The organism is Lujinxingia litoralis, from assembly GCF_003260125.1.
GTDB lineage: Bacteria > Myxococcota_A > Bradymonadia > Bradymonadales > Bradymonadaceae > Lujinxingia > Lujinxingia litoralis.
This window is the reverse complement of sequence record NZ_QHKO01000006.1, coordinates 1-56,562: the sequence shown is the minus strand read 5'-3', so window position 1 is coordinate 56,562 and position 56,562 is coordinate 1. Positions and strand designations below refer to the sequence as shown.

General features: G+C 66.3%; 49 protein-coding genes. 16 read left to right on the top strand and 33 right to left on the bottom strand.

Annotated elements, in window-relative coordinates:
- Positions 1 to 74 precede the first annotated feature (74 nt).
- Entirely contained in the window at positions 75 to 1,193 is a 1,119-nt protein-coding gene (ygfZ, locus tag DL240_RS13580) for a CAF17-like 4Fe-4S cluster assembly/insertion protein YgfZ (RefSeq protein WP_111730449.1), read from the bottom strand.
- Between the two features lie 258 nt (positions 1,194 to 1,451).
- On the opposite strand from ygfZ, the gene DL240_RS13575 reads away from it, so the two are divergent.
- The 5 genes from DL240_RS13575 (at position 1,452) to DL240_RS20020 (ending at position 5,609) form a co-directional block, all read left to right on the top strand.
- Positions 1,452 to 2,483, top strand: coding sequence for an ArsA family ATPase (locus tag DL240_RS13575; protein ID WP_158542565.1), 1,032 nt, complete (start codon positions 1,452 to 1,454; stop codon positions 2,481 to 2,483).
- 42 nt (positions 2,484 to 2,525) lie between these two features.
- Entirely contained in the window at positions 2,526 to 3,719 is a 1,194-nt protein-coding gene (locus DL240_RS13570; protein ID WP_111730447.1) for an ArsA family ATPase, read from the top strand.
- A gap of 159 nt (positions 3,720 to 3,878) precedes the next feature.
- Complete coding sequence (locus tag DL240_RS13565; RefSeq protein ID WP_111730446.1) at positions 3,879 to 4,730, top strand: hypothetical protein; 852 nt, start codon at positions 3,879 to 3,881, stop codon at positions 4,728 to 4,730.
- Positions 4,731 to 4,960: 230 nt separating this feature from the next.
- A complete protein-coding gene (locus DL240_RS13560) occupies positions 4,961 to 5,248 on the top strand; it encodes a DUF2795 domain-containing protein (protein ID WP_111730445.1) in 288 nt (95 codons plus the stop codon).
- Between the two features lie 67 nt (positions 5,249 to 5,315).
- The gene (locus DL240_RS20020; protein ID WP_158542564.1) at positions 5,316 to 5,609 is read left to right on the top strand and encodes a DUF2795 domain-containing protein; all 294 of its coding nucleotides are present in this window, start codon (positions 5,316 to 5,318) and stop codon (positions 5,607 to 5,609) included.
- A gap of 670 nt (positions 5,610 to 6,279) precedes the next feature.
- Here the strand turns inward: DL240_RS20020 and hutH are convergent.
- The 20 genes from hutH to dnaN form a co-directional block, all read right to left on the bottom strand.
- The gene (gene hutH, locus DL240_RS13550; RefSeq protein WP_111730443.1) at positions 6,280 to 7,857 is read right to left on the bottom strand and encodes a histidine ammonia-lyase; all 1,578 of its coding nucleotides are present in this window, start codon (positions 7,855 to 7,857) and stop codon (positions 6,280 to 6,282) included.
- 3 nt (positions 7,858 to 7,860) lie between these two features.
- Positions 7,861 to 8,232: a DUF423 domain-containing protein gene (locus DL240_RS13545; RefSeq protein WP_111730442.1), complete on the bottom strand. Its 372-nt coding sequence runs from the start codon at positions 8,230 to 8,232 to the stop codon at positions 7,861 to 7,863.
- Positions 8,229 to 8,558 (bottom strand): hypothetical protein, encoded by a 330-nt coding sequence (locus tag DL240_RS19675; protein ID WP_146618294.1) that lies wholly within the window; start codon positions 8,556 to 8,558, stop codon positions 8,229 to 8,231. The genes DL240_RS13545 and DL240_RS19675 overlap by 4 nt, the downstream gene beginning before the upstream one ends.
- Complete coding sequence (locus tag DL240_RS13535; RefSeq protein WP_199589816.1) at positions 8,542 to 9,930, bottom strand: dipeptidase; 1,389 nt, start codon at positions 9,928 to 9,930, stop codon at positions 8,542 to 8,544. Before DL240_RS13535 ends, DL240_RS19675 begins: the two co-directional genes overlap by 17 nt.
- Before the next feature lie 79 nt (positions 9,931 to 10,009).
- Entirely contained in the window at positions 10,010 to 11,377 is a 1,368-nt protein-coding gene (locus DL240_RS13530) for a tetratricopeptide repeat protein (protein ID WP_158542563.1), read from the bottom strand.
- Between the two features lie 174 nt (positions 11,378 to 11,551).
- Positions 11,552 to 12,319 carry a hypothetical protein gene (locus DL240_RS13525; RefSeq protein ID WP_111730438.1) on the bottom strand — a complete coding sequence of 256 codons (768 nt, stop codon included), beginning with the start codon at positions 12,317 to 12,319 and terminating at the stop codon, positions 11,552 to 11,554.
- Between the two features lie 147 nt (positions 12,320 to 12,466).
- Positions 12,467 to 14,140: an NAD+ synthase gene (locus DL240_RS13520; RefSeq protein WP_111730437.1), complete on the bottom strand. Its 1,674-nt coding sequence runs from the start codon at positions 14,138 to 14,140 to the stop codon at positions 12,467 to 12,469.
- A gap of 49 nt (positions 14,141 to 14,189) precedes the next feature.
- Positions 14,190 to 15,143 carry a calcium/sodium antiporter gene (locus DL240_RS13515; protein WP_158542562.1) on the bottom strand — a complete coding sequence of 318 codons (954 nt, stop codon included), beginning with the start codon at positions 15,141 to 15,143 and terminating at the stop codon, positions 14,190 to 14,192.
- Between the two features lie 174 nt (positions 15,144 to 15,317).
- Positions 15,318 to 15,767 carry a hypothetical protein gene (locus DL240_RS20505; RefSeq protein ID WP_233497069.1) on the bottom strand — a complete coding sequence of 150 codons (450 nt, stop codon included), beginning with the start codon at positions 15,765 to 15,767 and terminating at the stop codon, positions 15,318 to 15,320.
- A gap of 166 nt (positions 15,768 to 15,933) precedes the next feature.
- Positions 15,934 to 16,455 (bottom strand): hypothetical protein, encoded by a 522-nt coding sequence (locus DL240_RS13505; protein ID WP_111730435.1) that lies wholly within the window; start codon positions 16,453 to 16,455, stop codon positions 15,934 to 15,936.
- Positions 16,456 to 16,597: 142 nt separating this feature from the next.
- Positions 16,598 to 17,122, bottom strand: a complete 525-nt coding sequence (locus tag DL240_RS13500) for a DUF3015 family protein (protein WP_111730434.1) — start codon at positions 17,120 to 17,122, stop codon at positions 16,598 to 16,600.
- 300 nt (positions 17,123 to 17,422) lie between these two features.
- Positions 17,423 to 17,911: a hypothetical protein gene (locus tag DL240_RS13495; RefSeq protein WP_111730433.1), complete on the bottom strand. Its 489-nt coding sequence runs from the start codon at positions 17,909 to 17,911 to the stop codon at positions 17,423 to 17,425.
- Between the two features lie 169 nt (positions 17,912 to 18,080).
- Positions 18,081 to 19,646 (bottom strand): lysine 5,6-aminomutase subunit alpha, encoded by a 1,566-nt coding sequence (gene kamD / locus DL240_RS13490; protein WP_111730432.1) that lies wholly within the window; start codon positions 19,644 to 19,646, stop codon positions 18,081 to 18,083.
- 269 nt (positions 19,647 to 19,915) lie between these two features.
- Positions 19,916 to 20,830 (bottom strand): cyclic pyranopterin monophosphate synthase MoaC, encoded by a 915-nt coding sequence (locus DL240_RS13485; protein ID WP_111730431.1) that lies wholly within the window; start codon positions 20,828 to 20,830, stop codon positions 19,916 to 19,918.
- 50 nt (positions 20,831 to 20,880) lie between these two features.
- Positions 20,881 to 21,618 carry a molybdenum cofactor biosynthesis protein gene (locus DL240_RS13480; protein WP_111730430.1) on the bottom strand — a complete coding sequence of 246 codons (738 nt, stop codon included), beginning with the start codon at positions 21,616 to 21,618 and terminating at the stop codon, positions 20,881 to 20,883.
- 3 nt (positions 21,619 to 21,621) lie between these two features.
- Positions 21,622 to 22,623: a GTP 3',8-cyclase MoaA gene (gene moaA / locus DL240_RS13475; RefSeq protein ID WP_111730429.1), complete on the bottom strand. Its 1,002-nt coding sequence runs from the start codon at positions 22,621 to 22,623 to the stop codon at positions 21,622 to 21,624.
- A 79-nt stretch (positions 22,624 to 22,702) separates the two neighbouring features.
- Entirely contained in the window at positions 22,703 to 23,542 is an 840-nt protein-coding gene (locus DL240_RS13470) for a hypothetical protein (RefSeq protein WP_111730428.1), read from the bottom strand.
- A gap of 176 nt (positions 23,543 to 23,718) precedes the next feature.
- On the bottom strand, positions 23,719 to 25,236 hold the full coding sequence (locus tag DL240_RS13465; protein ID WP_158542561.1) for a class I SAM-dependent RNA methyltransferase: 1,518 nt from the start codon (positions 25,234 to 25,236) through the stop codon (positions 23,719 to 23,721).
- Positions 25,237 to 25,846: 610 nt separating this feature from the next.
- Entirely contained in the window at positions 25,847 to 26,995 is a 1,149-nt protein-coding gene (recF, locus tag DL240_RS13460) for a DNA replication/repair protein RecF (RefSeq protein ID WP_111730426.1), read from the bottom strand.
- Positions 26,996 to 27,171: 176 nt separating this feature from the next.
- The gene (dnaN, locus tag DL240_RS13455) at positions 27,172 to 28,296 is read right to left on the bottom strand and encodes a DNA polymerase III subunit beta (protein WP_111730425.1); all 1,125 of its coding nucleotides are present in this window, start codon (positions 28,294 to 28,296) and stop codon (positions 27,172 to 27,174) included.
- A 582-nt stretch (positions 28,297 to 28,878) separates the two neighbouring features.
- Between dnaN and DL240_RS13450 the strand changes: the two genes are divergently transcribed.
- Positions 28,879 to 29,184 (top strand): hypothetical protein, encoded by a 306-nt coding sequence (locus DL240_RS13450; protein WP_111730424.1) that lies wholly within the window; start codon positions 28,879 to 28,881, stop codon positions 29,182 to 29,184.
- A gap of 287 nt (positions 29,185 to 29,471) precedes the next feature.
- Complete coding sequence (locus DL240_RS13445) at positions 29,472 to 29,972, top strand: DUF892 family protein (protein WP_111730423.1); 501 nt, start codon at positions 29,472 to 29,474, stop codon at positions 29,970 to 29,972.
- Between the two features lie 62 nt (positions 29,973 to 30,034).
- On the opposite strand, the gene DL240_RS13440 is transcribed toward DL240_RS13445, so the two are convergent.
- Positions 30,035 to 30,835 carry a hypothetical protein gene (locus DL240_RS13440; protein ID WP_111730422.1) on the bottom strand — a complete coding sequence of 267 codons (801 nt, stop codon included), beginning with the start codon at positions 30,833 to 30,835 and terminating at the stop codon, positions 30,035 to 30,037.
- Between the two features lie 321 nt (positions 30,836 to 31,156).
- On the opposite strand from DL240_RS13440, the gene DL240_RS13435 reads away from it, so the two are divergent.
- Positions 31,157 to 31,786: an RluA family pseudouridine synthase gene (locus DL240_RS13435; protein ID WP_111730421.1), complete on the top strand. Its 630-nt coding sequence runs from the start codon at positions 31,157 to 31,159 to the stop codon at positions 31,784 to 31,786.
- 33 nt (positions 31,787 to 31,819) lie between these two features.
- On the opposite strand, the gene DL240_RS13430 is transcribed toward DL240_RS13435, so the two are convergent.
- The 7 genes from DL240_RS13430 to DL240_RS13400 all read right to left on the bottom strand — a co-directional run bounded on the left by DL240_RS13430 (position 31,820) and on the right by DL240_RS13400 (position 40,688).
- Positions 31,820 to 32,740: a cation diffusion facilitator family transporter gene (locus tag DL240_RS13430; RefSeq protein WP_111730420.1), complete on the bottom strand. Its 921-nt coding sequence runs from the start codon at positions 32,738 to 32,740 to the stop codon at positions 31,820 to 31,822.
- A 143-nt stretch (positions 32,741 to 32,883) separates the two neighbouring features.
- Entirely contained in the window at positions 32,884 to 33,471 is a 588-nt protein-coding gene (locus tag DL240_RS13425; protein ID WP_111730419.1) for a pentapeptide repeat-containing protein, read from the bottom strand.
- A gap of 216 nt (positions 33,472 to 33,687) precedes the next feature.
- Positions 33,688 to 34,290 (bottom strand): TetR/AcrR family transcriptional regulator, encoded by a 603-nt coding sequence (locus DL240_RS13420; RefSeq protein ID WP_111730418.1) that lies wholly within the window; start codon positions 34,288 to 34,290, stop codon positions 33,688 to 33,690.
- Between the two features lie 120 nt (positions 34,291 to 34,410).
- A complete protein-coding gene (locus DL240_RS13415; protein WP_111730417.1) occupies positions 34,411 to 35,673 on the bottom strand; it encodes an aminotransferase class V-fold PLP-dependent enzyme in 1,263 nt (420 codons plus the stop codon).
- Between the two features lie 568 nt (positions 35,674 to 36,241).
- Positions 36,242 to 37,141, bottom strand: coding sequence for a pirin family protein (locus DL240_RS13410; RefSeq protein ID WP_111730416.1), 900 nt, complete (start codon positions 37,139 to 37,141; stop codon positions 36,242 to 36,244).
- 41 nt (positions 37,142 to 37,182) lie between these two features.
- Positions 37,183 to 39,060 (bottom strand): M48 family metallopeptidase, encoded by a 1,878-nt coding sequence (locus tag DL240_RS13405; protein ID WP_111730415.1) that lies wholly within the window; start codon positions 39,058 to 39,060, stop codon positions 37,183 to 37,185.
- 80 nt (positions 39,061 to 39,140) lie between these two features.
- Positions 39,141 to 40,688 carry an ATP-binding cassette domain-containing protein gene (locus DL240_RS13400; RefSeq protein WP_111730414.1) on the bottom strand — a complete coding sequence of 516 codons (1,548 nt, stop codon included), beginning with the start codon at positions 40,686 to 40,688 and terminating at the stop codon, positions 39,141 to 39,143.
- 542 nt (positions 40,689 to 41,230) lie between these two features.
- Here DL240_RS13400 and DL240_RS13395 point away from each other — a divergent pair.
- The 5 genes from DL240_RS13395 to DL240_RS13375 all read left to right on the top strand — a co-directional run bounded on the left by DL240_RS13395 (position 41,231) and on the right by DL240_RS13375 (position 47,484).
- The gene (locus DL240_RS13395; RefSeq protein ID WP_111730413.1) at positions 41,231 to 42,613 is read left to right on the top strand and encodes an RtcB family protein; all 1,383 of its coding nucleotides are present in this window, start codon (positions 41,231 to 41,233) and stop codon (positions 42,611 to 42,613) included.
- Between the two features lie 2 nt (positions 42,614 to 42,615).
- A complete protein-coding gene (gene rtcA / locus DL240_RS13390) occupies positions 42,616 to 43,665 on the top strand; it encodes an RNA 3'-terminal phosphate cyclase (RefSeq protein WP_111730412.1) in 1,050 nt (349 codons plus the stop codon).
- On the top strand, positions 43,662 to 45,326 hold the full coding sequence (gene rtcR / locus DL240_RS13385; protein ID WP_111730411.1) for an RNA repair transcriptional activator RtcR: 1,665 nt from the start codon (positions 43,662 to 43,664) through the stop codon (positions 45,324 to 45,326). Before rtcA ends, rtcR begins: the two co-directional genes overlap by 4 nt.
- A 191-nt stretch (positions 45,327 to 45,517) precedes the next feature.
- Positions 45,518 to 46,660 carry a glycosyltransferase gene (locus DL240_RS13380; protein WP_111730410.1) on the top strand — a complete coding sequence of 381 codons (1,143 nt, stop codon included), beginning with the start codon at positions 45,518 to 45,520 and terminating at the stop codon, positions 46,658 to 46,660.
- Between the two features lie 188 nt (positions 46,661 to 46,848).
- On the top strand, positions 46,849 to 47,484 hold the full coding sequence (locus tag DL240_RS13375; RefSeq protein WP_111730409.1) for an acetyltransferase: 636 nt from the start codon (positions 46,849 to 46,851) through the stop codon (positions 47,482 to 47,484).
- 71 nt (positions 47,485 to 47,555) lie between these two features.
- On the opposite strand, the gene DL240_RS13370 is transcribed toward DL240_RS13375, so the two are convergent.
- Positions 47,556 to 48,860, bottom strand: coding sequence for a hypothetical protein (locus DL240_RS13370; protein ID WP_111730408.1), 1,305 nt, complete (start codon positions 48,858 to 48,860; stop codon positions 47,556 to 47,558).
- A 116-nt stretch (positions 48,861 to 48,976) separates the two neighbouring features.
- Here DL240_RS13370 and DL240_RS13365 point away from each other — a divergent pair, with 116 nt between their 5' ends.
- The gene (locus DL240_RS13365; protein WP_111730407.1) at positions 48,977 to 50,266 is read left to right on the top strand and encodes a glycosyltransferase family 4 protein; all 1,290 of its coding nucleotides are present in this window, start codon (positions 48,977 to 48,979) and stop codon (positions 50,264 to 50,266) included.
- Positions 50,267 to 50,310: 44 nt separating this feature from the next.
- On the opposite strand, the gene DL240_RS13360 is transcribed toward DL240_RS13365, so the two are convergent.
- Positions 50,311 to 52,239, bottom strand: coding sequence for a polysaccharide biosynthesis protein (locus DL240_RS13360; protein ID WP_158542560.1), 1,929 nt, complete (start codon positions 52,237 to 52,239; stop codon positions 50,311 to 50,313).
- Between the two features lie 188 nt (positions 52,240 to 52,427).
- Complete coding sequence (locus tag DL240_RS13355; protein WP_199589815.1) at positions 52,428 to 52,877, bottom strand: DUF5684 domain-containing protein; 450 nt, start codon at positions 52,875 to 52,877, stop codon at positions 52,428 to 52,430.
- 287 nt (positions 52,878 to 53,164) lie between these two features.
- On the opposite strand from DL240_RS13355, the gene DL240_RS13350 reads away from it, so the two are divergent.
- Positions 53,165 to 54,487: a receptor L domain-containing protein gene (locus DL240_RS13350; RefSeq protein ID WP_146618292.1), complete on the top strand. Its 1,323-nt coding sequence runs from the start codon at positions 53,165 to 53,167 to the stop codon at positions 54,485 to 54,487.
- Between the two features lie 27 nt (positions 54,488 to 54,514).
- Here DL240_RS13350 and DL240_RS13345 read toward each other — a convergent pair whose 3' ends face one another.
- Entirely contained in the window at positions 54,515 to 55,816 is a 1,302-nt protein-coding gene (locus tag DL240_RS13345) for a patatin-like phospholipase family protein (protein WP_111730404.1), read from the bottom strand.
- A 166-nt stretch (positions 55,817 to 55,982) separates the two neighbouring features.
- Here DL240_RS13345 and DL240_RS13340 point away from each other — a divergent pair, with 166 nt between their 5' ends.
- Entirely contained in the window at positions 55,983 to 56,351 is a 369-nt protein-coding gene (locus DL240_RS13340) for a tRNA-binding protein (protein WP_199589814.1), read from the top strand.
- Positions 56,352 to 56,562 lie beyond the last annotated feature (211 nt).

Sequence of the window (56,562 nt, the reverse complement as noted above, 5' to 3'; positions counted from 1 at the left end):
TCGACGAAGCTCCACGCGTCGCGATCCTTCTGGCAGATTCGCGCACCACCTCGCCGCCTGCGCTCGCCACGCTACTACGCGCCGGGCAGCGATGAAAGGGCTTCGAGCTCGGCGCTTTCATCGCCCAGGCGCACCTCTTGTCCCACGTCATACGCCCCGCGTTTCATCGACACCAGCGCCCGATACCCCGGGCCGCGTATCGCGCGGGCCACGCTGACCACCTCCCCTTTTTTCGTCCACGCCCCATCGAGCCGCGCCTCCACCAAAGCCCCCACCGCCGGCGCTTCGCTGCCACGGAGACGCACCCTGCGCAGCATCTTCGCCGGGGTGCCCCGGGTGTCCAGACGGGCGATGATCTCCTGGCCCAGGTAGCAGCCTTTATCGTAGGCGATCGCGTCCTCAAACCCCGCCTCCAAGGGAATCACCTTCGCGTGCAGTTCCACCCCAAAGCGCGGCACCCCGGCCTCCAGGCGCATCCGCTCAAATCCCGCCTCCCCGCAGAGCGGCAAGGGGCGGCCCACCGCGTCTTCGATCGCCGCAATCACCGCGAGCACCTGCTCGCGATCGATGCGCAGCTCATAGGCCTCATCCACGCACCAGGGCACCCGCTGCACCACCACCCCCTGGCCCGCCACCTGGCCCCAGGTCCCGGCAAACATCGGCCGACTCCCCGGGCTCAACCGATGCGCCCAGCTCCCGGCCTGCTCCAGCACCATCGACGCCCCGCGCCCGTAGAGCCCCAGCACCGTCGTCTGCGCGCTGCGGTCCTCCAGGGTGACCTTCTCCAGGATGATGTGACGCTTCAGATGCCCCAGCAGCCCGCCCTCCAGCGTGCCGGCCTCCAGGTCCATGATCAGCGCTTCGGGGAAATGCAGCAGCCGCCCCTCCCCCACAAAACGCCCGGTGTGATTCACCCAGGTCGTGCGCTGCCCCCGCCCCTCTTCGGCCAGGTGCATCAGATCGCTGGTCACCAGCCCCTGCAACCAGGGGATGGCGTCCTCTCCGCCCAGCACCAGCGTCTCCCGCGGCTCCCGGGCCACCCAGCCCAGCCCCTGCTCCCGCACCCCGTCCACGCCCTCCTGATCCTCGTGGGCAGGCTCCCCCACGCAGACCACCCGCTCCTGAGGCCCCTCGCCAACCAGCAGGGCGCCCCGCTCCTGAAGCCACGCTCGAAATGCACTCGACATTGCCATCCACTACCTCGTCTGCCTGGTCCTCATCGCCACGCTGCCCGCGACGCCATCTGCCGGGGGCACTGCTTATATGCCGCCTGCGGAACAACCTCCAGCAGCGCTTCGTTCCACCGGCTGAGCGCCCCTGCCAGGGCTGTGGGTGCGCCTTGCGATCAAAGCCCTTCCTGATTAGATTCCGCCTGCCTGGCCGGCCCCCTGCGGGTCGGCCTCTCTTTAAGTTCGGCGGCCCTCGCTCCCCCCCTCCTCGGTGAGCCCGACGTGTCCTCCCCAGATTCTGATCTCTACAATCGGCGCTTTTTCCTCTTCAGCGGCAAAGGCGGTGTGGGCAAAACCACGCTGGCCGCCGCCTTCGCGCTGAGCTGCGCTCGCCGGGGCGAACGCACCCTGCTGATGGAGCTCAACGTCAAGGGCAAGATCAGCTCCCTCTTTGGCGCCGACGGCGTCGACCACGAGATTCGCGAGGTCGACGACAACCTTTTTGCCGTCAACGTCACCCCGGCGGCCGCCATGCGGGAGTACGCGCTGATGATCCTCAAGATCAAGCTCGTCTACCGCGCCGTCTTCGAAAACCGCCTGGTCAGCTCCTTTCTCAAAGTCATCCCCGGCCTCAACGAGCTGGTGATGCTGGGCAAGGCCTACTACCACGTCATCGAAGAACACCCCGACGGCAGCCCGGTCTGGGATAAGATCATCGTCGATGCCCCGGCCACCGGTCACGGCATCTTCTTTCTGCGCATCCCCTCGGTGATCACCGGGCTGGTCAAATCCGGCCTGATGTTTGAGGAGGCCCAGCGCATCCTCGACCTCCTCCAGGACCCGAAGCGCACCGCGCTCAACCTGGTCACCCTGGCCGAAGACATGCCCGTCAACGAGACCCTGGAGCTGGCCAAAGTCGTGCGCCAGGAGATGGGGGTGCCCGTGGGCTGCGTGATGGCCAACGCCGTCTACCGCCCCCTCTTCGACGGGGCCGAGAGCGCCTACATAGACCAGGCCCACGACGAGCTCCAGCAGCGCGCCGACCAGGGCGACGCCCGCGCCGACGCCCACCCCACGCGGGCCTTTTTGGAGGCGGCGCGCTTTCGCAACGCCCGGGTCGCCATGCAACAGGAGTACCTCGATGTGCTCCGCCAGCAGGCCGATGCCCCCCTGGTCGAGGTCCCCTTCTACTTCCACGATCGCATGAGCTTTGCCACGATCGCCGAGATCGCCGAGCACCTGGCCAGCGAGCTCCCCGCGCTCTCCGACAAAGGCGCGCCTCGCCAGCGCTCTTCTGCAAGCTCGTCAGGCTGATCCGCGTCGCGGAGCCAGGCCGGTCCATCCCAAGGAGTTTCCATGGCCTCGAATCCTGAGGCGACATCCGCCTCTCCCTTTGAGCGCGCGCTTGAGCGTCGCGAGGTCGTCATCTGTGTGGGCTCCGGCGGCGTGGGCAAAACCACCTCCAGCGCCGTGATCGGGCTGCACGCCGCGATGGCCGGCCGGCGCGTGCTGGTGATGACCATCGATCCGGCCCGACGCCTGGCCAACTCCCTGGGCATCGAGGCCCTGGGCAGCGAGATGCAACAAATCCCCCTGGATCGCTTTGCCGACCTGGGTCTTGAGCCCCGCGGCGAACTCTGGGCGATGATGCTCGATATGAAGGAGTCCTTTGACCGGCTGGTCCAGCGCTACGCCCCCGACGACACCACTCGCCAGGACATCCTCGATAACCGCTTCTACCACTATTTTTCGACCAGCCTGGCCGGCACCCAGGAGTACGCCGCCTCGGAGCGCCTCTTTGAAATCGTAGAATCCGAGGACTTCGATCTGATCGTGCTCGATACCCCCCCGACCACCCACGCCCTGGACTTTTTGGAGGCCCCCCAGCGCCTCACCGACGCGGTCAGCTCCCGGGCGTTGCAGTGGCTCTACAAGCCCGGCGTCCTCTCCGGGCGCCCCGGCCTGGGGATCGTCTCGGTGGGCACCACCTACGTGATGCGCACCCTGGGTAAATTCACCGGCGGCGAGCTCCTCAACGATCTGGGCGTGTTCCTCAAAACCTTCTCGGCGCTCTTTGAGGGCTTTGAGGAGCGGGCCCGCGCCGTCCAGAAACTCCTCAAAGGCCCGCGCACCAGCTTTGTCGTCGTCACCGCTCCCGACTCCCTGACCGTGGAAGAGGCCCTCTACTTCTTCGAAAAACTCGACCGCGACGCGCTCAACATCGACGCCTTCATCGTCAACCGCGTTCACCCCCGCTGGGTCGGCCCGGAGGCGCTGGCGCAACCGGCCTCGGACCTGGCCCAGGCCCTCACCGATGGCGCCCTGCCCCCCCTCCCCGACGAGGTGGACGCCCCCACGCTGGCCGCGCACCTGCTGGAGAACGCCTCCCAGTTTGAGCTGCGCGCCTCGCAGGACGCCGCCAGCCTGGAGCTGCTCTCGCGGCGCCTCCCCGACGACCTGCCGATCCTCGCGGTGCCCTACTTCAACCGCGACATTCACTCGCTGGCCGGTCTCAACCAGGCGCGCACGGCCCTCTTCGGCTCGTTGTAATCCCTATTCGCCATGTCAGGGGGAGAGTTGCGTCAAGGGGGGACCGCAGCGCGTGAGCGGACCGCACTTGATTCCAGGCCACGATCTTCGCTAGAGCTCCGCACATTCAATGGATGTTGGTGCCGCGCCTGCCGGCGCCCCTACCTCGGAGCTATCATTATGACCCTCTCGACCACCCTTCGCCGCCTGAGCGCGGCCCTTCTCCTAAGCCTCTCCTTGAGCGCCTGCGGCGATGGTGATGGCCTCGGCCAATGCGAAGCCGCGCCCGCCTGCAACGCCGATCAAAACGTGGTGGAAAGCTGCGACGAAAACGACGACACCTGCCACGAAGTCACCATGTGCGGCGACACCATCTACTGCCAGGACATCCCCAACGAGTGCGCGGCCCTCCCCCAATGCGATGCGGACGACGCTGAAGTCGAGAGCTGCTCGACCATTGGCAATTGCTACGAAGTCACCGAATGCGGCGCGACCATCCTCTGCGAGAGGCCCCTGGCCTGTGAGGAGACGCTGGAGTGCGACCCCGGCGACACCGAGGTCGAGAACTGCTCGGCCTCCGGCGACTGCTACCAGGTCACCGAATGCGGCGTGTCCATCCTCTGCGAGAAGGCCGAGAGCTGCGAGCAGACGCCCGAGTGCAACCCCGGCGATACCGAAGTCGAGAACTGCTCCGACGACGCCACCTGCTATCAACGCGAGGCCTGCGGGGAGTCCATCCTCTGCCAGCAAGCCATCGATGAGGGCTGTCCGCACGCCTATACGTGCCCCGACACCCATCAAAGCACTGTGCCCTGTTCCGAATGGGGCGACTGCCTGGAGTTCTACGCCTGCGGAGAGCTGGACTTGGTGTGCACTGGCGAGCAGCGCGACCCGGATGCCTGTTCCGCCACCCCGACCTGCCCCCAGGGCTATGAGGTCACGGATACGTGCAACGGGGTCGTCGATACGCCCTGCATCGAAGCCACCGTCTGCAACACCACCATCTCGTGCACCATCCCTGTCGGCGGCTGAATTCGACACTTTAAAGCGCTCGCCATACCGGGGCGCTGCCTGACCGGGCGATGTCCGACCGAGGGTCGGACATCGCCCTTTTTTTATGCGCCCCATCCACGACCGGGGGTCGCTTTTCGAAGCCGCATCTTCATCGGACTTCGCCCCCCGTCGTTTCGTCTCCGGGCTGACGTGCGCAGGTTTCTGGCAGACACACACCCTCTGCCAACGCCCTCGCCAGGAGGTTTTCCATGCGATTCTCCGACCGCAAAATCACTCGACTCAGCCGCGACGAAATCGACGCGCTCATCGCCCGGGTAAACTACCCCATCTACACCGAAGATCTTTTGAGCGAGTGCCGCCGCGCCAACGCCTCCGAACACACCCTCAAAGCCCTGAGTAATCTGCCCGAGCACACCTTCAAAAACCCCGATGAGCTCAAGAAGGCGCTCCTGGGCTACAAATTCGACCCGGAAAACGAGCCTTATACCTCCGTCTTCAAAGGCAGCAGCAGTCTCCCCAACAAAACCGCCCATTGATGGTCAAAGCTCGCGACGATTCCCCAAAACACACCCCACCTCCCGAACCCCGGGCTGGAGAGACGTTATGAATCGCCTGAGAAACGATCCCGCCACCAACCGCCTCCTCAACGAGGTCACCGAATACATCGCCGAGGTGGAGTACCCCGCCCACACCGGTGAGCTCCTGGACGCGGCCCGCAAAGCCGACGCTCCCGCCCGGGTGATGGAGGTGCTCAAGCTCCTCCCCCAGCGCACCTTCCAGACCTACGACGATCTCGTCGCCCTGGTCGTCGACGCCGAGGGCCAGGAGACCGCCGAAGATCCCCGCGAACACAGCGCGCTGGGCAGCGGCCTCCTCCCCGAAGAGTTTTATCAGTGAGTTTTGATCGGGGCGGCGAATAGAGGCTCTGCGGGGAGGTTGGGGAGGTAAGCGCCGCCACTCAGGCCGCTTAGCTCCCCTTCTGGGCTCAACAGAGCGGCCACTCAGACCCCTTAGCTCCTCTTCTGGGCTCAACAGAGCGGCAACTCAGACCCCTTAGTTGCTCTTCTGGGCTCAACAGATCGGCAACTCAGGCCCCTTAGCTCCTCTTCTGGGCTCAACAGATCGGCAACTCAGGCCCCTTAGCTCCTCTTCTGGGCTCAACAGAGCGGCAACTCAGACCCCTTAGTTCCTCTTCTGGGCTCAACAGAGCGGCGACTCAGACCCCTTAGTTGCTCTTCTGGGCTCAACAGAAGGGCGACTCAGACCCCTTAGTTGCTCTTCTGGGCTCAACAGAAGGGCGACTCAGACCCCTTAGCTCCTCTTCTGTTCGCAACAGAGCGGCAACTCAGACTCCTTAGCTCCCCTTCTGGCCAACCAGATCGACAGCTCAGGCCCCTTAGCTCCTCTTTTACTCAGGTAAATCTCCCCCTCAGCCAGAATCACTCCATGAACAAAAAACCGCATAAAGAAAGGGCGATGCACGACCCTCGGTCGCGCATCGCCCTCCTCTTTTACTCAGGTAAATCTCCCCCTCAGCCAGAATCACTCCATGAACAAAAAACCCGCATCACTCGCCAAGAATGGCCTCGTGGTCGGTCTCGTAATCGACCAGGCAATCGGCCGGGATGCCGCGGCGGATGAGCTCGGTGGCGTGGTTGATATCGGTGTAGAGCACGCGGTCTTCGCTCATAAAGCTGACCTTCTGGCGCAGGCTCTTCAGGGCCTGGCGCGTGCGCTTACCCAGCGCGTAGCCCTCGCGCAGATCCAGGGCCTGCCCGGCGATTAGATACTCGATGGCCAGCACGCGCTCCACGTTGGTCATGATGCGGTAGGCGTGCAGACCGGCGTGCATCCCCATCGAGACGTGGTCTTCCATGTTGGCGCTGGTCGGGATGGAGTCGACGCTGGCCGGGTGGCTCTGGCTCTTATTCTCGGACACCAGCGCGGCGGCGACGTACTGCGGGATCATCATCCCGGAATTGAGGCCGGGCTCGTTGACCAGAAAGGCCGGGAGCCCCTCGGAGAAGTACTTGTCGGTGAGCTTGGCCGAGCGCCGCTCCGAGATCGAGCCGAGCTCGGCGATGGCCAGCTTCAGGTAATCGAGCGCCATGGCCACCGGCTCCCCGTGGAAATTACCCCCGGAGAGGATCGCGCCCTCCTGGAAGGCATCCGGCACAAAGACCAGGGGGTTGTCGGTGACGGCGTTGGCCTCGGTCATCAGCACGTTGATCACGTGGTCGAGCACGTCGCGGCTGGCCCCGTGCACCTGGGGCATGCAGCGCAGGCAGTAGGAGTCCTGCACGTACTCCACCTTGCCCTCCACCGTGCCCGGGGCGGCCCCGGCCAGCTCGCTGCCCTCGAGCATGTAGCGCACGTGACTGGCGCTGAGCATCTGTCCGGGGCGGCGGCGAATGGCGTGAATGCGCGGGTCCAGCGCTTCCATCCGGCCGCCGACCGCCTCCAGGCTCATCGCGCCGATGGCGTCGGCGCAGTCCAGAAGCGGACGGAAGGAGAGGGCGACCACCACGCCCAGCGCCGTCATGGCCTGGGTGCCGTTGAGGAGCGCCAGGCCCTCTTTGTAGGTCAGGCGCACCGGCTCCAGTCCGGCCCGGCTCATGCCCTCTTCGGCGGTGTAGGTCACCCCCTCGATCTGCACCTCGCCAAGGCCGATCATCGGCAGGCACATATGCGCCAGGGGGCAGAGGTCGCCGCTGGCCCCCACGCTCCCGAGCTCCGGCACGATCGGGTGCACCCCGCGGTTGAGCATCTCAATGAGCACCTGGAGGGTGGAGGCGCGAATCCCGGAGTTGCCCTGGGCCAGGGCGTTAATGCGCAGGAGCATCATCGCCCGCACCACATCCACATCGAGCGCCGGCCCCACGCCGCAGGCGTGGCTCATGATCAGGTTGACCTGCAGGCGCTCGGCGTCTTCGGGGCGAATGACCTGGTCGCGGTTGGCACCAAACCCGGTCGTCACTCCGTAGACCGCCTTGCCGCTCTGTGCCATCTGCCGCACGAAGGCCGCGGCCTCGTCGATGCGCACGATTGCTTCGGGGGCCAGCTCCACCGGTTTGCGGTGGTAGACCACGTCCTCAATATCTTCCAGATTCAGCAGGCGCTGACCTAATACTACGGCATCAACCACGGGTTAACTCCCCAGTTTGAGCGCTGCGAGCATGCAGCAGAACCATCCCACAATCATCGCGGTGCCGCCGATGGGCGTGATCGCCCCCAGCCAGCGCGCGCCGGTAAAGACCATCAGGTAGAGCGAACCGCTGAACACCAGGATCCCGGCGGTGAAACACCACCCGGCGGCAATGGCCACCGTCGACTGGGTCTGACTCACCAGCCAGGCCGCGGCAAAGAGCGCCAGGGCGTGCACGATCTGGTAATGCGCCGCCGTCTCCCAGATCTCGAGCATCCGGGCGTCGACCTTATTGGCCAGGGCATGGGCGCCAAACGCGCCGGTGACCACCGCCAGCATGCCAAAGAGGCTGCCGAGCATCGCAAAGGTTTTCATGGTGTCTCCTCGTCGCCTTGAGGGGAGGGCGCCCCTTCGGGGGCGCCCTCCATCAGCTCATCGAGCAGCAGCTGCGCCTTGCGGGCGCTGCGCTGCCGCTCGGAGTTCGGGTGCAAAAAGATCACTTCGTCGGCCACTCGCCGCACCCAGCCGGCGTGATACGCCGCGCGCACCCGGGCGTGCTCCCGGGCCACCCGGGGCTCGGGCTCAGGCTCGGGAGGAGGAGCGGCATCACACCCGCTCCACAGCGCCAGGGCCACCAGCCAGAGCGCGCCGCCCGGGGCCAGCCCCCCCTGGCGAGCCCTTTGCTTAGCTCTGGGATTCATCCCAGAGGTAGGCGCTGGCACGCACGCCGGCATAGAAGTTCTCCAGGTTAAATTTCTCATCCGGGCTGTGCAGACGGTCATCCTCCAGCCCCAGCCCCATGAGGACGGTGGGGGCCTTAAGGATGTCGGAGAAGGTCGCCACCACCGGGATCGAGCCGCCGCCGCGGGTGAACACCGCCTCCTTGCCCCAGACCCGACTCAGCGCCCGGGTGGCCGCCTGCACCGCCGGGGCGTCGCGCTCGGTGAGCACGGGCTTGCCGCCGTGATGCGGGGTCACGGTCACGCGCACCGAGGGGTGGGCGATCTCGCGCACGAAGGCCTCGGCCTGCTCGGCCACCCGCTCCGGATCCTGTCCCGGCACCAGACGGCAGGAGAACTTGGCGTGAGCCTTGGCGGGGAGCACCGTCTTGGCGCCCACCCCGGTGAACCCGCCCCAGATGCCGTTGCAATCCAGCGTGGGCCGCGCCCAGATACGCTCCAGCGTGGTGTAACCCGACTCCCCGCGCAGCGCGGCGGCGCCGGATTCTTCGAGGAACCCGGCCTCATCAAAGGGCAGGGCGGCAAAGTCAGCGCGCTCCTCATCGCTCAACGCGATCACGTCGTCATAGAAGCCCGGAATGGCCACCTGTCCCTTATCGTCGTGCAGCCGGGCGATGATCCCGGCGATCTCGTTGATCGGGTTGGGGATCGCGCCGCCAAAGAGCCCGCTGTGCAGGTCGTGATCCGGGCCTTCCACGGTCATTTCCAGGTAGGCCAGCCCGCGCAACCCGTAGGTGATCGAGGGGATCCCCGGGGCAAACATCGAGGAGTCGCTGATCACCACCGCGTCACAGCTCAGACGCTCTTTATGAGCGGCGATCCAGTGGTCCAGGTTCACGCTCCCGACCTCTTCTTCGCCCTCGATCAACAGTTTCACGTTGATCGGCAGCTCGCCCACCGTCTGGAGCCAGGCTTCCAGCCCCTTGATGTGGCAGAAGACCTGCCCCTTATCGTCGGTGGCGCCCCGGGCAAAGATCTTGCCCTCGCGCACCTGCGGCTCAAAGGGCGGGGTGGTCCACAGCTCCAGGGGGTCGGGGGGCTGCACATCGTAATGCCCGTACACCAGCAGGGTGGGGGCCCCCTCCTTGCCCAGGTGCTCGGCGTAGACGATGGGGTGACCCGGCGTCTCGTGGAGCTCCACCGTGCTCAGACCGATGCCCTGGAGGTGCTCGATGAGCCACTCGGCGCAGCGGCGCACGTCGGCCGCGTTCTCGGGATCGGTGCTCACGCTGGGGATGCGCAGAAACTCGAAGAGTTCGTCTAAGAAGCGCGCCTCGTTATCGTTGAGGTACGCGTCAATGGCCTGAAGGGTGTCGGTGTCGGGGGTGCTCAAGAGGCCTCCGGGGTGGGGGATCGATGGCGCCGGCGCTCCACCGCGATCGGGGGGCCGGCGCGCGAGATCAGACCCGGCCTTAGTACCCCGCGCCCACCGACCGAGGCAAGTCGCGAGCCTGGCGCGTGCGGCCCCGCAGCGCGGCCAGGGCCACCTGCGGCGGCTCCTGCTGGCGCACCGCGTCGCGGGCTCGGGCCAGCGCGTGACGCACCTGCTCGCGGGCAAAGGCCGGCACATCAAAGAGCTCATCTTCGAGCGAGCCCCCGCGGAGCACGATGGCCTCGGCCCGGCGATGCACCATCGGGTCGTCGAGGAGCGCCCGCATCCGACTCAAGTGCAGGGCGGTGGCCTCGATCCAGGCCTGGGCATCCGGCGACTGCACAATGCGCCGGGCCAGCCCCAGGTTGCGCTCGTACACGTTGAGCGCCCGCTCCATCACCACCCGAATCGTGCCCCGGAGCTCCTCAAAATAGATCTCGAGCTGCTCTTCGGTGAGCCCCTCCGGGATCTCGGCCGAGAAGATGTCCAGATAAAAATCCTGATAGAGGCGCCCGATCATGTACCCGGCGGCCACCGACCAGTAGGGGTGATGCTGACGCAACGCCCGCAGGTACTGGGCCTGGGCCGCCAGGTGAAGCTCGGCCTTGGCGTTGAGGTCCTCGGTCATCTTGTCGGTGGGCAGCACCAGCTTCACCTGCTCCATCTTCCCGTGGAAGCTCTGCCCGAGCCCGAAGTAGGCCTGCACGATGAAGTGGCTGTTCTCCAGGAGCTTATCCTCGGCCGACGCGCGCTGATTGAGGTTGATCGCGGCTTCAAACGCGTCGGCGCCCTCCGACCACGCTTCGAGCTCCAGCAGGGCGTTGCCCCGGCGCACATGCGCCTCGACCCGATCGAAGTGGTCCAGATCGCGCAGAGAGACGTCGAGCATCAGATCGACCACCTCCTGGTAGTCGCCGGCCTCGTGCAGCGAGCGGGCCAGACGAAAGCTCGCGTTGATGGCCTCGGTGGTGTCGGCGAACTCGGCGATGATCCGCCGGTAGAGGGTGGCCGCCTCATCCCATTGCTCCAGGTTCTCCAGCGCCAGGCCGGCGTTGTAGAGCGAGGGCAACATGAAGCGGCTCTCGGGGAAATAGGTGATGATGATGCGGTAATTGCTCAGCGCTTCTTCGTAGCGACGAGCCTGAAAATCGAAGTAGGCATTCTCAAAAACCTCCTGGGAGTCCAGGGCCTCGGTGTCGATGGACTCGCCATCGCGCACCCGGATCAGCATCGGATCGGCCTCCTGCTCGCTCACCGCGACGCTCTCAGTGGGGTCGGGATCGGAGCGGGTGGCCGAGGTGGTGCAGGCCACGCTGGAGCTCAAAAGCAGAGCCAGCGCCAGCGCGCGCCGGCGCGGCTTCGAGGAGCTACCGAGATCGCGAAGAGATGAGGAGAGAAGATGTCGCACGGGATCTCCAGAGATAGTGCCAGGGGAGGGCATCGACCGGCCCGGGGCTTCTTGGCTAAAGCCTTGCCGGGCGCCTTCATAGTCCCACAGGAGCTTCCACGATCGCAATGCCCCCCCGGGCAGCTGACCAGGCGCCGCTGGTCAGGCGCCGGTAGGGCAGCGCGGGGGATGGGGCTAGTCGAGCGGTTCCTTCGGGGGCGCATCGGTAGGAGAGGACGAGGGGGTTGAATCCGAGGCCTCGGCCGGCTCCACAAGCTCGGGGGCCTGGCGAGGGCGGCGGCCCCCGAAGGGAAAGCTCAACACCTCGGCCGGGGGAGGCTCGGGAGGAGGAGCGGGGGAGGAGGCCTGGCGCGGACTCACCGGCATCAACCAGCGGATGGCCTTGATGGGGACCTCCACGCACTCGCCACGCTCGTCGCGCAGCACCACGGCGCTCTTGAGATCGCCGGCCTGAGCGTCGATGAGTTCCAGGGGAGTGGCCCGGTGGCGGAGCCAGCGACGGTCCTCCTGATCGTAGCGCTCCAGTTCGAGATCGGCGCCCTCGCGTAGGGCCAGGCGCACCAGCTCCAGGCGACTCTCCACGTCGGCGGCCAGCATCAGATCGATCTCGGGGTGGCGTGGCGACGGCGCGTCCGGCCGGGTCTCGGCCTCGTGCAGCCACTCCAGAATCAGCTCGGCCTCGGCCTCCAGGTGGTGCACCACCTCCTCGGGCAGGGCGCGGCGCAGGCGCTTTACGAGGCGCTCCGACGAGGAGGGTTTCTGCCGCGTGCCCCCGCGCAGGGCGATGGCCACCAGCAGGCGCCCGCCCAGGTAGGCGGCGCTGAGCACGTCCATGGTGTTGAGCAGGGCCGGGGCCACCGGCTCCAGGCGCTCCGGGTAAAAGGGCTGCCGGGCGTCCTGGCGCGGCGCCAGGTGGTTTAAGAAGCGACGCCAGGTCTCCATAAGCGCTCCAAAGGTGGGTGTTTCACGTGAAAACGCGTCTAACGCCCCCAAAACTAAACATCTTCGGGCCGGGGAGCACCCCCCGGATCGCATCCGCCCCCCAGGCTCGCCACCTCGCCACCCCTGAGCCCCGGGCTCGCCGGGCGCCTACCCGGGGATATTCAGCGGGTAGCGCCAGCCCGTCCCGAAGGCTTTGGCGGTGACCCGGAGGATCGGCGCGGATTGCCCGCGCTTGTACTCGTTGCGCCGGATCAGCGTGATGACTCGCTCGACGTGGGCGCGCTCAAAGCCGGCGTCGATGATCGCGTCGATGCTCTGGCGCGCCTCGACGTAGCGGTCGACGATGGCGTCGAGCACCTCGTAGGGCGGCAGGCTGTCTTCGTCGCGCTGGTCCGGGCGAAGCTCGGCCGAGGGGGCTTTTTCCAAAATGTTGGCGGGGATCAGATCGTAGCCCGCCAGGCGGTTGTACTCCCGGGCCAGGGCGTAGACCGAGAGCTTGGGCACGTCGCCGATCACCGAGAGCGCGCCGCACATATCACCGTAGAGCGTGCAGTAGCCCACGGCCATCTCGCTCTTATTGCCGCAGGAGAGCACCAGCTTGCCGTACTTGTTGCTCAGCGCCATCAGGTACACCCCGCGCACCCGGGCCTGGATGTTCTCCTCGGTCACATCGAAGGCCCGGCCGCCGAAGTGCGGGCCGAGCTGGTCGAGGAAGGCGGCAAAGGGCTGCTCAATGCCGATCTCATCGAACTCGATGCCCAGGTTCCCGGCGAGGGTGCGGGCATCGTCGCGGCTATGGCGCGAGGAGAAGCGCGAGGGCATGGCGATGGCGTGCACGTTTTCCGGGCCGAGCGCGTCGGCGGCCAGGGTGACGACCACCGCCGAGTCAATGCCGCCGGAGAGCCCCAGCAGAACCTTTTTGAAGCCGGATTTGCGCACGTAATCGCGGGTGCCCAGCACCAGGGCCGCCCGCAGCTCGGCGATGTCGCTGCGGGGCTCGGTGTCGGCCGATTCATGCGGGGTCACCTCCCCCTGCGCGCTCACCTCGACCAGCTCGCAGCTCTGCGCAAAGCCGGGCAGGCGCGCGGCGATCTCTCCCTGCGCGTCGATGACCACCGAGTTGCCATCGAAGATCAGCTCATCGGTGGCGCCGACCTGATTCACAAAGATCAGCGGGCGACGGTGGCGCTCGGCGTGCTCGCGGAACATGGCCTCGCGGGCGGCGCGCTTCTGGCGGGCAAAGGGGCTGGCCGAGATGTTGATCAACACCTGCGCCCCGGCGCTGACCAGCGCCTCGATCGGGTCTTTTGCGTAGCGGGGCTGCTCCCAGTGCTGATGGCGCGCCCAGGCATCCTCACAGATGCTCACCCCCAGCTTCACCCCCTTAAAGCGCACCAGCGACGCGGGCTCACCGGGCTCAAAATAGCGAGCCTCGTCGAAGACATCGTACTCGGGCAGGAGCTGCTTAAAGACCCGCTGCCGCACGCGTCCCCCCAGGCAGAAGGCCGCCGCGTTGACCAGCTCCCGGCCCTGGTGATGGGGGTTGCGATCGGCGTAGCCCACGATGAGGCCGAAGTCCTCGTCGGTGAGCCGGGCCAGCGCGTCGAGGGTCTTGAGCTGGGCGTCGATGAAGTCCGGGCGCTGGAGAAGGTCGCGCGGCGGGTAGCCGGTCAGCGCCAGCTCCGAGGTCACGAGGAGCTGGGCGCCCCCCTGGCGAGCGCGCTCAATCTCGTCGCGTAACCGGGCGACGTTGCCATCGAGATCGCCGACCTTGAAGTTGAGCTGGGCCAGGGCAATGCGCAGAGAAGAGGTCTGGTTCATGGGAGAGGACGCCACTCAAAGGAGAAGAAAAAGACCACGCCGAGCCCGCTCAGCGCATGAACATCGTCACGGTATAGACCAGATACCCCACCACCATCAGCACGCCCTCCCAGCGCTTGAGGCTGTGCCCACTGCGCAAGAGCGGCCACAGGAGCAGGCTGATGCCGCCCATCACCCACAGGTCGATGTTGAGCGCGTCGGGTCCCACCACGATGGTCCCGAAGCAGGCGACCACGCCCATGACAAAGAGGAGGTTGAAGATGTTGGAGCCCACCACGTTGCCCACCGAGATGTCGGCTTCGCCGCGGAAGGCCGCGACCACCGAGGTGGCCAGCTCCGGGAGGCTGGTGCCGATGGCGACCACCGTCAGCGCGATGACCAGCTCGGAGATGCCCATGGAGGAGGCAATGGTGGTGGCGCCGTCGACCATCCATTTGGCGCCGAGCGCCAGGCCGGCGATGCCCCCGACCATCAAAAGGGTATCGACCACCACGCTGCGTTGTTTGGCGTCGGCGTCGTTTAAGTCGTCACCGACGATGGCCTCCAGGCGCTTCATATCGCGGCGCGCGCCCAGAAACATGTAGACCATGTAGGCCGCCATCGCGGTCAGGAGGAGCACACCGTCCAGGCGCGTGAGTTCACCGTCGAAGGCCAGGGCGATGAAGAAGCCGGTGGCCGCCAGCATAATCGGCAGCTCGTGGGTGACCACGCGGGTCTCGATCTTCAGCGGGCTGATGGCCGCGGCCACCCCCAGAATCAGCGCGATGTTGGCCACGTTGGAGCCCACCACGTTGCCCAGGTTCACGTCGTCGCTGCCGATAAGCCCCACCAGGAGCTCCGGGGCACTGGTGCCAAAGGAGACCACGGTCAGACCGACGATCAGCGGGGTGATGCCCAGGCGAAGCGCCAGCGAGCTGGCGCCTCCGACGAGCCCTTCGGCGCCGAAGTAAAGAAGAACCAGGCCGGCGATGACCATGCCCACAGCAAGAAGGATCGGATCCATAAAGGTGCTACTCCCGAAAAGTTGAGCCATTGGCAGCGGCCCCGCGCGACGTACAGAACGCCGAATACCTACGCAGAACTTGCGCGGCCAGGACCCACGTCAGGACGGGTCAACCTACTTTAATTGTCGGGGGTTGCAAGGCGGCGGCGAGCCGAAGCGAAGGAAAATCTCATCTTAAGACGAGAACTTGAAGCGCTCCGAGCGGGGGGCTTCCTCGTCCTGAGGAGGGCGCTCGATCACGGGTGTTTCGGGTGTTTCGGGTGTTTCGGGGCTGTCAGGCCCTTCCGGCGACTCGGGGAGTTCCGGCGACTCGGGGAGTTCCGGCGACTCGGGGAGTTCCGGCGACTCGGGGACCTTCGGCGCCGCCGGCGCGGGGACCGGGCCCGGCTCGACCGCCGGTGAGGCCGCGGCCTGATCTTCGCGGGCCCGGGCGCTGTACTCGCGCTCCAGTTCCTTGACCTGCCGGGCCTTCCAGAGGTCCACCACCGCCTTCACGCCTTCACCGACAAAGGTCGAGACGGCCTTTTTGAGCGCGTCTTCGCCGATCTCTCGCCAGAGGTTTTTGCCGCCCTCGGCGCTGAGCGAGGCGGCGATTTCGGCGGCGTTTTTAATAAAAGAACTCATGAGCAGATCCCTGGCCTGTGACGTTGGCGTTGGAGCGCAGGCTCCTCAAGAAGATGGGCCCGGGGCGCGGACTGAAAAGCACTCCTCGCCCGGAACCTCCCCCAAGAACAAGGGCTGAGCCGGGTGCCTTATTCTGCGCCGGAGCCGCCAGCGGGTGGGCAGAGGCTCAGGACTCCGCGGCGGGAAGGTGCTGGGCCAGCGTGGGGTGATGCGCCATCGCGACGAGCACCCGGGAGGCAAACGCGCGGGCGCGCTCCGGAGAAAGGGTCTCCGGGTCGCAGAGGGGACCGAGGTGTTCGCGCTCCTCAAAGAGCAACGCGGCAAAGGTCGCATGCTGCTCGGTCGGCACGCCAAAGAGATGGGCCAGGTCCTCACTGGCCAGGCCCGCTCCCAGATAGAGGTCGTGCTGCACCAGAGCGGCGTTCTGCTCGAGGTAACCCTCCAGCGCCGCGCTGCTGTCACTGACCAGGGCCACGGTGAGCACAACCCCGCCGACCACCACCGCGGTGGTGGTGGTCGAGGTCGAAGTCGAAAAGATGTTGTCGTAGAGCGGTGTGCCGTTGGTCGGCTCGCTCTGCGCGGCGGCTGAGGCGGGGAGCACCATCAGGAGCAGCGCCGCGGCGACCAGCGTCCGGCGGACACGGGGCAGGGAGGGGGCAGCGATCGAAGACAACACCTTCACGGTCATAAAGCACTCCACTGCTGGCTCGCCGCACCTGGCGAGCTCTTTACTGACGACGTTGAACGCCTTTGACGCTACCGAGGCCGCTGGTGATGCGCAAGACGCACCGCGCGGCCGCCGGAATCTCGCGCGGCCGCGCGGCGCCGGCTCAGGAGCGGAACTGCGGTATGCTGGCCCGAAGCACCGGGTCGTTGCCCATGGCGTCGAGCACCACCGCGGTAAAGGCCTGGGCCCGCGCCCGGTCAAAGGTGTCGGCGTTCATCAGCGCCACCAGCGTCTCGCGCTCCTGGCGCAGCAGCCCGGCAAAACGCGCCTCTTCGTCGTGGGGAACCGCAAAGATCGCCGCCAGATCGCGGAGCGCGGGCCCCTGACCCATCGTCAGGTCGTGGTGAAGCGCCACGGCGTTTTCACCGACGTAATGCTCCACGTCGGCCACCGACTTGACCACAAGTAGCACCGTGAGCGTGATGCCGCCGGCCACCGTGGTCGTGAACCCGGTGTACGAGGAGATCATCCCGTAGAAGATGGCCATGCCCTCGTTGTACGAACCGCCGCCCGAGGGGCCCCCCGTAGAGACGGTATCATTGGCCCAGGCCGGGGTGCTCACCAGGAGGGTCGTGCTCGCCAGGAGCATGGCGAGGAGGGTGCGAATCGAGGGAAAGGTCGGCGTCATGTCAGGACTCGGAAGCACATGAGGGTTAAACAGCGTTGGGCGGTATGAAAGAAGATGTTTAGCAGCGGCTGACCCTACTGATTCTCTCGATGCCCCGCCAGCCCGGCAGGGAAGTCGCCACGCACTGCCGGCGTCTGGCGAGGCCTCGGAAACGCGAGCACATCGTTTATGCGCGAGCACACCGTTCATGGGGGATAGAGGCCTTCCATCTGCTTGATGCGAACAAAAAAACCGGGCCCGAGGGCCCGGTTTTTTGCCGCCTCCGGAGCGAACTCCGGAGAGTGGATGTATCGGCGCGTGTTAGCCGGCCAGACGCGGGAGGTGCTGGGCCAGGGTGGGGCGCTCCATCATGGATTCGTAAATCACCCAGGCGAACTCCCCGGCGCGCTCGGAGCTCAGGGTGTTGATATCGGTCAGGGGGATGAGGTCGGCACGGACGCCGGTGAGCATCTGCGCGAACTCAGCGTGCTGGTCGGCGGGCACGTTGAAAAAGCTGGCCAGCTCGGCGGTGGTCTGACCGCCGCCCATGTGCAGGTCGTGCTGCAGAGCGACGTTGTTTTCCTGGATATAAGTCTCCAGCTCCGAGGAGGAGCGGGTCAGGAGCACGACCAGCAGAACGGTCAGACCGACGGGAACGGTGATCACCGCTGACCAGGTGGTACTGGTAGTGGTGAAGGCGGCAACCACGTCTCCATCACTCACGTCGTCTTGGGCAAAGGCCGGCGTGGTGAAGCCCAGGCTCATGGTCAGGGTGAGCGCAACCATCAGAGTACGAGAAAACATCTTCATCAGAGATCTCCTGCGAACGAAGTCGGATACGTACAACAATCATAAAATGGAGCCCTCTCTATACCCTTGATGAGGGGGGTGCGTCCAGCCGGAGGACCCGGGGCATAAAAAACGCCCGGATGCAGGGAGCATCCGGGCGATCGTGGGGCGGTCGACCTGAGGTGACGCGTTAGTCGGGGAGGTTCAGGCGGCGGCGCAGACCGTCTTCGACCGGGTTGTAATAGTCCGGGGAGCGGCGGAGCACGCCGGCCATGCCCTTGCCGCCGTCGACCGGGCGGAAGACGTCGGCGAACTTGCCGGCGGCCAGGGTGTCGAACATGCCCTGGTCGCGCACCTCTTCGAGAAGCTGGCAGGCACTGGCGAGCACCTGTTGGGCGCGGCTCTGAATGATGCCGCCCTGCTTGAACTCGATCTCGTCGCCGAGCTGGCGGGTGTTGTTCATCACGTACTGGGCGTTTTCCAGGGCCAGGTAGCGGTCGCCCATATGCGGGGTGTGCATGGCCTCGGTCATCATGCCCAGGAGCTGGATGCCCTGACCGGTCCAGGAGCCGATGAGGTTGAAGAGGGCGTCCTGGATATGACCGCGGAAGATGTTGCCGGTCATGTACTTGGTGGGGGGCATGTACTTGAGGGGGGCGCCGGGGAAGAGCTCGCGGGCGAGCTGCGCCTGGGCCAGCTCAAAGAGGAAGCCGTTTTCGATGGTGGGGTCCATCTCCATGGCGTGGCCCAGGCCCATCTGTTCGGGGGGCAGGCCGCTGCGCAGGGCGAATTGCTCGTTGATGAACTGGCTGGCCGTCACGGTATGAGCGGCCTCCACCGCGTCGGCGGTGGTGAGGTAGTTGTCCTCGCCGGTGTTGATGACGATGCCGGCCGCGGAGTTGATCATGCGGCTGAAGTACTGATCGATGAAGGTGCGCCGGGGGTTGATGTCGCGGAAGAGGATGCCGTAGAGGGCATCGTTGAGCATCATGTCCAGGCGCTCCAGGGCGCCCATCGCGGCGATCTCGGGCATGCAGAGGCCGCTGCAGTAATTGCAGAGGTGGATGTAACGGCCCAACTCCTGGCCGACCTCATCCAGGGCCTCGCGCATGATCTGGAAGTTGGCCTGGGTGGCGTAGGTGCCGCCAAAGCCCTCGGTGGTGGGGCCGTAGGGCACGTAATCCAGCAGGCTCTGCCCGGTGGAGCGGATTACGGCGATGATGTCGGCGCCCTGACGAGCGGCGGTGCGGGCCTGGACGACGTCTTCGTAGATGTTGCCGGTGGCCACGATCACGTAGTGCAGGGGAGCGGCGCGCTGCTCGTAGCGCTCTAAAAAGGTGTCGCGTTCGGCGCGGCGCTCGGCGATGCGGGCCAGGGCCCGGGTGGCGAGTTCGTCGCCGACCTCCACGATGCGCTCCTCGCTGACCAGGGGGAGCTCGCTTAAGCGCAGGTCATCCTCGGCGATGGCCCGGGCGACGGTCTGGGCATCGCGGCCGGTCTCGACGATGGCGCGGGCCAGATGGCGGGTGATGCCCTCCTCCAGGAGGCCGGCCTCCAGGGCGTGATCGACGACCACGTTGGGCAGGGGCACATCGTCCTGATCGACGCCGTCCACCCCGAGCAGGCGCAGGGTGGTGCGCTCCATGGCCACGGTGGTGCGCTCCCGGATGAAGGCGTCCATGGTGTCGGCGATGTCGCTGGCGGCCTGGCGAGCGCGGTCGATGATCTCGGGATCGAGGTTCAGCTTAGAACTCATAGGTGAGACTCGGGAGGCTGGAGGGGTTGGTCGGATGGTGCGGCCGGCGAGTGGCTCGAGCGCGCTTAAAAAAGGTTCACCAGGGCGTTTACCGCCTGGTTGGCCGGGAGTCGAGTCTCCCGGCCCGCGAAGCCTTCGAGACACCAGGCGCCCGGGCGCCCGGCGAAGACGCCATCTGCTCATTTATGATGCAATGACAACAACTTACGACTCTAAAACGGCGCGTTTCACGTGAAACATCGCGCTTTAAGGGCGCTTCTCCCGGGGCTTTAGGATGACGAAGGGGCCGGGCGTACCGAGGCCAGCAGGCCGGTGAGCACGGCGTCGCAGGTCTGCCGGGCGCCGGCCGAGGAGCCGGGGAAGGTGACCAGGAGGCAATGGCCGGCCTGTCCGGCGACCCCGCGGGAGAGGAGCGCCCGGGGGGTGCGGGCCTGACCGTGCTGGCGAGCGGCCTCCATAATACCCGGGATCGGGCGTTGGATGCGTTGCTCGACCACCTCGACGGTGCGGGCGTGGGGCTCCAGACCGGTGCCCCCGACGGTGACGATGAGGTCGAGGTCGCGCGCCAGGAGGGCGTCCAGGGTCTGGGCGATGGGGGCCGGGTCGTTGCCCAGCACGATGTAATCCACGATGTCGACGCCCTCTTTTTTGAGGAGGCGATCGCGGACGATATGCCCGGCGCGGTCCTCTTTGACGCCGCTGACGACCGCGTCGGAGGTGACCACGATGGCGGCGCGCACGCTGACCGGGTCGCGGAAATCGCTCTTGCCGCCGCGTTTTTCGACGAGCTTGATGTCGGTGACGCTGATCAGCCCGGTGTCGGCCGAGGCGTGGGGTTTGAGCATGTCGTAGAGGTTCATCGCCGCGACGCTGGCCGCGTAGAGGGTCTCCATCTCCACGCCGGTGGGGCCCACACAGGTGGCGCTGACCTCCAGGTAGATGCCTTCGTCGAGAAACTCAAAGTGCACGTCGCAGGCGGTGATCGCCAGCGGGTGGCAGAAGGGCAGCGCCTCCCAGGTGCGTTTCACGGCCATGATGCCGGCGACGCGGGAGGCCTCGATGGCGTCGCCCTTGTCGGTGTTGCGCCCGTGGCCGGTGGCCCGGAGGATGGCCGGGTCGATGCGCAGCATCGCCTGGGCGCGGGCGAAGCGCTCGCTGGTGGGTTTGTGGGTGATGTCTTTCATGGATGAACTCGTGTGCGGCCTGGTGGGGGCCTGTGAAAGCGGAGCGTCGGTTAGCGCGGCTCAGACCCGGGGTCGCTCTCCGGGGAGAGGGGAGTGCCGTCGAGGTAGCGGCTGGAGCCGTCGTCGTAATGTTCGAGTTTCCAGATGGGAGTGCGCTCTTTGAGGGTGTCGATGGCATGGCGAGCGCCTTCAAAGGCGGCGGCGCGGTGGGCGGCGCGGCAGACCACGAGCACCGAGGCCTGGCCTACTTCCACCCGGCCGGTGCGGTGCTGGATGCGGCAGCGCAGCACATCGAAGCGCGCGCAGACCTCGTCTTCGATGCTGGCGAGCACGCGGGCGGCGATGGAGGGGTGGGCCTCGTAGGTGATGGCGGTGACGCCGCCCCGGCCCTGGTTATGGTCGCGCACATCGCCGCTGAAGATCACCAGGCCCCCGCCGGCCGGGTCCTCGGTCTGTGCCAGGAGTTCGCCCAGATCGAGGGGGCTCTCGGAGAGCCAGCGTGAGGGGCTGGCGAGGAGGTCGATGCCGCCGCTGACCGGGGGCAAGAGCTCCAGGAGGGCGCCGGCGCGCAGGGGGTGCTCGCGATGCACGATGGTATCGTCAAGCGCCACGGCCACCCGGTCGAGCATGCCGCGGAGCGTGGGGAAGGCCCCGGCGACCGCAGCGAGCGCGTCGGCGACCCGGGGGTCGGGGAGGGCCACGCCATCTGCAAGTTCCAGCGTGGCCTCGCGGCAGCCGGCGCGCTGGGCCAACCCGGCGTAAAAGCGTACCTGAATCGTGATGCTCATGGCTTAGCCTCCCAGGGCCGACATGCCGGCGGCGGTGACGTGGCCCTCGCGCCACTGATGGCCGGCGGGTTTCTCGGCGACGACCTGTTCAAAGAGCGCCCGCAGCCCGGCGGCGTCGCCGGCGCGGGCGGCCTGCTTGAGGCTGACCTGCTGGTCGACCGCCAGACAGGCGCGCAGCTCCCCGGTCGAGGTCAGGCGCAGCCGGGCGCAGGTGTTGCAGTAGGGATTGGAGATGGGAGTGATGAAGCCCAGGCGCCCCCGGGCGCCGGGGGCGCGGTAGTAGCGGGCCGGTCCGTTGCCGATGGCGGCGCTGGCCGGCTCCAGACCGCGGGTCTCGATCAGGCGCTCGATCAACGCGCTCAAGTTCACAAAGCGGCCGGCCCGGGCGTGCAGCGCGCCCTCGCCAATGGGCATGATCTCCATAAAACGCACGTCGACCGGGTGGGTGCGGGTGAGTTCGATCCAGCGGTCGAGTTCATCGTCGTTGATCCCGGCCAGGAGCAGGGTGTTGACGCGCACCGGGGCAAAGCCCTGCTCCAGGGCGGCTTCCAGACCGCGCCAGGCCTGCTCGAAGGTGCCGTTGCGGGTGATCTCGCGAAAGCGCTCCGGGTCCAGCGAATCCAGGCTGACGTTGACGCGATCCAGGCCGGCGGCCTTGAGCGCGGCGGCGTGGCGGTCGAGGAGCAGCCCGTTGGTGGTGAGCGCGACATCGGCCACGGCGGTGCGGGTTTTGAGCATGCGCACCAGCTCGGGCAGATCGCGGCGCAGCAGGGGTTCGCCACCGGTCAGCCGGATGCGTCGCACGCCCAGCTTGCAGGCTTCGCCGACCACGAAGGTGATCTCCTCAAAGCTCAGGAGCTCGGAGCGTGGCGAGCAGGGCAGGCCCTGGGCCGGCATGCAGTAGGAGCAACGCAGGTTGCAGCGATCGGTGACCGAGACGCGCAGCGAGCGATGCGCGCGTCCAAAGGAATCGATCAACGACGAGGAGAGGGGGGGAGGGTTCATAGGCCGACTGCTGGCAGGGGAACACACGAGGTCGGCGCTCAGTGTAGTGGGCCAAAACCCACTGTCCAGCCCGGCGACCTCAGGAGAGGTCGCCGTCTTCGCCTTGCTCACTGCGTTCGGTGACGGTGGCCAGTGGCGAACGCTCGTCGGGCGCCGGAACATCCCGAACCGCCCGACGCTCCCCGGAGCGGTCCCACTCGCCGACGACCGGGAAACCGGCCTTTTTCTCAAAAAAATCGCCGCGCATGGGGCTGGCGGCGTTGGCCCGCAGCGCGCCGTGAATGGGCATCTGGCCGATCTGAACCTCGGGAGCGTCCAGAGCCCGGGGGTAACCCGTGGCGAGCAGGCTGGTAAAGGGTTTGCTGACCTCTTCGAGCGTGATGGCCAGGTTGACGGCCAGCTCGGTGAGAGCTTCGAGTTCGGCTTCGTCGCTGAGCGGGCCGGTGCGGAGCAGGCGCAGGCGCTGGTCGCGAACGCCGAGTTGCTGGCAGCGGGCGGCGGCCTCGTCCCAGGCGGTCCGCAGGTCAGCCTGGCTCAGAAGCTCCGGGGCCTGGGCGGGGCCTTCGACGCGGGCGCTCTCGATGAAGGGGCCGCTCCCGGGAGGAGGCTCCGAGACCAGGACCAGCGCCGGGTGCAGGGAGGGGTCGAGCGTCACCTCGACCTCGATCTGGTAGTCGTCGCTCAGCGGATCGCCCTGCCCGGTGATGCTCAAGGGACAGGCGCGATGCGCCCCCGTCAGCTGCTCGCGCGCCTCCGAGAGCGAAGCGTCGTAGGCCAGGTTGAACTTCTCCCCGAGCGACTTCCAGATGGTGCGACTGGCCAGAAGCCCGCGCATGCGCATGACGTTCTGGTACACCACCGCCACAATCACGGCCCCAAATGCCAGGAGCACCACCAGAAGTAAGAGATCAAAGTTCATCGCAGCCTCAGGACCCGAAGAGTCGTCAGATCAGCCTGACGAGAGAGGTGGAAAAGAGCTTCTCAGCGGCCGCAGGCTACCAGCGAGCGGCGGCCGCGCAAAGCGAAGCGCCCCGACCGAGTCGGTCGACAGGTTCGAGTTCTTCGAGTTCTCGGGGAGCTGCGCGGGCGGTGGCCTCAGCGACGGGTGAGGAGCGCGACGTTCTCCACGTGGTAGGTCTGCGGGAAGAGGTCGACCGGCTGCACGACCTCCAGCTGGTAGCCCCCGGCGGTGAGCGCCACCAGGTTGTCCGCCAGGGTTTTGGGGTTGCAGGAGACGTAGACCAGCGTGGGGGCGGCGATCTCCAGAATCTGTTCAATCGCCTGGTCAAAAAGCCCGGAGCGGGGCGGGTCGACCACCACCAGGTCGATGGCGTCGCCGCGGGCCTCGATGAACTCGGGGCTGGCCAGCACCTTGCCCACATCGCCCACAAAGAAGGTGGCGTTGTCGATCTGATTGTCGGTGGCGTTTTTGCGGGCGTTGTCCACCGCGTCGGGCTGAAGCTCGATGCCGAGCACGCGCTCGGCATAAGGGGCCAGGCAGAGCCCGATGGTGCCCGTGCCGCAGTAGAGGTCGAGCACGGTCTGGGGCCGGTTGGGGCTATCGGCGTCGAGCAGGCCGGCGCGCTCGATGACCTCGGCGTAGAGCTGCTCGGCCTGCAGGGTGTTGGGCTGAAAAAAGGCCCGGGGGTGAATCTCAAAGCGCAACCTCTGCTCGCCAGGCAGGTGCATCTCCTCGCTCAACACCGGCTCGCCATGGAGCAGGGTCTCTTCGATGCGGGTGCGGCTGCCCTTTTCGGCGATGTAGCGCGACCAGTAAAAGGAGGTGATGGGCCGCCCGAACTCCGAGGCCAGGCGTTGGGCCTCGGCGGCGAAGGCCCGCGCGGCCTGCTCCGCATCGACCGTCTCGGTGCCCAGACGCACCTCGGTGGCCGGGCTGGTCATCAGCTCCACCATCACCTCCCCGGTGCGTTTGCCCTCGCGGATCGTCAGGTTGCGCAGCCAGCCCTCGTCCCGGCGGCTGTGGTAGGGCTCAAGCCCCACCGAGGCGCAGAAATGACTCATCGCCGGCACAAAACGCGAGACGAACTCCGACTGCAGGTGGCATTCCTGAAGGTTGAGGATCTCGAATTTGTAGCCCGAGGGGTAAAGCCCCAGCGCGAAGTGGCGCTCGGCGTCGTCGCCGAAGGTGAACTCCATCTTGTTGCGGTAGTACCAGGGCTCATCCATGCCCTTGAGCGGGAGCACCAGCCCGGGGTCGAGGCCCACCCGCTGAAAGTTCTCTTTGATCAGGCGCTCTTTGATGGCGAGCTGATGGCGGTAGCGCATCGACTGCAGGGTGCAGCCGCCACAGCCCTTCTCGGCCTCTTCGCGGGTGCCAAAGTGGCGGCAGCGCGGCTCGATGCGCAGCTGCGAGGGCTCCAGAATCTCCAGCAGGGTGGCCGAGGCGCGTTTGCGCCGCGTCTTATCGATGCGCACGCGCACCCGGTCGCCGGGGATGGCCTTGCGCACAAAGACCTCGTAGCGCTTCTCCATCTTCTGCGGGCCGATGACCGTCTCGACAAAGGCGACGCCTAAGCCCCGCTCGTTCATTTTGTCGATGGTCAGCTCGACCTCATCGCCGTGTCGAAATCCCCGGCTAAGCTCCAGAATCATGTGTTTTGCTCTCTTCAGGCGTTGAGGCTCAAATGCGTCGATCGCCTTGATGTATGCGCTTCGACGCCATGGTTTTAAATTAAAACTGCTGTGTCGGGCAGTCCGCCACGTTATTTCGTTTTGAACGCGTCCTGACATTCGCTGTGTCGAGGTGTCCGCCGGTTGAAGCACCTTTGTCAAAGCGCTCAACGCGGCATGCCCCGTCTAAAAGAGCCGTGGGAGTCCCTTCGACGCGCGTCTCGCTGGATGAAAGAGCCACGCCATTCCCTTCGACGGGGCTCGTTGCGTTTCAAACAGAGGCGTCACCCGCTTCGTAACACCTCTTTTATCCGGCGAAAGCCATGACGCTCGCTTCGCGAAGGCTATTTCAACCGGCGAAGGCCATGTCGCTCGCTTCACGAAGGCTATTTCAACCGGCGAAGGCCATGACGCTCGCTTCGTGAAAGCTATGTTCACCGGCGAAAGCCATGACGCTCGCTTCACGAAGGCAATTTCAACCGGCGAAGGCCGCGTCGTTCCCTTCGACAGGGGTGTTTCAACCGGCGAAGGCCGCGTCGCTCGCTTCTGACCATCATGTTGAGCGATACGACGGTTTCTTTTGTCGGGTCGACTACGCGTCGTCGGAAACACGCTCGACGACCTGACCGCCCTGCACATCAAAAATACTCAAATTCTGGTCGAGCAGAATAAAATCGCGGTGGGTGGTGGTGATGAAGACCTGCCCCTGGGTGCGGCTGCGCAGAAAGTCGAAGAGGAGGCGGTTACGCTGCCGGTCGAGCTCGCTGGAGACGTCGTCGAGCAGCAGAATCGGCGCAAAATGGTAGCGCTCTTCCAGGTAGGTGATTTCGGCGATCTTCATGGCGAGCACGAAGGCGCGGGTCTGGCCCTGGCTGCCGAAGGTGCGCACGTCGTGGCCGCCCAGCGTGGTGTGGAGGTCGTCGCGGTGGGGGCCGATCAACGTGTAGCCGCGCTCGCGCTCCTCGCGTTCGGTGCGCCTCAACGCCTGCTCCAGGGAGCGCTCCAGATACTGCGGGGCCTGGAGGGCGGCGGCTTCATCGAAGGCATCGTCGCCCTCATCGAGCCAGCTCGGGGCGTAGCGGAGGTCGGCGGCGAGCGAGGGGTCGAAAATTGTCGAAAACGTGCGGGTGAGCACCGGCCGAAAATGGGTGATGAAGTCCAGGCGACGGCGCAGAACCTGAGCGCCGTAGGTGATGAGCTGCTCGTCGTAGACGCCCAGCAGCGCCGGGTCCACCCGGGGCTCTTTGAGGAGCGCGTTGCGGTGCTTGAGCACGTCCTCGTAATGGGTGGACTCGGTGGAGAAGGCCGGGTGGGCGTTGAAGATGGCGCGGTCCATGAAGCGACGGCGCTCCGAGGGGGAGCCGCGCAGGATGCCGATATCATCCGGCCCAAAAATCACGACGTTCAGGGTGCCGAAAAAGTCCGAGATGTTGCGGACCTGCCCCTCATTCAAAAACACCTTTTTGCCGCGCTCGGAGATCTCCAGGCGCACCAGGCGCTCATGGCCGCCGCGCTCCACGCGGGCCTCCAGCGAAGCCTCCGTGCGCTCGAAATGAATGAGCGCGCGGTTGGTCGTGCCGGGGCGAAAGCTCTTCACCGCGCTCAAGAGGTAGATGGCTTCCAGGAGGTTGGTTTTGCCCTGACCGTTGGGACCGGCAATCACGTTGAAACGCGGGTTCGGCGTCAACATCACGTGCTGCAGGTTGCGAAAATCGCGCAGTCGGAGGGCTTCCAGAAGCATCGCTAAAATATCTCGGGGGGGTGCGGCGAGTGGATTCAAAGAGAGCGACGGTGCCCTGAGCAGAAAACGCGAACGCCCCCGGCGAAGGTCGTCGGAGGCGCGCGCTAACTCATTTACTCAGAAAGCTGCCCGGACACGGAACAACTCCCTTAATTGAAAAACCCTAATCGAAAAGATCAGAGGCGCATGGGCATGACGACGAAGAGCATCTCGTCGCGCTGGGTGTCGCGGATGAGCGTGGGGGAGAGGGTGTCGATGATCTCGATGGAGACCTCGGAGCCGTCGAGCGCGCTGACCACGTCGTTGAGGTAGCGGTAGTTGAAGCCGGCTTTGACAGCCTGCCCGCCGTACTGCATCGGCACGACCTTGGTGGCTTCGCCGCGGTCGGGGTCGGAGGCGTAGAGTTCCAGGCCTTCATCGCTCAGCGAGATGCGTACGTTGTTGGTCTTGGAGCTGGCAAAGAGGCTGACGAACTTGAGGGCCTGCTGGAAGACGTCTTTTTCGACGATGGCCCGGTGCTCGGATTCGCGGGGGAGCACCTGGGTGAAGTCGGGGAAGCTGCCCTCGATCAGGCGCACCGAGAGGCTCATCGGGCCGCTCTTAAAGACGATGTTGTTGTCGATGATGCCGAAGCTGAGCTCATCGCCCTTGGCGTCGACCGTGCGTTTGATCTCGGCCAGGCCCTTGCGCGGGATGATGATGCCCTTGTTGAGCGCGGCGGGGATGTCGCCACCGGCGTCGAACTCTTCGGGCTTCGTCTCGATCTTGGAGAGGCGATGGCCGTCGGTGGAGACCATCAGCAGGGTCTTCTCGTTGGTGACCTTGAAGAAGGCCCCGGTGAGGTTGGCGCGGGCATCGTCGGTGGAGACGCTGAAGAGGGTCTTCTCGATCATGTCGAGGAGGCGACGGATGCCAATCGGGAAAAGCTCCACTCCGCTGATGTCGAGGAGATGGGGGAACTCATCGGCGTGGGTGCCGACGATGCGGCAGTTGACGTTGCCGCTCTTGAGCCGGGCCCAGTGGTTCTCCTCGGTCTCCAGGGTCAGCATGTCTTCTTCGAGGTTTTTGACGATGTCGAAGAGGCTGCGGGCCTGCAGGGTGACTTTGCCCGGCTCCAGTACCTCGCAGGTGCAGGAGGTGGACACTGAGATGTCCAGGTCGGTGGCGTGCAGGGTCAGCGTGTCGCCCTCGGCCACCAGAAGCGCGTTGGACAGGATGGCCAGCGTGCTGCGATGGCTGACGACGCCTTGAAGTTTGAAGAGCTCCTGAGTGAGCATCTTGCTGGAAATCCGAATCTTCATGGGGCGCGTCTCCACGGAGAGGTGTTGGGGACCAGAGTTTTCCCGGGTCTAAATCCCAGACAATCCATCACAGGTTGAAGAGGGTTTCAAGTGCCAATCGGCCTTAGAACTCGCGAGCTTGCGCCCCTCGCAGGTCCGAAAGTTTTCCACAGCCACGGATCTTCTACCCAGAGACAAAAAAGGATTGTTGTATTTGAGGTACGTAGAAGAAGTAGGGCCTGTGGAAATGTGGAGAGGCGCTCTAAGGGCCTGTTTTTACGTCGTTAATTTTCCCCAGATGGGGAGGGGAAAGTGTGTGTAAGAACTGGGGAGAAGGATCCGAGGGAGAAATACCCAGGTTTTCCACCTGTGGATTAACAGCTTTAACACAGGGTTTCGCACAGAGTTTTCCACAGGGGGTGGGATTCTCTTTTGATCGCGTACAGATCGAAATGCGTGGTTCGGGCCCTTTTCGGCTGGCGAGGCGCCCCGAGGCAGAGGGGCCGGGGAGGTGGAAGGATGCGGGAGGGTGGGGTGTTCATAAGGGTGAAGGTAGCTCGAAAGTGTCGATGAACCCGATGAACCCGAATGTCTGGAGGTTGCATGAGCACGCAGAACACCCCTGAATCGATGGCGTCCCCCTCCGCCACAAACGAGCCCACCGAAGAGGAGTGCCCGTATCGCCGCCGGGCCAAGGAGCATACGATCTTTGGCGGGGCGATTGGCGCGCTGAGCGTGGCGGGCCTGGCGGCCTTTGGCACGCTGCTCTGCCCTTTATGCGTGGTGGCCACGCCGGCCTTTCTGGGCAGCGCGGCGTGGAATGCGCGCAAGGCTCGTCAGAAGCGCGGAGCCGCTCCGGAGCCGGGCTACGACGGGAGCTTGCGCCCGGGAGACCGGGTGGAGTGGTAGGGCCCGGGGCCGCCCCGGCGAAAGTTTACAGACCCACCTGGTGATCCACGTGGAGGCACACGTAACCGGGGCGCTTCTTACATAGAGCGCCCCGGTCGCATGTTTAGGCCCCCCCCCGCTGGCGAACTCGCTGCACTATTACCCGACGCGTCAGGGCCCGGGATGACAAGGGGGGAGCCTGGCGAGGCGTTTGGATTTCTGCCCCCGTGCGAATCTTTAGCTGGCGAGCCGATGGCGGCTCGTGGCGCCGAGGAGCGGCGCCCGAAGTTTTGCACCAGGGAGTCGTTATGACCGGTGATCACCATCGCGAGCTTTTGATCCGGTGGCTTCAGGGGGCCTACGCCCTTGAGGTCGCCCTGATGAAGGCGCTTGGCCGGCAGGCCGAACACGCCACCGAGTTTCCCGAGCTTCATGCCCGGCTCAACACCCACAAGATCGAGACCGAGCGCCACGCCGGGCTTGTGGAGCATTGCCTCAAAGACCTGGGCGCCGAACCCCCCAATGTGCAGGCCAAAGCGTCTGGATTTCTGGGGGCGGCACAGGCCGGGTTTACCGGGTTTATGGACAACCCCTTTATCGCCGACACCCTGGTGGGGTCGTCGAGTGAGGAGCTGGAGATCGCCGTGTATCAGGCCATCTCCACGCTGGCTGAAAAGCTGGGAGAGGAGGAGATCGTCAGCATCTGCAGCGACATTTTAGAGGATGAGCGCTCGATGCTGGCGTACTTCAACGACAACCTCCCGCTGATTATTAAGTCCGGGATTGAAAACGACCTTTTGCAGACCTGAGCGGGCCCGGCCGGCCGAGGACGCCAGGGGAGAGCCGGGAGGCAGGCTCGTCCCGGGGGGGCTTACCAGTGCCCCGGGGCCGGCGCCTCGTCGGTGTGGGGCCGGGCCTCGGTGGTCTCGGTGGTCTCGGTGGTCTCGGTGGCCTCCCGGGTGGCGTCGTCGAGCGTGGTCGCGCTCTGCTCGTCGAGCGCCCGGGCGCGGGCGTCGAGCAGCTTCGCCAGCTGGATGACTTCCTGGAGAAAGTCGCGCAGCTCATCGGGATGCATCGGGGTCTGGTGGCGCTCCACGTAAAGGCGCCCGGCCAGGATGCGCAGGTCGTTGGCGCTGCGGCTCATCTCAAAGAGGGCGTTTTGCACGTCGTCGCGTTGCAGCAGGGCGTGAACCGGCTCGCTGCGCGAACCGGAGAGCCGGACTTCGGCGGCGAAGGAGCGGGTTTTGGGCTTCTGGGGCCGGTCTTCATAGATCTGGAGACGGTCGCGTTTCTGGATGCGTCCCTCGTCGCGCCAGAGGTCGTGGAGACGTGTCTCCACGGCCATAAAGTACTCGGGGTCGTTGCTTCGCCCGCGGCGAATTTTTTCCATGCGGGACGAGAGCACGACCTGATAGCCGGCGTAGCTGCCGCGGAGTCGGGCTTTGGCCCGGGCGCTGCTCTGGAGGGTGAGGTCGAGCTCCCGGGCGCAGGCGCGCCAGGCCCGCTCGGTTCGCTGACGGTCGAGGCGATCGTAGTAGGCCGCCACCATCAGCAGAATCGGGAGCGCCAGGCCCGTGATCAGCTCAAGCTCGTCGAATCCCAGGTCGGTTTTTACCAGGATGAAGGCCAGCGTCGTGACGATCAGCGCGGGGATGAGGATTTTGAGGGCCATGGCACGTCTCCGGGAACGCCGTGGGAGGCACAGGGCGGCGTCGCGGTCGAAGGGGGCGGTAAGTCGGGGGCACGAGCGCCCGCGGATGTGCGGGGCCCGGAGCCAGCGTGTGGAGCGTGGCCAGAGTATGGCCGAGCGTGGGCCGGGCGTCGATCGTCATCACCCGGGGCATTGAGGGCTCGGCACAGAGCGCGCTTCTTGATACTCAAAGCAAAGAAGCCGGTGCCTTTGGAGGTGCTCAAGCATCCGGCCCCGCCCTCCTGCCAGACGCACGTCCCCTGCCCAACCCCGGGTTGAGCCCGTTGACCGAGAGACATCACGATGAACGCCCCCCACCTTCTGGCCCGCGATAGTGACCTGTATGTGATTCACAAACCCGCCGGCTGGGTGGTGCATCCCACTCAGGATGCCTCGATGAACGACCTGGTGAGCTGGCTGGAGAGCGCCCACGGGGTAGCCGGTGCCTCGCCAGTTCATCGCCTCGATCGCGAGACGAGCGGGGTGGTGCTGCTCTCACCCTCGGCCGAGCTGCGCGCCGAGCTGGGGCGCTTCTTTGCCGACGAGCAGGTCAAAAAGGAGTACCGCGCGCTGGTCTACGGCCCCACGCCGGCGGCAAAGACCCTGGATAAGGACCTTTACGACAGGCGGCGTAAAAAGGCGCTGAAGGCGGTGACCCGCTTTGAGACGTTGGAGCGTTTCGTCTCCTGCTCCTACCTGCGGGTGTGGCCCGAGACCGGGCGCAAGCACCAGATTCGCCAGCACCTGCAGCAGGCCGGGCACGCGATCGTGGGAGAGCAGCGCTACCGGCCCAAAAAGTTTCTGCGGGTCCCCGGCTACGTGGGGCGGCTGTGGTTGCATGCCCATCGGCTGGAATTGCCCGATGGGCGCGTCTTTGAGGCGCCCCTGGCTGAGGAGCTTCAGGGGCAGCTGGAGCTTCTGCGCAGCCTCTGAGCCGGGAGGTGTCCCCGGCTCAGCACTTGTTGGTTAGCACTCGGGCTCAAAGACACCGGCATGCAGGTCGCGGCATTCCAGGGTGGCGTGTGTGACGCCAAAGCGCTCTTTGATCTGAAGGCGGAGCTCGTCGCTCAGGGCGTTGGTCTCTTTCAGAGTGGTCGTGTTGACGGTGAGCACGCCGCTCAACACGGGCTGGCCGGCGTCGAGGTCCCAGACGTGGAGGTCTATGACGTCTTCGACCCGGGGGTCGGCCAGCAGGAGCTCCAGCAGCGCTTCGATGTCGATGTTGGCCGGCGCGCGCTGGAGCAGGATGGCGACCGTGTCGCGCAGCAGGGGCCAGCTCCCCACCAGAATCAACGCCGCGATGACCAGGCTGGCGATCGGGTCGGCCAGGTTCAGGCCCCAGACCATCACGGCCACCGCCGAGACGATCGCGGCCACCGACCCCAGCGCGTCGGAGAGCAGGTGAAGCATTGCTCCGCGCGTGTTCACCGACTCGTCGCGGCTGCGGGCCAGATACCAGGCGCTGCCCAGGTTGACGATCAGGCCGGCCACCCCGGTCCAGAGCACGGCGGTGGCCTCCAGGGGCGGCGGGTGCTGAAAACGCCCCACCGCCTCAATCGTGATCATCACCACGATCACCACCAGGCTCGCTGCGTTTAACAACCCCCCCAGCACCGGGGCTCGCCGCAGCCCGAAGGTGAAGCCTGAGGAGGGGCGGCGAGTGGCGATGCGCATCGCGACCAGCGCGACGATCAGCGCGCCGACGTCTGAGATCATGTGGCCGGCGTCGGAGAGGAGCGCCAGCGAGTTGGTCCACAGGCCGACGACCACCTCCAGAATCAAAAAGGAGGCGTTGAGGGCGATGGCCACCTTCAGCGCGTGCTCCGGGGTGGGGCCGTGGTGATGGTGGTCGTGAGAATCGTGGGAGTGATGGGCGTGTGCGCTCACAGCGACGCTCCTTGCTCAAGGTGCTCAAAAGCCAGAATCCGGCAGATAGGGGCGCCGCAGGTCGGCGCCTTCGTCACCTTTAAAGACGTCTGCCGGCGTCCCGGGGTTACAGGGGGATCCGAGAAGGCGCCGGGGGCGCGCCCTTAACCCTCGATCTTGAACCCGAAGCGGGAGAGCAGACCCGGGAGTTGTTCCAGGCGCAGCTTCGCGCCGCGGGTGCGGCATTTGACCGGGTCGAACGCCAGGTTGTGGGCCAGGCAGAGGTCGGCGCCCTCCAGGTTGGCGCGATCCCAGGTGGCGCCGGTCACGTCGCACTGGTCGAAGACGGCTTTGCGCAGGTCGGCCTCGTAGAGGTCGCTCTCCTGAAGGGTGCAGCGCTCAAAACGGGTGTTGCGCAGGTTCAGGCTGCGCAGCGAGGCGTAGTTGAGGTTGCAGCCCTCAAAGGAGAGGGAGAGCCCAAAGTCGCTGAGCTCGTGAAAACTCACGCCCATCAGCTTGCAGTCGATAAAGCGCACGCCCTGCAGGCGCGTGCCGCGGAGCTTGACCATGGCCAGGTTGCAGCCGCGGAAGGTCGTGTCGATCAGGGCCACGTTGCGCAGGTCGGCGCCCAGAAATTCGCAGTCGACAAAGGTGCAGCCGTAGACCTCAGTCTCAAAGGGACGCTGCTGGGTGAAGTCAGCGCCGGTGATGGTGTGATCGAGGTAGGCGTCGGGGGCGGGGAGAGAGGTCATGGCGGCTCCGGGGGAAGGGAGAGCGGGCGGGGGGAGGGAAGATCAGGCGTCGTCATCGTCGCGACCTTCTCCCTCCCCATAGTCGACGGCCGCGCTCAGCGGCAAGGTGGCGTGGAGGGGGCCGGCGCCCCGGCCCCGGCCCCGGCGCTGGCGAGGGCTGGCGAAGCGCTGCCCCGGGGAGGGTTCGCGCCGGCTGGTTGAGGTCGGGGGAGAGGATCAGCGCGCGCCGGCGCCCTGAAGGAAGAGATCTAAGGCGCGGTCGATGGCCGGTTTGAGCGCAAAGGGCCCCTCAAATGCCCAGTGCAGGGTCAGCGAGTGCAGAGTGCCGCCCAGGGCCAGCGCGTAATCGAGCGGGTCGCCCGGGCGCAGCGCCCCCTCGGCGATGCCTTCGGCCATCAGCGCACGGAGCACCTGCTGGTGGGTGGCGTAGAGGGCCCGGATCTCGTCGTCGATCTGCCCGGCGGCCGGGCTCATCGGGGCGTTGACGATGCCGGCCAGGTAGAGCTCGCGCTCCTCCTCGGCGAAATCGGCCAGGTTATGGAGGAGCCAGCGCAGGCGCTCCTTAAAGGGGAGGCGCTCGGGGAGGGGCTGGTGCAACACCTCGCTGAATCGCGCGCGCACCCGGCGCCACAGGGAGCAGAAGATGTCGTCGCGGTTGGCAAAGTGCTTGTAGAGGGCCGAGGTGGAGTAGCCGGCCCGGGTGGCGATCTCTTCCACGGTCATGGCGCGCCCGCGCTGGTTAAAGACGTGTGCGGCGGCATCCAGGATGCGTTCGCAGGCTTCATCATGGCCCAGGCGCTGGCGTGGGTGTTCACTCATAAACAACTCGAGATGGGGTGATTCAAGGGGGGCAATTGACGCGCTTTCGGGAGCTGCGGCCCCCGAGAGCGCGTCGGTCGATCAGGTCTTTTCAGGTCGATTCAGGTCTGTGTGCGGGAATCATCGGGAGCGCTCGGCGGCCTGATGCAGGGCCTCGACCAGGCGATCGATGTCGTGGCGGTCGGTGTACGCGCCAAAGGAGGCCCGGGCCGTGGCGCGGAGCCCCAGGCGCCGGACCAAGGGGTGCGCGCAGTGCGAGCCCACCCGCAGCGCGATGCCTCGTCGGTCGAGATGGTCACCCAGGGCATAGGCGTCAAGGCCCTGGAGGCCAAATGAAATCACCGCCGAGCGCTCCCGCGGGGTGCCCACGAGCTCCAGTCCTTTGACGGTACTGAGCTCGTTCAGGGCGTAGGCCGTCAGCGCCTGTTCGTGGCGCTGGAGGGCCTCCATGCCGGCGGCCTGCATCCAGGCGATCGCCGCGGCCAGCCCCACGGCCTGGGCCACCGGCGGGGTGCCGGCCTCAAAGCGATGGGGGATTTCGGCGAAGACGACGTCGGTCTCGGTGACCGAGGTCATCATGCCGCCGCCCAGCTCCACCGGTTCCAATGCTTCCAGCGCCGCGCGCCGCCCGTAGAGGAGCCCCACCCCGGTGGGGCCGTACATCTTATGGCCCGAGCAGACAAAGAAGTCGCAGCCCAGCGCCTGCACATCCACGGCGCGATGGGCCACGCTCTGGGAGCCGTCGACCACGGTCAGCGCGCCTCCCTGACGGGCCATCGCCACCAGCTCGGCCACCGGGTTGACCGTGCCCAGCACGTTGGACACCTGGGTCAGGGCCACCACCCGGGCCCCGGCCAGCAGGGGGGCGGCGGCCTCCCGATCGAGTTCCCCGCGCTCGTTCAAGGGCAAAATGTTGAGCGGAGCGCCGGTGGCTTCGGCCAGCGCGCGCCAGGGGAGCAGGTTGGCGTGATGCTCCATCGCCGAGATCACGATGGTGTCGCCCGGCTTCAGGGCCGACTTGATGCCGCCGGCCACCAGGTTCAGGCCGTGGGTGGCGCCCCGGGTGAAGACGATCTCGGCCGGGTCAGCCGCGCCCAGAAAGGTGGCGGCGGTGGCGCGGGCGCTTTCAAAACGCTCGGTGGAGCGCCGCGCGCGCTGATGGCCGCCGCGGCCGGCGCTCCCGGTCTCGGTGGCGTAAAACTCGGCCAGCGCGTCGATCACCGGCTGCGGGGTCAGGGTGGTCGCCGCGCTGTCCAGATAGACCCAGGCGCGGGGGGCGTCGGGGCGCTCGTCGTGGTGGAGCGCCGGAATCTCCTGACGCCAGCGCGCCGAGAGCCCGGCATCGGGGTGAGCACTCATCTCGTGGGGAGGTCGAAGCGTCATGGATCCCTCGTTTTCCCGACACGAACCGGGATCGGCTCCTGCCGCGGGGTGGTGCCCGGCACCTCGCCAGGCGTTGTCGGTCGACACCAGGATGAATCGGGTTTCTGTGAGATCTAACACACCCGGGCTCGGAGAGCATGGCCGGCGGCCCCTTCCCGGGGGCGGACGTCGAAAAAAATGACGTCCCTCGCCCTCCGCGCACAGGCTCAACAAAGCCTCGACCTGTGCTCCCCGGGGTCAAGATGGCGAACGCCAGGCGTCGAAGCGAGTGACGGGGGTGTTTGCGGTTGGAAGTGGCGAGTCGAAGCGCGTGACGGGGGGGGTTAAAATGAAAGTGGCGAGTCGGAGCGCGCGACGGGGGGGGGAAAATGAAAGTGGTGAGTCGGAGCGCGCGACGGGGGTGTTTTAAAATGAAAGTGGCGAGTCGGAGCGCGCGACGGGGGTGTTTTAAAATGAAATCGAGGCGTTGAAGCGCGCGGGGACTCAAGATGCGGGGGGGCGCGTGTCGGGAGGTCCGCCCCCCCGGAGGGGGTCGGGCCTGAAGGGGGAGAGCGCGGCGCGGGCGCGTTCAGGAGAGGGGTTCGGGGTCTTTTTTGGGGGAGCCGGGCAGGGGGATGAACTCCTCATCATCGTGCACCGGGAGGCGGATGCGACCGGCCGCCCAGTCGGCTTTGGCCTGCTCGATGCGCTCCTTGCTCGAGGAGACGAAGTTCCACCAGATGTGGCGTTTGCCCAGGGGTTCGCCGCCCAGAAGCATCACGGTGGCCGGGGTCTCGGCGGTGAGCACCGGGTTTTTGCCGGGTTCAAACACCAGGAGCTGTCCCTTCTGGTAGCGCTGGTGCTGGAGCGTGACCTGGCCCCGGGCGATGTAGGCGGCGCGCTCGCTGTAGGTGTCCGGGAGCTGGAGCCGGGCGCCGGGCTGAAGTTCGACGTGCACATAAAAGAGGGGCGAATGGGTGTTGACCGGGCTGGTCAGGCCAAAGGCTTCGCCGGCGATCATGCGCATCCAGATCCCCGCGCTCTCCTGATGGGGCAGGTGCTGGCGAGCGAAGTGGTGAAAGCTCGGCTCGCTCTCCTCGACCGCGGTGGGCAGCGCCACCCAGGCTTGCAAAAGCTCCAGGTCGCCGCCGGTGCGGCGGAACTCTTCTTCAAAACGCTCCGAGTGGCTGACGCCGCTGCCGGCGGTCATCCAGTTGACGTCGCCGGGCTTGATGACCTGCTCGTAGCCCACGCTGTCGCGGTGCATCCACTTGCCGTGGAAGATGTAGGTGATCGTGGAGAGGCCGATATGCGGGTGGGGCAAGACGTCCATCTCCCGGGAGACGCGGGGCTTTAAGGCGACCGGCCCGGCGTGATCCAAAAAGACGAAGGGGCCGACCATGCGCCGGCGGCGGTAGGGCAGAATGCGGGCGACCTCAAACCCGGGGGAGAGGGCCGCGGAGCGGGCGTCGATGACGATGTCGAGCATGGTGGGCTCCTTCGAAACAGGTGTGTGAGGGGCTGGCGAGCTTAGAGGATGCGCGCGTCGGGCACCTTTTTAACCATCTTGCGAACCCAGCGAGGGGAGCTGAAGCCGAGGTCCGTAATCATGAACTCATGCTCCAGGCCCATATCCATGTCGAAGACCTCCTCAAGGGTGATATCCTGGGAGGAGCGCTTCCAGGGCCGCCACTTGAGTTTGATGCCCAGCACATAACAGGGGGAGTCGGGCAAATGTTCGACGGTCTTGGAGGCCAACCAGATGGCGTGCACATCCGGGTGCATCTGAACGTGCGCCACCAGGCGTTCGACCTCTTCGCTGGGCAGGTCGTGGGGCAGGAGCGTGTCGGTTTTGAGGAGTGCGTTGCGCTCCTCCCTGGCGAGCTTGAGTTGGTGGGACCAGGCGTCCAGACGAGCCTCCCAGTGGGCGGCCCGCTCCGCATCCCCCTGGCGTACATAGTAATCGTAGAGGGCCTCGCCGGCGTCGGGGAGCAGCCAGATATCGTCGTCGATGGCGGCTTCCAGCAGGGGAATGGCGCCGGGGTCGTCGTCCTGGATTCGGTTTAAGCCCAGGGTCATGCGGGCGCCCTGCTGGGAGGGCCAGCGCTCTAAAATGGCCTCGAAGGCCGCCTCGGCCAGGGGGAACTCACGCAGGCGGAGCAGGAGCTGGGCTCGCTCCCAGAGGTCGTCAAAGTCGAGCTCTCCTTCCTGCATCTGGGCTTCCAGGCTGGCGAGTCGCTCTTCGTCGTGCTGCCGGGTCTGGTGGAGCTGAACCCAGCTCTCGGTGTTCTCCCGGGCCCAGGCCTGGCTCAGTTTTTGAGAGATGGTGTGATAGGCCCGCTCCCCCAAAAAGTGCTCGGCGGCGTTGCGCGCCTGGGGAGGGGGCGGCGCAGCCACGGTCTGCTCCAGGGCTTGCACGCGAGTGATGAACGCGGGGTGGGTGTCGTCGATGTTGGCGGGCTGGTTGCAGATGTCTTCCAGGATCGCGTTGACCAGGTCCGTGGGCAGGGCGGGCGACTTGCTCAGCTTGTGGTCCATGTCCAGGTAGAGGCTGCGCGGGGGCGCGGGCGAGTTGGGGATCTCCTGGTAGACCGAGGGCCAGAAGTCGTGCTGCAGGCGGTGGGCGGCCAGATTCACCCGCGTGAGCGCGCGGGCGGCGATCTCGGGGCTGGTGACCCGGGCCGCGGCCTGGTCGGCCTCGTACTCGTGGCCGCGGGCCAGCACAAAGGAGTAGGCCATAAACCTGGGGATGAAGCGGTCGAAGAAGCGCCCGAACATAAAGGGCGTGTGGCCGCGGGCCTCATAATGCTCGCCAATGCGCGCCCAGGTTCGGCGCAGGTGGTAGATCCACCCGGACTGGCGCATATGCTCGCCAGCCAGATGCCCGAACTCGTGGCCGAGCACCGAGCGAAACTCCGCGGGGTCCAGGGCCTGCATCAGGGGAAGCCCCAGCTCCAAAAAACGCTCCCGGGGGCCGATGATGCCAAAGCGCGGGATCTCCCACACGGCGGCGTTGAGTTGATCGGTGAGGAGCACCCGATCCAGGCGCGGGCCCTGGAGCTGGCGGCGTACCTCCTCGATGGTCGCGAAGAGCTCGGGGTGCTCCTCCTGTCGCAGCTCCAGCCCCTGGGGAGGGTCCAGGCGAGCGAAGAGGGTGGCGCCGATGACCTTCATCAGCGCGATGAGGGGGAGGAGCATGTAGATGGCGACTTTGATCAGAAGCGTCGGCCGATGAAAGCCGATGAGGATAAAGGCCGCCACCATCAGCAGCGCCATCACGATCACCGCGCTGATGTAGGCGTAGCCCATCATCGCCATGAGGGTGACCCGGCGACGGTATTTCTGGGGGGTGCGCTGGTTTTCGGCCTCCAGCCGATGCACGAGTTCTTCGAAGGTTTGACGATCCATGGCAGGGCACCTCTCCCGGGGTAGTGAGTATGGTGGCGTGGAGGCCACTATGCGCGCGGCGGCGCCGAGCTGTCACTTGATTAAAAGGCCTCGTGCGAGTCGGGCCCCTTTACCTGTAGCGTCTGACCCTCCAGGTGCCAGTGGGTCGGGGCGACCCGCTGGCAGAGGTTTTGATCGTGGCTGACCAGCAGGAGCGCGCCGGGGTAGTCGAGGAGGGCTTCTTCTAAGAGTTCGATAGAGGGGAGGTCCAGGTGGTTGGTGGGCTCGTCGAGCACCATCGCCCAGACCCGTTGGTGAAGGGCGCGGGCCAGCGCCAGCTTGCGCATCTGGCCCGGGCTGGGGGCGTCGCCCTTAAGGAAGGGCCGGGGCTCCATGCCCAGGGCCGCCACGATGTTCATCACCTCTCCGAGTCGTGGGCCGGGCAGGGCCCGGAGCTCGTCGATGAGAGCCGTGCTCTGTTCAAGGGAGAGCTCCTGAGGCAGGTAGAGCACCCGGTCGCGGGGGATGTGCAGGTGGTCGAGGGCCAGGCGCAGGAGGGTGGATTTTCCGGCGCCATTGGGCCCGCGCAGGGCGATTTTTTCGTGGCGTCCCAGGGCCAGGCGCAGGTCGCGGGCCAGCCGGTGTGTGCCGGCCACCAGATCGACCCCCGGGAGGCTGAGCACCGGGTCTTTTGGCGAGGGTTCAAAGTCGATGTGCAGGGCTCGCCAGCGGGTCTTTTCGATGGGGAGTTCGGCCAGCTCGGCGCGCATCTTCTGGAGGGCCCGGGTGGCGATGCCGGCCTGGCGGCCGGCGCCGGCCTCGGCCCAGCTGGCCCGGATCTTGTTGCCCATGCTGCGGGCGTCGCTGTCACGGGCGGAGCTCATGCGGCTGGAGCTCTTGAGGCTGCGCTCGGCCGATTGCTGGCGCCGGGCGGCCTCCCGGGCGGCCTGCTCCTGACGGTCGCAGCGGGCCTGGAGTGTCTGGCGCGTCTGGCGCGCGTGGTCCGAGGCGGCCTGGCGCAGCTCGGCCGCCTGGCTGTAGGGCACCGGATACACCTGGATCTGAGAGGCCCGCTCGGCACGCGACTCCACCCACAGGGTCGAGGTGCAGAGCGCGTCGAGGAGCTCTCGGCGGTGGCTGACCACCACGCCGAGGCCCTTATGCAGGCGCATCGCCTCTAAGAGCCAGGCCTGCCCCGGGGCGTCGAGGTGGTTGGTGGGCTCATCGAGCAGGAGCATCGCCGGGCGCGCCATCAGGGCCGCGCCGATCTGCCAGCGCTTGCGCTCCCCGGGAGAGAGCGTCTCCCAGCGGGCCCAGCCCTCAAACTCAAGCCCCAGCCGACTTTTGAGGCGCATGGCCTCTTTATCCCAGCGGTGGGCGGCCTCTTCGACCAGGGGGCCGGGCTCGTTTACGCGCTGCTCACAGAGCACCACCGGGCCGGGCAGGGCGATGTGGATCTGACCGTGGGTCGGCGTGAGCCGGGCGGCCAGCAGGTGCAAAAGAGTGGACTTTCCGGCGCCGTTGGCCCCCACAAGGCCATGCCACCCGGGGCTTAGATGCAGATCGAGCTCCGAAAAGAGCTCCACCATCGCCTGCGGATACGAAAACGAGACGCGCTCCAGGCGCGCCGCAACCTGAGATGCCCTCATGGGACCTCCTTTTAAGAGAGAGAATTGCCGATTCCGGGGGGAATCTGCTCGGTGTTGCGCTCTTAAAAGGGGCTCACTTCACGTCGGGCTCGGGGCTGGAGGAGGGGAAGTCGGTGGCGGTCTGGCGAGATGCCGAGCCGCGACGCGACCCGGCAAACCTAAGGCACCCTCCGAGCGTATGCAACCCCTCCGCAGGGGCCTCACCGCCCGGAAGAGGGGCGCGAGGTCCCTTGTTGGCTGGATAGATCTGGATAGCCTTTGGCGATATCTTTATATAATCATCTAAGTGTGAGTGAGGCCTTGGGCAGGAGGAGGGCATGCCGAGGAGGCTCTCTGTTTCACGTGAAACGTCATAAAAACCCCCATAAATCAACGTGATGCTCCACCCCCGGTCCGCCACCGGGCACTTTTTTTGGTCTGAATGGGCGGTGCTGGCACGGGGTTCGCTAAAGCTGTCTCCCGAAGATGCGCGAGGATTCGCGTAGGAGCCGATTAGAGAGACACTTGAATCAGGGCGCGCCGCGCCTGTAAAGGGAGACATCATGAAAGCACGCGAACTTAAAGAACTGGGAATCCCCGCCGACCTCTGCCCCCGGGTGTTGCGCGAGGCGGTGGCGTCGCTCAAAGCCGGCGCGACGGTGGACGAGGTGCGGGCGGAGCTCGGCGAGTTGCTCGCCAGGGTGCCGGGCCCGGCCGAGGAGGGGCACTTTGGGTGGCTGGTCGCCGAGTTGAGCAAGCGCGAGCGCTGGGAGGAGCGCCCGGCCCCGGCGCCCTGGGTGCAGTGGGGAAAGGATCTGGAGGCCTCCGCGCTCGGCCAGATGGCCGGGGCCACTCGCCTGCCCATTGCCTGGCGCGGGGCGCTGATGGCCGATGCCCATCCGGGCTACGGGTTGCCGATCGGCGGGGTGCTGGCCACCGAGGAGGCGGTGATCCCCTATGCGGTCGGCGTGGACATCGCCTGCCGCGTGAAGTTGAGCGTGCTCGACATCGATTTGGCGAGCTTTGAGGCCAACCCGCAGCGTTTTGAGCGGGCGCTCGAAGAGGAGACCCGCTTTGGGATCGGTGCAAACTTCCAGCGCCGGCGAAACCACGCGGTGATGGATCAGGACTGGGAGGTTTCGCCGGTGACCTCGCGTCTGAAGTCGAAGGGCTGGAAGCAGCTCGGCACCAGCGGCTCGGGGAACCACTTTGTGGAGTTTGGCGAGCTCACGCTCTCGGCGCCCGACCTGGGGCTGGAGGCCGGGCGCTACCTGGCCCTGCTCAGCCACAGCGGCAGTCGCGGGGTGGGGGCGGCGGTAGCCAACCACTACTCGAAGCTGGCGATGGCGAGTCATCCGCAGCTCCCCCCGGAGCTGCGTCACCTGGCCTGGCTTGAGATGAGCAGTGAGCTCGGTCAGGAGTACTGGGCGGCCATGGAGCTGATGGGCGAGTATGCCTCGGCGAATCACGCGGTGATCCATCGGGAGATCGTGCGTCATCTGGGCGCCGAGGTGCTGGCCGGGGTGGAGAATCATCATAACTACGCCTGGAAAGAGGTGCATGATGGCAAGGAGGTGATCGTGCATCGCAAGGGCGCCACCCCGGCGGGCAAAGGGGTGCTCGGGGTGATTCCGGGCACGATGGCCGACCCGGGGTATGTGGTGCGGGGCAAGGGCAACGCGCTCTCGCTGGAGAGCTCCGCCCACGGTGCCGGGCGCGTGATGTCGCGCACCCGGGCCAAAAAGACGCTGAAGTGGGGAGCGTTTCGCCAGCGCCTGGAGCGCCAGAAGGTTCGGCTGCTTTCGGCCGGGCTCGATGAGGCTCCCGACGTGTACAAAAACATCGAAGACGTGATGCGGGCCCAGGACGATCTGGTCGAGCGGGTGGCGCGTTTTGACCCGCGGATGGTCAAGATGGCGCCTGCTGGCGAGCCGGCGGAGGATTGAGGATGAGCGAGCAATACCTGCAACTTGATGGCGCCCATGGCGAGGGAGGCGGGCAGCTTTTGCGCAGCGCGCTGACCCTGTCGATGCTTTGCGGGCGCCCCTTTGAGATGGTGAACATTCGCGCCGGGAGGCGCCGCCCCGGTCTGCTCCGCCAGCATTTGACCTGCGTGAAGGCGGCGCAGGCGATCTGCCAGGCCCGGGTGGAGGGGGCCGAGATGCATAGCTCAAGCCTGCGCTTTGTGCCGGGGGAGGTGCGCGGCGGCGACTACCGTTTTGCCGTGGGCAGCGCGGGCAGCGCGATGCTGGTGTTTCAGACCGTGGCGCTGCCCCTGGCGCTGGCCGCCGAGTCCTCGACGCTGCGGCTCAGCGGGGGGACCCACAACCCGGCGGCGCCGCCCTATGAGTTTATTGAGCGGACCTACCTGCCCCTGCTTCGCCGGGTGGGGCTGCGGCTGGAGGCCACGCTGCTGCGCCCCGGCTACATGCCGGCCGGCGGCGGAGAGATGGAGGTGCGGATTCAACCCTCGGAGGAGCGATATGCGCTGGCGCTCCACGCGCGGGGGGCGCTCCTGAGCGCGGAGGTCGAGGCGCAGGTGGCCCACCTGCCCGGGTCGATCGCCGAGCGCGAGCTGAGCGCCTTCGCCGAGCTGGCGCCGCCGCTTCCCGATGACGAGCTCCGCTGGCAGGCGCACCACCGCTCCACGCGCCAGAGCAGCGGGCCGGGCAACATGCTCCTGGCCACGCTGAGCTATGAGCAGGTCACCGAGGTCTTTTCGTGTCCGGGGCAAAAGGGGTTGAGCGCGGAGCGGGTCGCCGAGCGAGTCGCCGCCGAGGTTCGCCGGTACCTCAGCCACGACGCCCCGGCTGGCGAGCATCTGAGCGACCAGCTTCTGGTGGTGCTGGCAGCGCTGGGAGAGGGGAGCTTTCGCACTGCCGAGTTAAGCTCCCATGCGCGCAGCCAGCTCGCCATGCTGCCCCGCTTCATCGACCGGGAGTTTCGGCTCTCGGAGCGGGCCGATGGGACGATCGAAGTCGCGTTGGAGGCCCGATGAACTCGACGCCCCGGCATAAGCCCACGGTGGTCATCGGTCTGGTGGGCTCGCAGCTCGATAAGGGGAGCGCGCCGGCGCGCTGGGAGCGCTGGCGCCCCACGGTGGGGATCTGCCAGCAGCCCGACCTGCTCATCGAGCGTTTGGAGCTCCTCTACCAGGCCTCGGATCGTGGGCTGGCCGAGCGGGTACGCGACGACGTTGTGCAGGTCTCTCCCCAGACCCGGGTCGTGTTGCGGGAGTTTCCGCTGGGGGACCCCTGGGATTTTGAGGAGGTGTTCGGGGCGCTGCACGACTTTAGCCGGGCCTACGACTTTCAGGAGCGCGAGGAAGAGTACCTGCTCCATATCACCACCGGCACGCATGTCGCCCAGATCTGCATGTTTCTGCTGGCGGAGTCCCGGCATATCCCGGCGCGCCTGCTGCAGAGTTCGCCGAAGGGGCAGCGAGGAGCGATGAAAGGGGTGGGCGGCTGGCGAGTCATCGATCTGGATCTCTCGCGCTACGACCGCCTGGCCAGCCGCTTTGTGCGGGAGCAGGGCGAGGCCACCACGCTGCTCAAAGGGGGGATTGCCACCCGAAACGCCGCGTTCAATCGATTGATCGACGAGCTGGAACTCGTGGCTCGTCGCTCCCGCGAGCCCATCTTGCTCACCGGGCCGACCGGGGCCGGGAAGACGCAGTTGGCCCGGCGGATCTACGATTTAAAGGTGCGCCAGCATCAGCTCGGCGGGGATTACGTGGTGGTCAACTGCGCCACGCTCCGGGGCGACGGGGCGATGAGCGCGCTCTTTGGCCACCGTCGTGGTGCGTACACCGGCGCGGCCGAGGGACGAGCCGGGCTCTTGAAGTCGGCCGATCAGGGCCTGGTCTTTCTCGACGAGATCGCCGAGCTGGGTCTCGATGAGCAGGCGATGCTTTTGCGGGCGCTGGAGACCCGGCGTTTTTTGCCCCTGGGGGCCGACGCGGAGGTCGAGAGTGACTTTCAGCTCATCGCCGGGACCAACGCCGACCTGGTCGAGCGGGTGGAGCGGGGGTTGTTTCGCGCCGACCTGCTGGCCCGGATCAACCTGTGGAGCTTTGAGCTGCCCGGGTTGGCCGAGCGCCGCGAGGATATCGAGCCGAACCTCGACTACGAGCTCCAGCGCTACGCCGAGCGTCAGGGGGAGCGCGTGCGCCTGAACCGGGAGGCCCGCGAGCGATTCTTGGGCTTTGCGCTCAGCGAGGCGGCGGTGTGGCGCGCGAACTTTCGGGACCTGAGCGCCGCGGTGGTGCGCATGGCCACGCTGGCCTCGGGGGGCGTGGTCACCGAGGAGGTGGTCGAGGGGGAGCTGCGGCGCCTGAGTCGGCAGTGGCAACGCGCCGGCGGGGCGGGGGCGTCGCCTCGGAGTGGCGGGGATTCCGGGGGCTCCGGGGGGCTGGCGGAGCTGGGTCTGGAGGCGCTCGACGATTTTGATGCGGTGCAGCTTCGCCACGTGATCGCGGTCTGCCGCCGGAGCGCCTCGCTCTCGGAGGCCGGTCGCACGCTCTTTGCGGTTTCGCGGGCCCGACGGCGCAGCCGCAACGATGCCGACCGCCTGCGCAAATACCTCAAAAAGTTTGAGCTCGACTGGGAGAGCATCGGTGGGGGCTGCCTGGTGGCTCCGGTGCGGGGGGGCGATTGAGTACGCCGGGTACGAGAGTCGGGGGGGCGCGCCCGGAGCAGCGAGGGCTATGGCGCTGGTATGAGCGCCGGGGCTGGGATAAATCTTGGAGAGGAAGCGCGGCGTTGAGAGCGCCGGGGCGTTGAGGCGATAAAGCTGGGGAGCAGGTCGTGGAGCGAGTTGAGAGACAGGGAGCGCATCTGGCGCTTTTTATGCCATCGCTGGGAGGGGGAGGCGCCGAAAAGGTGATGTTGACGCTGGCGCGGGCGTTCGCGGAGGGGGGCGATAAGGTCGATCTGCTCGTGGCGCGTTGCGAGGGGGCTCATCGCGACAAAATCCCGGATGGGGTGAGGCTGATCGACCTGGAGGCGGGGCGAGTGTTGCGCAGCCTGAGGCCCCTGGCCGCCTATCTGCGCAAGAATCGGCCGGACGCGCTGATCAGCACGCTGAACTACGCCAACGTGGTGGCCGTGCTGGCGCGCGATCTGGCCGGGGTCTCGACGCCGGTGCTGGTGCGCGAAGACAGCACGCCGACGCACAGCCTGGAGAAGAACTGGAAGGGGCGGCTTCAGCTCGGGCTGATGGCGCTGACCTACGCCCGGGCCCAGACGATCGTGGCCGTCTCTCAAGGGGTCGCCGAGGCGCTGGTGGAGGCCCGCGTGGCACCGGCCCGGCGAATCACGACGATTTATAACCCGGTGGAACTCGACCAGATTGAGGCCGCCAGCACTCAGCTCCCCACCCATCCCTGGCTGGCCGGAGAGCGGGGGGGACGGCCACGGCCGCTGGTGCTGGCGGTAGGCCGACTGACCCCTGCCAAGGATTACCCCAACCTGCTCGATGCGATGGCCCGGCTGAAGCAGACGCATTCGGCGCGTCTCTTGATTCTGGGCGAAGGCGAGCTGCGGGCCGAGCTGGAAGCACGCATCGCTGATCTGGGGCTGGAGCAGGATGTGGCGATGCCGGGCTTTGTGAGCAACCCCTATGCCTGCATGGCCCGGGCCGATGTGTGCGTGCTCTCTTCGCGCTGGGAGGGTTTTGGCAACGTGCTTGTGGAGGCGCTGGCGGTGGGGGCACCGGTGGTCGCCACCGATTGCCCCGGCGGGCCTGGCGAGATCCTGGAGGGGGGGCGCTGGGGGCGCCTGGTGCCCGTGGGCGATGCTTTGGCGCTGGCGCGGGCCTTGGGCGAGGCGCTCGACGAGGATGATGCCCCCGATCCGCGGCCGCGCGTCGGGGCGTTTGACCACACGGCGATCGCTGAGGCCTATCGTCGGGTGCTCTTCGGAGGGGAATCAGATGGCGAGTACCCGCGCGCGTCAGGGGATGCTAAGCGATGGCTTGGCCTGCGAAAGTAGGACGCCGTGCGTTGGCGTTAACGCCACGCCAGCGGAATCGCCAGCGCTTCGGGTGAGCTTTCAAAGCCCGGACGAAACAGAAAGCATCGCCTTAAGGTTTGCGCCGGGCCCGCGTCACTTTCAATCTCGCATCCATCAACCGCAACGTCGGCTCAGGGCGTACCAACGCACAGGTCAAAGGAGGACGCATGGAAGACATCATCATCATCGGAGCGGGAGGGCATGGGCGAGAGATGCTCTGGTTGTTGCGTCGTCTCAATCGGGCGGTGCGGGGCTTTGTGGATGATAATCCCACGCTGCATAACCAGCAGGTGTGCGGCGTGCCGGTGCTCGGCACGACGGACTATCTGGAGAAGGTCGGCCGGGCCGAGGTGGTGTTGGGCGTGGGCTACCCCCGGGTGCGACGGAAGATCGTCAGCAAGCTGGCCCATCTTCCGCTGACGTGGCCGACGCTGGTGGACCCGGGGGCGCATGTCAGCCAGGAGGTCAGCTTAGGCACCGGGGTGACGGTATGCGCTGGTAGCGTGATCACGGTGCAGGTGAAGGTGGGAGACTTCGCGCTGATCAACATCGGCAGCCGGATAAGCCACGACACGGTTATCGGAGCCTATACGATGGTGTCTCCGGGGGTGACGTTGACGGGCCAAACGCGCGTGGGCTCCGATGTGATGCTGGGTGCCGGGTTAACGGTCGTGCCGGGGGTCCGGATCGGGAATCGGGCTGTGGTGGGAGCCGGGGCGGTGGTGATTCGAGATGTGCCTGCGGGGGCGACCGCGGTGGGGAATCCGGCTCGGGTGATTCGGCAGCCGGAGCCGGTGGAGTAGGTCTTAGAGGTTGGGAATATGCTTGGAGCGGGGCGCTCCCGGCGGGGCGTGCTCTGTTCCGAACGCGCTGTTCAGGCCTGTCGAGTGCGTGGCCAGGTGGCGAAAGGGCGCGCCGGTAAGAGCGCCACGATAAAGAGCATGTAGAAGGGCAGCATGGGCATGCGATAGCGCGCGAGGGTCCCCATATTGGTGGTCGTCAGTCCCACGCCGAGCGCAAAGAGCACCACAAAGATCAACGTAAATACCAGGGGTGGCGAGCGCATGATCACCTGCCAGCTCTCGTGTCCTCCGCGCCGGTAGAGCGCTAAAAGGAGTAGCCCCAGGATAAAGCTCATCTCCAGCGCGCTGACCAGCGCCATGAGGTTGTTGGCCTCAAAGATAAAGGGGCGAGCCAGCGCTGTGATCACGGCCATCGGGGCCATGGCCAGCTGACCCGAGGAGCTGGTGGGAGCGGTGTCGGAAAGGGCGAAGGTGGAGCCTCCCGTGACGCGCTGTCCGACCTCCTGGAGCCGGCTGGCTTCATCCACCAGGTTGGTCAGGGCGTAGCGAGGGAAGAGCTCGCCGATGCCGATGATCGCCGTCATCGCCAGCGCCATGGCCAGCGCAAAGTGAAGCGGACGCAGGCTAAGCGCCCGTCCCCCGCTTAAGCGCAGCCCGCGCTGCCAGTAGTACCAGGCGCCAGCAGCGATGGCGAAGGGGCCCAGGATGTAGGTTTTGACAAGGCCCACAATGACCGAGCCTGCCCCCAGCGCCACCGCGGCGCGGGGTGTCGAGCTTGTCGAGTCGGTCAGCCGTATGATGCCGTAGGTTGCCAGACCCAACCCGATGATGGCGATGCTCTCTTTGAGGAGTCCGCTGGACCAGAACACGATGGAAGGCATCCACATCATGCCCGCGATCAGGCGCCGGTGCAGATGCGGGGGAAAGAGGGGGCGAAAGGCGCGGAACATCACCAGCTTGCCAAAAAAGGACCCGATCGCCACCAGCAGGCACGTCGCGTAGAGCGAGCCCTGGGTGAGGTAATGGAGCCAGGAGCTGAGGCCGTACATCGTGGCGGTGGCCGGGCTGGCTGAGTTGAGCCAGCCCAGGTTCTGGGTCTCTTGCTGGACGATCAGGCGCAGCGCGTCGGGGGCGTAGGCCACAAAGTCTTCGCGCATCCGGTCGGCGACGAAGCCGCCCTCGCGGAAGTAGGTGAGCATGTCGCCGTAGCCGTAGAGATCACGGGTGATGAAGACCTGAGCCAGGGCGGCGAGCAGGTGCAGGGCAAAGGCGCCGATGAGCAGCCCTTGTTCGCGGCGCTCAAAGGCGCGCAGGCTCAGACCCAGGGCGACCACCCCGAAGAGGATCGTGACGAAGCTGGGGATTAGTTCTAACATCCTGGCGAGTTCTCCGGGGCATCTTCAGGCCCTTGACCTATCGGGTGACGCGGGGAGTAACGTCAGCGCGCGGCGAATCCATCCGCCCCCTCCCCTCTTTAAAGCAGGACGCGCTCATGGAAGCGACGCAATCATGCCCGTCTCAGACCGATGTTGCCCCGGCGGGGCCACCGGTGAAGGTATGCCATATCATCACCGGGCTGGGAACCGGGGGGGCGGAGACGATGCTGACCAAACTCATCGAAGGCGGCGACCGCCGGCGCTTTCCCACCACGGTGGTCAGTCTGATGGGGCGGGGCACGATGGCCGAGCGTGTGGAGGCCGCCGGCGCTTCGGTTGAGACGCTGAACTTGAGTCGCGGCCGCCCCACTCCGGCCGCCCTCTTTCGTTTGCGCCGGCTGGTGGCCCGGCATAACCCGGATGTGATTCACGCCTGGATGTACCACGCCAACCTGGGCGTGATGGCCGGGCTGGGCCGCCCTTTTGCCTGGAACGTGCGCCACTGCATCTACGATCTTGGCGAGGAGAGCCGGGGCACCCGGGCGGTGATTCGCCTGGGCGCGCTCTTGAGCCCGCAGGCCGACGCCATCGTCTACAACTCCCGTCTCAGCCGCACGCAGCACCGCGCCCTGGGCTACAGTGCGCGGCGCGATGAGGTGATCCCCAACGGCTTTGACACCCGCACCTTTCGGCCCTGTCCCGAGGCGTATCGGGAGGTGCGCCGGGAGCTGGGGCTGCCCACGGCGACGCCCCTGGTGGGGATGGTGGGGAGGCTGCACCCGATTAAGGATCACCCCAACCTCCTCGGCGCGATGCGGCGCGTGGCCGCCGAGCACCCCCAGGCGCGTCTGGTGCTGGTGGGGCGCGGGCTGAGCGCGGACAACGCCGAGTTTCTGGGCCAGGCGCGCGCGCTGGGGCTCGAAGAGCGCGTGATCCTGCTGGGGGAGCGCCGCGACATCCCGCGCATCACCGCCGCCTTTGACGTGGCGGTGCTCAGCTCGCGCAGCGAGGGCTTCCCCAACGTGGTGGGGGAGGCGATGGCCTGCGGGGTGCCGGTGGCGGTGACCGACGTGGGGGATGCGGCCTGGCTTTTGGGTGGGGCCGGGCGCGTGGTGGCGCCCCGCGACGAGATGCAGCTGGCGCGGGCGATGAGCGAGCTGTTGGCGATGGACGAGGGGGCGCGGCGCGCCCTGGGCCAGAAGGGGCGCCGGCGCGTGGTGGAGCACTTCTCGCTGGGGGCGATCGTGGCGCGCTACCACGCGCTCTACGCCCGGATGGCGGGTGTGCCCTTTGAGGCGCCGGCCTACGCCCCATCTGTGGCGCAAGACTCTCACGAGGGCGAGATGGGCGCGCTCCCAACCCCTCAAACGCAACGTGCCCCGGAGTCGGCCGACGCCGAATCCTGAGGCACGTTGGAATCACAATCATTGCACCGGGAACTCGGTCTGAATCAGACCTTGTTCAGAGCCCGGTGCCGCCCGCTTTCGATGCGGATGACTTTGCGGGCCGGTACGCTGGGGCGGTAGGTCGGGATCAAGGCTTCCAGGCCTTCGCGTACCCCCTGATCGTCGCTGGCCTGGCCGGCCGCCATCAGTGCATCGAAGGGCTCCTGGAGATTTTCGAGCAGGTCGCCGGGCTCGCGCCCCATAAAGATCTTGGCGTGGGCGGTGGTGTCGACCTCTTCGCGGTCGAGGGTGAGCTCTTCAAAGAGTTTTTCGCCGGGGCGAATCCCGCAGAACTCCACGGGGATCTCCTCTTCGCTGAGCCCACTCAACCGAATCATGTCACGGGCCAGGTCGACGATCTTAACCGGCTCGCCCATGTCGAGAATAAAGAGGTCACCCTGCTTGAAGGTGGCCGCCTGAAGCACCAGCTGGGTGGCCTCGGGGATGGTCATGAAGTAGCGGGTCATCTCCGGGTGGGTCACGGTGACCGGACCGCCGGCGGCGATTTGCTGGCGGAAGATCGGGATGACGCTTCCGTTGGAGCCGAGCACGTTGCCAAAGCGCACCACGCAGAACTTGGTGGTGGGGCAGCTGGCGTTGAGATGGCGCACTAAAAGCTCGGCCACGCGCTTGGTCGCGCCCATCACGCTGGTGGGGTTGACGGCTTTGTCGGTGGAGATGAGCACGAAGCGGGCCACCTGATACTCGGCGGCGAGGTGGGCGACGGTGCGGGTGCCGCCGATGTTGTTGCGGACCGCCAGGGCCGGGTGGGCCTCCATCAGGGGGACGTGTTTGTAGGCCGCGGCGTGGAGCACCACATCGGGGCGGTGCAGGTCGAAGACCTCGCGCATGCGCTGCGCGTCGGTGACGTCGCCGATGGCCGGGAAGAGCCGGTCGTCGTGGGCCTGACGCAACTCGCGGTGGATGAAGAAGAGGGGAGTCTCGGCGGAGTCCAGGAGGATGAGGCGCTCGGGGTTAAAGCGCATGACCTGCCGGCAGATCTCCGAGCCGATGGAGCCGCCGGCGCCGGTGACCAGCACCCGCTTGCCTTCGAGGGAGCGGCCGATGGCGTAGGTGTCGAGCTCCACCGGGGCGCGCCCCAAAAGGTCGGTGATGGCGACCTCGCGGAGCTGATTGACCGAGACTTTGCCTTCCACCACGGCTTCAAAGGCCGGGACGATGCGGGTTTTGACGCCGCAGCGTTGGGCCAGCTCCACCACCCGGCGAATCTGCTCGCGGGAGGCCGAGGGCATGGCGATGACCAGCTCCTCGACGCCGTGTTTATCCACGATCTGAGGGAGCCTTTCGATGGGGCCAAGCACCGGGACCCCGTGCATGCGCAGGCCGTGCTTGTAGGGGTCGTCATCGATGAAACCGACCGGCCGATACACGATCTGGCGGTTTTTCGCGATCTCGCGCACCAGGGTCTCGCCGGTGTCGCCGGCCCCGGCGATGAGCACCGGCACCGCCGGGCGGTCGTCGCCCCAGGTGGCCAGGCGCTCGCGGATCAGGCGCAGGCTGCCGCGGGCGCCGCCCAGCAGCAGCAGGCTCAGCGCGAAATCAAGCAGGTAGATCGAGCGGGGAAAGTCGGCCGGGGTGAGCACCAGAACGTTGAGCGCCAGATACGTCGCGCTGGCCAGAGCCAGCGCACGCGCCAGGGCCAGCACGTCGTAGAGGCTCACGTACTTCCACCAGCCCTGGAACATGCGCATCACGCCCAGGACCAGTGTTTTGGTGGCCAGAAGGGGCAGCAGCCCCGCCCACATCGCCGCCTGATATTGGGGGGGGATGGCGTAATCAAAGCGGATCAGAAAGGCCAACAGGTAGGCCAGCGCAAAAAAGCCCACGTGCAGCGTGGCAATGATCCCCAGACGAGCCCACAGAGGAAGGCGCGGCAGGTGGCCGATCCAGGAGAAGAGCGAAGTAGGTGTCATAGATCCCGCGTCTGCTGATGAGGCGGCTTCAAGTGCCTCAGCTCGCCATGGCGCGATAAAAGCTCGGGGCCATCGGAGGGAGTGCCGCTCCGCCCGAGCCTTCATCGGAGGCTAAGATCTATCGGAGACGCGGGGAGAGTTCAACGCATTGGGGTGTAGCACTTCGTGACGTAACACCCCGGCCTGGCTCAGAAGGATGGCGAGGGCGTCGCGGCGCGCTCTCCCTGGTAGGTGGCGCTGCCAAAGCCCAGCAGGGGGAAGAAGATGAAGCCGAAGAAGATCAATCCCAGCCCCCACAGCGTGTCTTTACCAAAGGCATGGGCCAGCCCGATGCACAGGATCACCATGGCCACGAGGTTGATGAAGGGGACATAGAGCAACAGACCCCACCAGGGCTCTTTGCCGGCGATTTTGGCCAGCACAATTGAGTTGTACACCGGCACGATCGATGCCCAGCCCGGCTCACCGGCTTTGGTATAGATCTTCCAGACCGCGGCGATCATCACCAGGGAGACCAGCATCGAGACCAGAAAGATGAGGCCGAAGGCGATCATCCCGGCGATGCCTCCCAGCAGGTCGGAGGGGATCTCGGGCTGAGCCTGGGCGATGAGCAGAGCGTGAGTGAGGGCGTTCATCATGACGTTCTCCGGAGATCAGGGGCCTGAAGATGGACGATGTCCGACCGGAACCATTTCCGGTGTGACGTGACCGGGCCCTGAAGCAGGTTGGAAGGGGCGGGAGTGTAGGGAGGCCCCCGTGATTGTTCAATGCGACGCGGCACCCGGGGCTGGCAAGCCCGGAGTGGAGGGGCGGACGCAGGTTTGCGTTGAATCGAGAGGAGATGCGCGTCAGGTTAGGGGAGCCGAGCATAGGTTGAGTAAAGACGAGGGCCCCGGGTGAGTCTGGGGCTGAGGAGCGAGGGACGATGCGAGTCTGGACGACGTGGGGATTGGGGGTGTTGCTGGCCGTGGGACTGGCGAGCACCGGGTGTATGCGCAGCGAGCAGTGCGCTTCCATCCAGGATTGTTTTCGTGGCGAGGTCTGTCAGGCGGGCGTGTGCGTGGCGACGCTGGGGCCGGAGGATACCGATGTTGACGAGAGGGATGTCGACGAGAGCGATGGCGGCCTCATCGACGACGCGGACACCCCCGATGCCGATGCCGACGATGGCGGTGAGGAGCCCGATACCCCCATCGATCCCGACACGATCTATCAGGGGGCGCTGGTGCTGGAGAGCCCGGCGGATGTGGACGCCGCGCAATCCTATCGCGAGGTAACCGGTGATGTGATCTTTCGTGTCAATGTCGCGGAGTCCCCCGCGCTTGAGTTGCCTCTGCTGGAACGGGTCCATGGGAGCGTGCAGATCGACACGCTCTCCCAGACCTCTTCGATCTCGTTGCCGTCGCTGGAGCAGATCGACGCCTCGCTCTCGATCCGTTCCAACAGCGCGCTGCGTTCGATCAACGCGCCGGTGTTGCGCCTCGTCCAGCAGGATTTAGAGGTCATCGCCAGCGGGGCGGAGTCGCTCTACCTGCCGAAGCTGGCGCAGGTTCAGGGGACGGTGCGGCTGATGAACAACGCCGAGTTGGCCTCGCTGAATCTGCCCCTGTTGGAGAGCATCGCCGGAGACTTTATCGCGCTGAGCTCGTCGAGCTTGACCGGGGTGACGTTATCCTCGCTGCACCGGGTCGGTGGCTCGGTTCAGGTGATGCAAGCCGAGATCCAGCGTCTGGACTTGAGTGCGCTGGTGGAGGTCGGGGGCGCTCTCTCGATCCAGATGCTGCCCGAACTCACTTCGCTGGCGTTGTCCGCTCTTCAGACGCAGGGGGAGCATGCACCAGGGCCGCATCTCTTTTTGAGCGCGCTGCCGAAGCTGCACACCCTGGAGATGGCGGCGCTGGAGGAGGTGCACGGCAAACTCATGATCTCGGATGTCGATGCGCTCACCGGGTTGAACCTGCCGGTGCTGATCCGGGTGGGCGGGGAGATGTCGGTGGTCAGCAACGATGTGCTGGCCAGCGTGACGCTCACCGCGTTGGAAGAGGTGGTAGGGAATCTGGTGCTCTCGGGGAATCCGATGCTGAGCACACTGACGCTGCCGGCGATCACGAGTGTGCAAGAGCTCAACATCACGGCCAACGAGTCGCTGTCCTGGTGTGAGATTGAGGCGGTGGTGGCCAGCCTGCGCGGCGCCGGCTGGCAGGGAGTGGCGAGTCTGTCGGGAAATCTTTCAAACACCTGTCCCTGATCGGCGTGCTCCCGCAGGCAAAAAAGCTCAGGCCGGCACCTGAGAGAGCGTTTCGGAGGGCTCGTCGCGAAAAAACGCGACGAGCTCTTCGTGTCTGCGGGCGGCGTCTTGCCAGCCCAGCTCAATGAGCTCCCCGGTGTACTGCCCGTCGAAGAGCACATAGCTTAAGAGATCGCTCTCGCGGCCGCCCTCGCTCTCCAGGGCGCGCTGCCCGACGTGGCGCAGCGGCGCCGAGCCCCAGAAGCTCTCGGGCAGGGTGCGCGCCAGCCCGGCGGCCAGCTCCCCCAGGTCGCGGCTGGGCCGAATCAAGAGGGGCTCCACCACCCGGTAGCCCTGCCCGCGGTGCCGGCGAATCACCTCATTAAAGGGGGGCAGGAAGTGCTCTTTGCCAAAGGCCTCTTCGCCCACGCGAAGCATGGCGTTGACGCGGTTGAGCACGCTTAAGTCGTAGTCGAGCGGGTCGAGCAGGAGCGCGTCGAGGAGCTTGCCCATCACGTAGGCCAGGTTGGGATGCGCGATCTTGCGCAGATGCTCCGGCACCGGCGTGGGGCGCTGGCGCTCCAGCGGGGAGGCGTTTTTTAAAGCGATCACCAGGACCCGATCCGCGCCCAGGCGCAGCGCTGGCGAGATGGGGGTGTTCTGGCGCAGCGCCCCGTCGCAGTACCAGCGTCCGTGCACCTGAACCGAGGGGAAGAGCACCGGGATCGCCGCGCTGGCCAGCACCTTGCGCGGGGTAATCGGCCCCTGACGCGCGATGCGCCGGCGGTCGCGGGTCCAGGGGGGCAGCGGGCGGTGCGTCTGCACAAAGACGGCGGTCTGCCCCGAGACGATGTCGGTGGCCGAGACCGAGGCCGCCTCCAGATGTCCGCTCTTGAGGTTCTGCTCAATGCGTCGAAAGGGGATCTCGTGGCGCACCAGGCGATCAAAGAAGCTGGTGTGCAGAAAGCCCCCCGGCCGGCTGGTGTCGGCCATCGCCCGCTGGGTGCGCCGCACCAGCCCGGGCAGACGCTCCTCAAGGAGGTAGTGGTAGAGCAGCCTCCCGAGCTCGCCATACGAGAAGCGAATCACCTCGCTAAAGCGCAGCGAGCGCCACAGGTGCTCCAGACGCGCGGCACAGTAGTGGGGATCGTCGAGCGTGGCCGCCACCCAGGCGGCGTTGATGGCACCCACGCTGGTGCCGCACACGATATCAAAGCGCGGCGAGTAGCCCAGATCGGCGGGGAGCGCATGCATGATGTAGCGGAGCGTGCCTACTTCGTAGGCCCCGCGGGCCCCGCCGCCGGAGAGCACCAGCGCGCGTTTCGGTGTCGGGTTGTGGGGAGCGTTCATCGGGTATGTCAGGGGAGAGAGCGGCAAAGAGGGAGCGGAAGAGGACGCTCGCCAGCAAGGGAGGGCTTGAGTCGGGGCGGCGCACTCGGCAGACTAGCACGCCCCCGATCTCGGCGCGTAGCGCGGACTTGCTCTCAGCGCCTCCCGAGATAGCGGAGGGATTTCGATGACCACGACGGGCGAGGTGATGATGAGCGACGATAAGACGATCGATTGGGCGGACTTTGAGGCAGTGAAGCTCCAGGTGGGCACGGTGGTGCGGGCGGAGCCCTTTCCCGAGGCGCGCCGGCCTGCCTACAAGGTCTGGGTGCGCCTGGGACCGGAGGACGTGCGCAAATCCAGCGCCCAGATCACCGACCTCTACTCGCCAGAGAGCCTGGTGGGCACCCAGGTGCTCTGTGTGACGAACTTTCCGGCGAAGCAGATCGGTCCGATCCGCTCCGAGGTGCTGATCTGCGGGTTCGAACGCGAAGACGGCGCGATCGTCCTGGCCAGGCCCGATAGCCCGGTCCCCGATGGGGCTCGCCTCAAATAAACACCGGGTGGCGAGGCTGAGAGAACGCTGTGGACCCGGGTAGGGCAGCCCGGGGCCAAAACGCGGGCGCTCCTTTCGCTGGCCCTTTGTTCTCTTCGTAAGAAACAGGGTGGGCGTGTTTTGACCCCCTCGACCCCCACCGAAGAGGCAGGGTGGGCGTGTTTTGACCCCCTCGACCCCCACCGAAGAGGCAGGGTGGGCGTGTTTTGAC

Excerpts from the sequence above, each read along its gene's own strand:
- DL240_RS13365 (WP_111730407.1), top strand. The coding sequence starts at position 48,977 with ATGGAAGCGACGCAATCATGCCCGTCTCAGACCGATGTTGCCCCGGCG.
- DL240_RS13410 (WP_111730416.1), bottom strand. The coding sequence starts at position 37,141 with ATGCTCGACATCGTCATCGACGCCCGCTCCGCGGCCCTCTCCCCCGGG.
- DL240_RS13520 (WP_111730437.1), bottom strand. The coding sequence starts at position 14,140 with ATGAACCAGACCTCTTCTCTGCGCATTGCCCTGGCCCAGCTCAACTTC.
- DL240_RS13405 (WP_111730415.1), bottom strand. The coding sequence starts at position 39,060 with ATGGATCGTCAAACCTTCGAAGAACTCGTGCATCGGCTGGAGGCCGAA.
- DL240_RS13420 (WP_111730418.1), bottom strand. The coding sequence starts at position 34,290 with ATGAGTGAACACCCACGCCAGCGCCTGGGCCATGATGAAGCCTGCGAA.
- DL240_RS20020 (WP_158542564.1), top strand. The coding sequence starts at position 5,316 with ATGAATCGCCTGAGAAACGATCCCGCCACCAACCGCCTCCTCAACGAG.
- DL240_RS13500 (WP_111730434.1), bottom strand. The coding sequence starts at position 17,122 with ATGACGCCGACCTTTCCCTCGATTCGCACCCTCCTCGCCATGCTCCTG.
- DL240_RS13495 (WP_111730433.1), bottom strand. The coding sequence starts at position 17,911 with ATGAAGATGTTTTCTCGTACTCTGATGGTTGCGCTCACCCTGACCATG.
- DL240_RS13345 (WP_111730404.1), bottom strand. The coding sequence starts at position 55,816 with ATGAACGCTCCCCACAACCCGACACCGAAACGCGCGCTGGTGCTCTCC.
- DL240_RS13355 (WP_199589815.1), bottom strand. The coding sequence starts at position 52,877 with ATGATGAACGCCCTCACTCACGCTCTGCTCATCGCCCAGGCTCAGCCC.
- DL240_RS13450 (WP_111730424.1), top strand. The coding sequence starts at position 28,879 with ATGAGCACGCAGAACACCCCTGAATCGATGGCGTCCCCCTCCGCCACA.
- DL240_RS13375 (WP_111730409.1), top strand. The coding sequence starts at position 46,849 with ATGGAAGACATCATCATCATCGGAGCGGGAGGGCATGGGCGAGAGATG.
- DL240_RS13415 (WP_111730417.1), bottom strand. The coding sequence starts at position 35,673 with ATGACGCTTCGACCTCCCCACGAGATGAGTGCTCACCCCGATGCCGGG.
- recF (WP_111730426.1), bottom strand. The coding sequence starts at position 26,995 with ATGCTTCTGGAAGCCCTCCGACTGCGCGATTTTCGCAACCTGCAGCAC.
- dnaN (WP_111730425.1), bottom strand. The coding sequence starts at position 28,296 with ATGAAGATTCGGATTTCCAGCAAGATGCTCACTCAGGAGCTCTTCAAA.
- DL240_RS13505 (WP_111730435.1), bottom strand. The coding sequence starts at position 16,455 with ATGACCGTGAAGGTGTTGTCTTCGATCGCTGCCCCCTCCCTGCCCCGT.
- DL240_RS13525 (WP_111730438.1), bottom strand. The coding sequence starts at position 12,319 with ATGGAGACCTGGCGTCGCTTCTTAAACCACCTGGCGCCGCGCCAGGAC.
- DL240_RS13565 (WP_111730446.1), top strand. The coding sequence starts at position 3,879 with ATGACCCTCTCGACCACCCTTCGCCGCCTGAGCGCGGCCCTTCTCCTA.
- DL240_RS20505 (WP_233497069.1), bottom strand. The coding sequence starts at position 15,767 with ATGAGTTCTTTTATTAAAAACGCCGCCGAAATCGCCGCCTCGCTCAGC.
- DL240_RS13340 (WP_199589814.1), top strand. The coding sequence starts at position 55,983 with ATGACCACGACGGGCGAGGTGATGATGAGCGACGATAAGACGATCGAT.
- DL240_RS13425 (WP_111730419.1), bottom strand. The coding sequence starts at position 33,471 with ATGACCTCTCTCCCCGCCCCCGACGCCTACCTCGATCACACCATCACC.
- ygfZ (WP_111730449.1), bottom strand. The coding sequence starts at position 1,193 with ATGGCAATGTCGAGTGCATTTCGAGCGTGGCTTCAGGAGCGGGGCGCC.
- DL240_RS13400 (WP_111730414.1), bottom strand. The coding sequence starts at position 40,688 with ATGAGGGCATCTCAGGTTGCGGCGCGCCTGGAGCGCGTCTCGTTTTCG.
- DL240_RS13545 (WP_111730442.1), bottom strand. The coding sequence starts at position 8,232 with ATGAAAACCTTTGCGATGCTCGGCAGCCTCTTTGGCATGCTGGCGGTG.
- DL240_RS13440 (WP_111730422.1), bottom strand. The coding sequence starts at position 30,835 with ATGGCCCTCAAAATCCTCATCCCCGCGCTGATCGTCACGACGCTGGCC.
- DL240_RS13560 (WP_111730445.1), top strand. The coding sequence starts at position 4,961 with ATGCGATTCTCCGACCGCAAAATCACTCGACTCAGCCGCGACGAAATC.
- rtcR (WP_111730411.1), top strand. The coding sequence starts at position 43,662 with ATGAACTCGACGCCCCGGCATAAGCCCACGGTGGTCATCGGTCTGGTG.
- DL240_RS13465 (WP_158542561.1), bottom strand. The coding sequence starts at position 25,236 with ATGATTCTGGAGCTTAGCCGGGGATTTCGACACGGCGATGAGGTCGAG.
- DL240_RS13380 (WP_111730410.1), top strand. The coding sequence starts at position 45,518 with ATGCCATCGCTGGGAGGGGGAGGCGCCGAAAAGGTGATGTTGACGCTG.
- DL240_RS13435 (WP_111730421.1), top strand. The coding sequence starts at position 31,157 with ATGAACGCCCCCCACCTTCTGGCCCGCGATAGTGACCTGTATGTGATT.
- DL240_RS13570 (WP_111730447.1), top strand. The coding sequence starts at position 2,526 with ATGGCCTCGAATCCTGAGGCGACATCCGCCTCTCCCTTTGAGCGCGCG.
- DL240_RS13515 (WP_158542562.1), bottom strand. The coding sequence starts at position 15,143 with ATGGATCCGATCCTTCTTGCTGTGGGCATGGTCATCGCCGGCCTGGTT.
- DL240_RS13350 (WP_146618292.1), top strand. The coding sequence starts at position 53,165 with ATGCGAGTCTGGACGACGTGGGGATTGGGGGTGTTGCTGGCCGTGGGA.
- DL240_RS13480 (WP_111730430.1), bottom strand. The coding sequence starts at position 21,618 with ATGAGCATCACGATTCAGGTACGCTTTTACGCCGGGTTGGCCCAGCGC.
- rtcA (WP_111730412.1), top strand. The coding sequence starts at position 42,616 with ATGAGCGAGCAATACCTGCAACTTGATGGCGCCCATGGCGAGGGAGGC.
- DL240_RS13485 (WP_111730431.1), bottom strand. The coding sequence starts at position 20,830 with ATGAAAGACATCACCCACAAACCCACCAGCGAGCGCTTCGCCCGCGCC.
- DL240_RS13470 (WP_111730428.1), bottom strand. The coding sequence starts at position 23,542 with ATGAACTTTGATCTCTTACTTCTGGTGGTGCTCCTGGCATTTGGGGCC.
- DL240_RS13360 (WP_158542560.1), bottom strand. The coding sequence starts at position 52,239 with ATGACACCTACTTCGCTCTTCTCCTGGATCGGCCACCTGCCGCGCCTT.
- DL240_RS13445 (WP_111730423.1), top strand. The coding sequence starts at position 29,472 with ATGACCGGTGATCACCATCGCGAGCTTTTGATCCGGTGGCTTCAGGGG.
- moaA (WP_111730429.1), bottom strand. The coding sequence starts at position 22,623 with ATGAACCCTCCCCCCCTCTCCTCGTCGTTGATCGATTCCTTTGGACGC.
- DL240_RS13370 (WP_111730408.1), bottom strand. The coding sequence starts at position 48,860 with ATGTTAGAACTAATCCCCAGCTTCGTCACGATCCTCTTCGGGGTGGTC.
- kamD (WP_111730432.1), bottom strand. The coding sequence starts at position 19,646 with ATGAGTTCTAAGCTGAACCTCGATCCCGAGATCATCGACCGCGCTCGC.
- DL240_RS13395 (WP_111730413.1), top strand. The coding sequence starts at position 41,231 with ATGAAAGCACGCGAACTTAAAGAACTGGGAATCCCCGCCGACCTCTGC.
- DL240_RS19675 (WP_146618294.1), bottom strand. The coding sequence starts at position 8,558 with ATGAATCCCAGAGCTAAGCAAAGGGCTCGCCAGGGGGGGCTGGCCCCG.